The sequence below is a fragment of the Candidatus Villigracilis vicinus genome, from assembly GCF_016702885.1.
Taxonomy (GTDB): Bacteria; Chloroflexota; Anaerolineae; order Anaerolineales; family Villigracilaceae; genus Villigracilis; species Villigracilis vicinus.
In genome coordinates this window covers 1-56,388 of sequence record NZ_JADJDD010000009.1, presented here as the reverse complement: position 1 = coordinate 56,388, position 56,388 = coordinate 1, and the positions used below count along the sequence as shown (strand labels likewise).

General features: G+C 51.7%; 62 protein-coding genes and 5 pseudogenes (1 of these 67 only partly in view). 48 read left to right on the top strand and 19 right to left on the bottom strand.

The window, feature by feature from the left end:
* A protein-coding gene (locus tag IPG80_RS09690; protein ID WP_345105798.1) for a lysoplasmalogenase crosses the window boundary here: on the top strand, positions 1-211 show its final stretch. The gene continues 458 nt to the left of window position 1, outside the view; the window shows 211 of its 669 coding nt (coding positions 459-669); the start codon falls outside the window, past its left edge; its stop codon occupies positions 209-211.
* A gap of 58 nt (positions 212-269) precedes the next feature.
* The gene (locus IPG80_RS09685) at positions 270-1,244 is read left to right on the top strand and encodes a ribose-phosphate pyrophosphokinase (protein WP_345105796.1); all 975 of its coding nucleotides are present in this window, start codon (positions 270-272) and stop codon (positions 1,242-1,244) included.
* A 48-nt stretch (positions 1,245-1,292) separates the two neighbouring features.
* Here the strand turns inward: IPG80_RS09685 and IPG80_RS09680 are convergent, their stop codons facing one another.
* The 3 genes from IPG80_RS09680 to mvaD form a co-directional block, all read right to left on the bottom strand.
* On the bottom strand, positions 1,293-2,294 hold the full coding sequence (locus tag IPG80_RS09680; protein WP_345105793.1) for a HEAT repeat domain-containing protein: 1,002 nt from the start codon (positions 2,292-2,294) through the stop codon (positions 1,293-1,295).
* A 3-nt stretch (positions 2,295-2,297) separates the two neighbouring features.
* The gene (locus IPG80_RS09675) at positions 2,298-3,416 is read right to left on the bottom strand and encodes a M50 family metallopeptidase (protein WP_345105790.1); all 1,119 of its coding nucleotides are present in this window, start codon (positions 3,414-3,416) and stop codon (positions 2,298-2,300) included.
* Between the two features lie 286 nt (positions 3,417-3,702).
* The gene (gene mvaD, locus IPG80_RS09670; protein ID WP_345105788.1) at positions 3,703-4,578 is read right to left on the bottom strand and encodes a diphosphomevalonate decarboxylase; all 876 of its coding nucleotides are present in this window, start codon (positions 4,576-4,578) and stop codon (positions 3,703-3,705) included.
* A gap of 1,176 nt (positions 4,579-5,754) precedes the next feature.
* On the opposite strand from mvaD, the gene IPG80_RS09665 reads away from it, so the two are divergent.
* A complete protein-coding gene (locus tag IPG80_RS09665) occupies positions 5,755-7,203 on the top strand; it encodes an SLC13 family permease (protein WP_345105785.1) in 1,449 nt (482 codons plus the stop codon).
* 52 nt (positions 7,204-7,255) lie between these two features.
* Positions 7,256-8,371 (top strand): M14 family metallopeptidase, encoded by a 1,116-nt coding sequence (locus tag IPG80_RS09660; RefSeq protein ID WP_345105782.1) that lies wholly within the window; start codon positions 7,256-7,258, stop codon positions 8,369-8,371.
* Between the two features lie 222 nt (positions 8,372-8,593).
* Here the strand turns inward: IPG80_RS09660 and IPG80_RS09655 are convergent, their stop codons facing one another.
* The 9 genes and pseudogenes from IPG80_RS09655 to IPG80_RS09615 form a co-directional block, all read right to left on the bottom strand.
* Positions 8,594-8,863, bottom strand: coding sequence for a hypothetical protein (locus tag IPG80_RS09655; RefSeq protein ID WP_345105779.1), 270 nt, complete (start codon positions 8,861-8,863; stop codon positions 8,594-8,596).
* Positions 8,864-8,965: 102 nt separating this feature from the next.
* Entirely contained in the window at positions 8,966-10,186 is a 1,221-nt protein-coding gene (locus IPG80_RS09650; protein WP_345105774.1) for an FAD-binding oxidoreductase, read from the bottom strand.
* Between the two features lie 82 nt (positions 10,187-10,268).
* Positions 10,269-11,096, bottom strand: coding sequence for a phosphonoacetaldehyde hydrolase (gene phnX / locus IPG80_RS09645; RefSeq protein WP_345105771.1), 828 nt, complete (start codon positions 11,094-11,096; stop codon positions 10,269-10,271).
* Positions 11,097-11,259: 163 nt separating this feature from the next.
* Positions 11,260-12,345 (bottom strand): annotated as a pseudogene (locus IPG80_RS09640) (2-aminoethylphosphonate--pyruvate transaminase); the annotation flags it as partial.
* A gap of 74 nt (positions 12,346-12,419) precedes the next feature.
* Positions 12,420-13,467, bottom strand: a pseudogene (locus tag IPG80_RS09635) (ABC transporter ATP-binding protein).
* Between the two features lie 13 nt (positions 13,468-13,480).
* Positions 13,481-14,277, bottom strand: a pseudogene (locus IPG80_RS09630) (ABC transporter permease subunit).
* Complete coding sequence (locus IPG80_RS09625) at positions 14,274-15,206, bottom strand: ABC transporter permease subunit (protein ID WP_345105768.1); 933 nt, start codon at positions 15,204-15,206, stop codon at positions 14,274-14,276. The pseudogene IPG80_RS09630 and the gene IPG80_RS09625 overlap by 4 nt, the downstream one beginning before the upstream one ends.
* Positions 15,207-15,270: 64 nt before the next feature.
* Positions 15,271-16,422, bottom strand: coding sequence for an ABC transporter substrate-binding protein (locus tag IPG80_RS09620; RefSeq protein WP_345105765.1), 1,152 nt, complete (start codon positions 16,420-16,422; stop codon positions 15,271-15,273).
* 471 nt (positions 16,423-16,893) lie between these two features.
* Entirely contained in the window at positions 16,894-17,502 is a 609-nt protein-coding gene (locus tag IPG80_RS09615; RefSeq protein ID WP_345105762.1) for a TetR/AcrR family transcriptional regulator, read from the bottom strand.
* Between the two features lie 106 nt (positions 17,503-17,608).
* Here IPG80_RS09615 and IPG80_RS09610 point away from each other — a divergent pair, with 106 nt between their 5' ends.
* The gene (locus IPG80_RS09610; protein WP_345106038.1) at positions 17,609-18,172 is read left to right on the top strand and encodes a DUF3592 domain-containing protein; all 564 of its coding nucleotides are present in this window, start codon (positions 17,609-17,611) and stop codon (positions 18,170-18,172) included.
* Between the two features lie 159 nt (positions 18,173-18,331).
* On the opposite strand, the gene IPG80_RS09605 is transcribed toward IPG80_RS09610, so the two are convergent.
* Complete coding sequence (locus IPG80_RS09605) at positions 18,332-18,577, bottom strand: hypothetical protein (RefSeq protein ID WP_345105759.1); 246 nt, start codon at positions 18,575-18,577, stop codon at positions 18,332-18,334.
* A 228-nt stretch (positions 18,578-18,805) separates the two neighbouring features.
* Between IPG80_RS09605 and IPG80_RS09600 the strand changes: the two genes are divergently transcribed.
* Positions 18,806-19,339, top strand: a complete 534-nt coding sequence (locus IPG80_RS09600; protein WP_345105756.1) for a DUF3592 domain-containing protein — start codon at positions 18,806-18,808, stop codon at positions 19,337-19,339.
* A gap of 103 nt (positions 19,340-19,442) precedes the next feature.
* Here the strand turns inward: IPG80_RS09600 and IPG80_RS09595 are convergent, their stop codons facing one another.
* The 3 genes and pseudogenes from IPG80_RS09595 to IPG80_RS09585 form a co-directional block, all read right to left on the bottom strand.
* Positions 19,443-19,865 (bottom strand): hypothetical protein, encoded by a 423-nt coding sequence (locus tag IPG80_RS09595; RefSeq protein WP_345105753.1) that lies wholly within the window; start codon positions 19,863-19,865, stop codon positions 19,443-19,445.
* A gap of 16 nt (positions 19,866-19,881) precedes the next feature.
* Positions 19,882-21,179: pseudogene (locus IPG80_RS09590) on the bottom strand (penicillin acylase family protein).
* Positions 21,134-22,205, bottom strand: a pseudogene (locus IPG80_RS09585) (penicillin acylase family protein); the annotation flags it as partial. The pseudogenes IPG80_RS09585 and IPG80_RS09590, both read right to left, overlap by 46 nt.
* Before the next feature lie 139 nt (positions 22,206-22,344).
* On the opposite strand from IPG80_RS09585, the gene IPG80_RS09580 reads away from it, so the two are divergent.
* The 18 genes from IPG80_RS09580 (at position 22,345) to IPG80_RS09495 (ending at position 35,542) form a co-directional block, all read left to right on the top strand.
* Positions 22,345-22,707 carry a hypothetical protein gene (locus IPG80_RS09580; RefSeq protein ID WP_345105750.1) on the top strand — a complete coding sequence of 121 codons (363 nt, stop codon included), beginning with the start codon at positions 22,345-22,347 and terminating at the stop codon, positions 22,705-22,707.
* Positions 22,704-22,919 (top strand): hypothetical protein, encoded by a 216-nt coding sequence (locus tag IPG80_RS09575; RefSeq protein WP_345105747.1) that lies wholly within the window; start codon positions 22,704-22,706, stop codon positions 22,917-22,919. The genes IPG80_RS09580 and IPG80_RS09575 overlap by 4 nt, the downstream gene beginning before the upstream one ends.
* Positions 22,920-23,255: 336 nt before the next feature.
* Positions 23,256-24,014: a PocR ligand-binding domain-containing protein gene (locus IPG80_RS09570; RefSeq protein ID WP_345105744.1), complete on the top strand. Its 759-nt coding sequence runs from the start codon at positions 23,256-23,258 to the stop codon at positions 24,012-24,014.
* 22 nt (positions 24,015-24,036) lie between these two features.
* Positions 24,037-24,273: a sulfurtransferase TusA family protein gene (locus IPG80_RS09565; RefSeq protein ID WP_345105741.1), complete on the top strand. Its 237-nt coding sequence runs from the start codon at positions 24,037-24,039 to the stop codon at positions 24,271-24,273.
* Between the two features lie 1,353 nt (positions 24,274-25,626).
* Positions 25,627-25,752, top strand: coding sequence for a hypothetical protein (locus IPG80_RS09560; RefSeq protein ID WP_345105738.1), 126 nt, complete (start codon positions 25,627-25,629; stop codon positions 25,750-25,752).
* Positions 25,753-25,938: 186 nt separating this feature from the next.
* Positions 25,939-26,418: a DsrE/DsrF/DrsH-like family protein gene (locus IPG80_RS09555; RefSeq protein WP_345105735.1), complete on the top strand. Its 480-nt coding sequence runs from the start codon at positions 25,939-25,941 to the stop codon at positions 26,416-26,418.
* Between the two features lie 29 nt (positions 26,419-26,447).
* Positions 26,448-26,807, top strand: a complete 360-nt coding sequence (locus tag IPG80_RS09550; RefSeq protein WP_345105732.1) for a DsrE/DsrF/DrsH-like family protein — start codon at positions 26,448-26,450, stop codon at positions 26,805-26,807.
* A gap of 11 nt (positions 26,808-26,818) precedes the next feature.
* Positions 26,819-27,070, top strand: a complete 252-nt coding sequence (locus IPG80_RS09545) for a hypothetical protein (protein ID WP_345105730.1) — start codon at positions 26,819-26,821, stop codon at positions 27,068-27,070.
* Positions 27,042-27,266 (top strand): hypothetical protein, encoded by a 225-nt coding sequence (locus IPG80_RS09540; RefSeq protein ID WP_345105727.1) that lies wholly within the window; start codon positions 27,042-27,044, stop codon positions 27,264-27,266. The genes IPG80_RS09545 and IPG80_RS09540 overlap by 29 nt, the downstream gene beginning before the upstream one ends.
* Positions 27,267-27,306: 40 nt before the next feature.
* Positions 27,307-28,419: a hydrogenase small subunit gene (locus IPG80_RS09535; protein WP_345105724.1), complete on the top strand. Its 1,113-nt coding sequence runs from the start codon at positions 27,307-27,309 to the stop codon at positions 28,417-28,419.
* Entirely contained in the window at positions 28,416-29,093 is a 678-nt protein-coding gene (locus IPG80_RS09530; RefSeq protein ID WP_345105721.1) for a hypothetical protein, read from the top strand. The genes IPG80_RS09535 and IPG80_RS09530 overlap by 4 nt, the downstream gene beginning before the upstream one ends.
* A gap of 9 nt (positions 29,094-29,102) precedes the next feature.
* A complete protein-coding gene (locus IPG80_RS09525) occupies positions 29,103-30,368 on the top strand; it encodes a (Fe-S)-binding protein (protein WP_345105719.1) in 1,266 nt (421 codons plus the stop codon).
* 10 nt (positions 30,369-30,378) lie between these two features.
* Positions 30,379-32,118, top strand: a complete 1,740-nt coding sequence (locus IPG80_RS09520; RefSeq protein ID WP_345105717.1) for a nickel-dependent hydrogenase large subunit — start codon at positions 30,379-30,381, stop codon at positions 32,116-32,118.
* A gap of 98 nt (positions 32,119-32,216) precedes the next feature.
* Positions 32,217-33,329: a hypothetical protein gene (locus IPG80_RS09515; protein WP_345105716.1), complete on the top strand. Its 1,113-nt coding sequence runs from the start codon at positions 32,217-32,219 to the stop codon at positions 33,327-33,329.
* A 63-nt stretch (positions 33,330-33,392) separates the two neighbouring features.
* Entirely contained in the window at positions 33,393-33,893 is a 501-nt protein-coding gene (locus tag IPG80_RS09510) for a HyaD/HybD family hydrogenase maturation endopeptidase (RefSeq protein WP_345105714.1), read from the top strand.
* A gap of 13 nt (positions 33,894-33,906) precedes the next feature.
* On the top strand, positions 33,907-34,311 hold the full coding sequence (locus IPG80_RS09505; RefSeq protein WP_345105711.1) for a NifB/NifX family molybdenum-iron cluster-binding protein: 405 nt from the start codon (positions 33,907-33,909) through the stop codon (positions 34,309-34,311).
* 10 nt (positions 34,312-34,321) lie between these two features.
* Positions 34,322-35,380 carry a lipoate protein ligase C-terminal domain-containing protein gene (locus tag IPG80_RS09500; protein ID WP_345105708.1) on the top strand — a complete coding sequence of 353 codons (1,059 nt, stop codon included), beginning with the start codon at positions 34,322-34,324 and terminating at the stop codon, positions 35,378-35,380.
* A gap of 9 nt (positions 35,381-35,389) precedes the next feature.
* Entirely contained in the window at positions 35,390-35,542 is a 153-nt protein-coding gene (locus IPG80_RS09495) for a twin-arginine translocase TatA/TatE family subunit (RefSeq protein WP_345105705.1), read from the top strand.
* 87 nt (positions 35,543-35,629) lie between these two features.
* Here IPG80_RS09495 and IPG80_RS09490 read toward each other — a convergent pair whose 3' ends face one another.
* Positions 35,630-35,929 carry a hypothetical protein gene (locus IPG80_RS09490; protein ID WP_345105703.1) on the bottom strand — a complete coding sequence of 100 codons (300 nt, stop codon included), beginning with the start codon at positions 35,927-35,929 and terminating at the stop codon, positions 35,630-35,632.
* A 77-nt stretch (positions 35,930-36,006) separates the two neighbouring features.
* On the opposite strand from IPG80_RS09490, the gene hypB reads away from it, so the two are divergent.
* From hypB to IPG80_RS09425, 13 genes are all read left to right on the top strand, one after another.
* On the top strand, positions 36,007-36,663 hold the full coding sequence (hypB, locus tag IPG80_RS09485) for a hydrogenase nickel incorporation protein HypB (protein ID WP_345105700.1): 657 nt from the start codon (positions 36,007-36,009) through the stop codon (positions 36,661-36,663).
* The gene (gene hypF, locus IPG80_RS09480) at positions 36,663-37,817 is read left to right on the top strand and encodes a carbamoyltransferase HypF (RefSeq protein WP_345105697.1); all 1,155 of its coding nucleotides are present in this window, start codon (positions 36,663-36,665) and stop codon (positions 37,815-37,817) included. Before hypB ends, hypF begins: the two co-directional genes overlap by 1 nt.
* On the top strand, positions 37,807-38,985 hold the full coding sequence (locus IPG80_RS09475) for a hypothetical protein (protein WP_345105695.1): 1,179 nt from the start codon (positions 37,807-37,809) through the stop codon (positions 38,983-38,985). Before hypF ends, IPG80_RS09475 begins: the two co-directional genes overlap by 11 nt.
* 58 nt (positions 38,986-39,043) lie before the next feature.
* Positions 39,044-39,244, top strand: coding sequence for a HypC/HybG/HupF family hydrogenase formation chaperone (locus IPG80_RS09470; RefSeq protein ID WP_345105692.1), 201 nt, complete (start codon positions 39,044-39,046; stop codon positions 39,242-39,244).
* Complete coding sequence (hypD, locus tag IPG80_RS09465; protein WP_345105689.1) at positions 39,241-40,350, top strand: hydrogenase formation protein HypD; 1,110 nt, start codon at positions 39,241-39,243, stop codon at positions 40,348-40,350. The genes IPG80_RS09470 and hypD overlap by 4 nt, the downstream gene beginning before the upstream one ends.
* Before the next feature lie 34 nt (positions 40,351-40,384).
* Complete coding sequence (locus IPG80_RS09460; protein ID WP_345105687.1) at positions 40,385-40,924, top strand: hypothetical protein; 540 nt, start codon at positions 40,385-40,387, stop codon at positions 40,922-40,924.
* A gap of 117 nt (positions 40,925-41,041) precedes the next feature.
* Positions 41,042-42,034, top strand: a complete 993-nt coding sequence (gene hypE, locus IPG80_RS09455) for a hydrogenase expression/formation protein HypE (protein WP_345106035.1) — start codon at positions 41,042-41,044, stop codon at positions 42,032-42,034.
* A gap of 32 nt (positions 42,035-42,066) precedes the next feature.
* Entirely contained in the window at positions 42,067-42,879 is an 813-nt protein-coding gene (locus IPG80_RS09450) for an alpha/beta fold hydrolase (protein WP_345105685.1), read from the top strand.
* Between the two features lie 543 nt (positions 42,880-43,422).
* A complete protein-coding gene (locus tag IPG80_RS09445) occupies positions 43,423-43,653 on the top strand; it encodes a hypothetical protein (protein WP_345105683.1) in 231 nt (76 codons plus the stop codon).
* Between the two features lie 9 nt (positions 43,654-43,662).
* Positions 43,663-44,940, top strand: a complete 1,278-nt coding sequence (locus tag IPG80_RS09440) for a multiheme c-type cytochrome (protein ID WP_345105680.1) — start codon at positions 43,663-43,665, stop codon at positions 44,938-44,940.
* Between the two features lie 45 nt (positions 44,941-44,985).
* Positions 44,986-45,231, top strand: coding sequence for a hypothetical protein (locus tag IPG80_RS09435; protein ID WP_345105678.1), 246 nt, complete (start codon positions 44,986-44,988; stop codon positions 45,229-45,231).
* A gap of 8 nt (positions 45,232-45,239) precedes the next feature.
* Positions 45,240-46,712, top strand: coding sequence for a rhodanese-like domain-containing protein (locus IPG80_RS09430; RefSeq protein WP_345105677.1), 1,473 nt, complete (start codon positions 45,240-45,242; stop codon positions 46,710-46,712).
* Between the two features lie 200 nt (positions 46,713-46,912).
* Entirely contained in the window at positions 46,913-47,710 is a 798-nt protein-coding gene (locus IPG80_RS09425) for a LysR family transcriptional regulator (RefSeq protein WP_345105675.1), read from the top strand.
* Between the two features lie 179 nt (positions 47,711-47,889).
* Here the strand turns inward: IPG80_RS09425 and IPG80_RS09420 are convergent, their stop codons facing one another.
* The gene (locus IPG80_RS09420; protein ID WP_345105673.1) at positions 47,890-49,056 is read right to left on the bottom strand and encodes a vitamin K epoxide reductase family protein; all 1,167 of its coding nucleotides are present in this window, start codon (positions 49,054-49,056) and stop codon (positions 47,890-47,892) included.
* 652 nt (positions 49,057-49,708) lie between these two features.
* On the opposite strand from IPG80_RS09420, the gene IPG80_RS09415 reads away from it, so the two are divergent.
* From IPG80_RS09415 to IPG80_RS09385, 7 genes are all read left to right on the top strand, one after another.
* A complete protein-coding gene (locus IPG80_RS09415) occupies positions 49,709-50,080 on the top strand; it encodes a metalloregulator ArsR/SmtB family transcription factor (protein WP_345105671.1) in 372 nt (123 codons plus the stop codon).
* A gap of 32 nt (positions 50,081-50,112) precedes the next feature.
* Positions 50,113-50,934 (top strand): hypothetical protein, encoded by an 822-nt coding sequence (locus IPG80_RS09410; protein WP_345105668.1) that lies wholly within the window; start codon positions 50,113-50,115, stop codon positions 50,932-50,934.
* Positions 50,935-50,937: 3 nt separating this feature from the next.
* Positions 50,938-51,450, top strand: a complete 513-nt coding sequence (locus IPG80_RS09405; RefSeq protein WP_345105665.1) for a YeeE/YedE thiosulfate transporter family protein — start codon at positions 50,938-50,940, stop codon at positions 51,448-51,450.
* A gap of 41 nt (positions 51,451-51,491) precedes the next feature.
* Positions 51,492-51,773 (top strand): YeeE/YedE thiosulfate transporter family protein, encoded by a 282-nt coding sequence (locus IPG80_RS09400; protein WP_345105662.1) that lies wholly within the window; start codon positions 51,492-51,494, stop codon positions 51,771-51,773.
* Positions 51,774-51,866: 93 nt separating this feature from the next.
* Positions 51,867-52,055, top strand: coding sequence for a hypothetical protein (locus IPG80_RS09395; RefSeq protein WP_345105660.1), 189 nt, complete (start codon positions 51,867-51,869; stop codon positions 52,053-52,055).
* Between the two features lie 102 nt (positions 52,056-52,157).
* Positions 52,158-52,940 (top strand): molybdopterin-dependent oxidoreductase, encoded by a 783-nt coding sequence (locus tag IPG80_RS09390; RefSeq protein ID WP_345105657.1) that lies wholly within the window; start codon positions 52,158-52,160, stop codon positions 52,938-52,940.
* On the top strand, positions 52,864-54,342 hold the full coding sequence (locus IPG80_RS09385) for a molybdopterin-dependent oxidoreductase (protein WP_345105654.1): 1,479 nt from the start codon (positions 52,864-52,866) through the stop codon (positions 54,340-54,342). Before IPG80_RS09390 ends, IPG80_RS09385 begins: the two co-directional genes overlap by 77 nt.
* 7 nt (positions 54,343-54,349) lie before the next feature.
* On the opposite strand, the gene IPG80_RS09380 is transcribed toward IPG80_RS09385, so the two are convergent.
* Positions 54,350-54,550, bottom strand: a complete 201-nt coding sequence (locus IPG80_RS09380; protein ID WP_345105651.1) for a hypothetical protein — start codon at positions 54,548-54,550, stop codon at positions 54,350-54,352.
* An 82-nt stretch (positions 54,551-54,632) separates the two neighbouring features.
* Here IPG80_RS09380 and IPG80_RS09375 point away from each other — a divergent pair, with 82 nt between their 5' ends.
* The 4 genes from IPG80_RS09375 (at position 54,633) to IPG80_RS09360 (ending at position 56,300) form a co-directional block, all read left to right on the top strand.
* Complete coding sequence (locus tag IPG80_RS09375) at positions 54,633-55,064, top strand: 4Fe-4S dicluster domain-containing protein (protein WP_345105649.1); 432 nt, start codon at positions 54,633-54,635, stop codon at positions 55,062-55,064.
* Positions 55,065-55,138: 74 nt separating this feature from the next.
* Positions 55,139-55,390: a hypothetical protein gene (locus IPG80_RS09370; protein WP_345105647.1), complete on the top strand. Its 252-nt coding sequence runs from the start codon at positions 55,139-55,141 to the stop codon at positions 55,388-55,390.
* Between the two features lie 5 nt (positions 55,391-55,395).
* Positions 55,396-55,872: an NrfD/PsrC family molybdoenzyme membrane anchor subunit gene (gene nrfD / locus IPG80_RS09365; protein ID WP_345105645.1), complete on the top strand. Its 477-nt coding sequence runs from the start codon at positions 55,396-55,398 to the stop codon at positions 55,870-55,872.
* Entirely contained in the window at positions 55,821-56,300 is a 480-nt protein-coding gene (locus IPG80_RS09360; RefSeq protein ID WP_345105642.1) for a hypothetical protein, read from the top strand. The genes nrfD and IPG80_RS09360 overlap by 52 nt, the downstream gene beginning before the upstream one ends.
* Positions 56,301-56,388 lie beyond the last annotated feature (88 nt).

Below are 56,388 nucleotides of genomic sequence, written 5' to 3'. Positions count from 1 at the left end.
TGCCATGATCAAACTAAATGATCTTTCCTGGGATGCTGGCGCAGCTGTGCTGGTGAGCGTCGGCGCCTTCCTTTTCTACCTTTCGGATGTTATTCTTGCATGGAATAAATTTGTTTCCCCGATCCATAACGGGCGCATCTACAATATTGCCGCATACCATCTCGGTCAGATCCTGCTTATCGCAGGGGTGATCGTTCAATTTGGAAAATAAAAAATTAAAAAGCCGGTCTGTGTGATAATCGGAAGAATGTCAAAATATGGAGGCAGGTATGGCACAACGTTCCATTCCAATAGATGAAGTTCGCATTTTTAGCGGGAGTTCCAACAAACCTCTGGCACAGAGTATCGCCGCCGAGTTAGAAATCCCCTTGGAAGAAACCCATGTAAAAAAGTTCAGTAACGATAATTTGTACCTGCAATTGGGAGCCAGTGTGCGCTACCGCCGGGTCTATATCGTTCAATCGTTGACGCCACCCGTGAATGACAACTTAATGGAGCTGTTGATGATGCTGGATATCGCCCGCGATGCTGCTGCATCCGAGATCCATGCCATCATTCCGTACTATTCTTTTGGTCGCTCCGACAAAAAAGATGCGCCGCGCATCTCCATCACCGCCCGCCTTGTTGCCGACCTGCTGAAAACTTCCGGCGCCACACATGTAATGAGCATGATGTTCCACTCGCCGCAGGTGCATGGATTCTTCCGTGTACCGACCGACCCCTTGAGCAGCCGCCCGGTTTTCCAGAAACATTTGGAGAACCGCGACATGAGCGGCATGATCATCGTCTCACCAGATATGGGGCAAGCCAAGTCTGCGGCGCGTTTTGCCAAAAGCCTCGATCTGCCCGTTGCCGCCGGAAACAAGGAACGCGTCTCCGATACCGAAGTGCGCATCAGTGGATTGGTGGGCAATCAGGTCAAAGGACACAAACGCGCACTCATCTACGATGATGAGATCGCCACTGGCGGCTCGATCGCCGAGCTAACCCGCCTGCTCATTGCAGAAGGTGTTGAAGAGATCATGGTGATGTGTACCCACGGCGTCTTCACCCGCGGCGGCTTGGAAAAACTGGCATCCATCCCACAGATCCGCGAGATCGTTACCACCGATACAGTGGATATTCCCCTGGACAAGCGTGACCCCAAATTGACCGTGCTTTCAGTGGCTCCGATCTTTGCCGATTCCATTCGCCACAACTTCAACCGCGAATCCATCGGAGACTTGTTCGTTTTCGGAGAGTAAACAACCATACAAAAAGACACTCACCTATGCGGGTGAGTGTCTTTTATTTTAAGTATCATCCTCTTCATCAAATTCGACTTCATCGAATTCACTGAGGTCATCATCCTCATCGAGAGAGAGCAGGTCAAACTTGTTCAACTCCTCGTTGAAATCCAGGTTTTCGAGGGCATCTTCAAGAAACGTGGATGTTTCTTCATCATCTGTGCTTTCGATCAGGCTGAGAATGTAGGCACGGGCATCGTCGCCGCCGATCTGGCTGAGCGCCCAAACCGCCGCCATGGTGACAGTATCATCCTCTTCTTCATCTTCTAGCATTTTCAACATGATCGGCGCCGCTTCTTCGATATTCAGTTCACCTGCCGCTTCCGCCGCCGCAAAACGGATGCGCGGATCGGGGTCCAGCAACTTGCTGACCACGCTTTCATTCCAACGGTTATCGTGGGAACGTCCCATGGCACGCAGGGCAGACGCCACCCAAAGCGGATCTTCACGCTCGTACGCCGATTCAAGGATCGCCACCGCTTCATCCCGCCCGGAATAGCCGAAGGCTTCCACAGCAGCGCGGCGCAGAGACGGATTCGCGTCACTGCGGATGACAGCAATAAGAGCGTCTTCGATCTTGCGCAAACGGGTTTCGTCGAGTTCTTCCAACTCGCCCATCAACACAAATTCACCAAGCAGGCTGGCTGCTTTCAGGCGCGGAGCGAGGTCGCTATCGGCTTGGAATATCTTCAGAAGTGTATCCACAAGCCGGGGGTCGTCTGATTCGGCGAGGAGTCCCATTGCACGGGCGCGGACTTCCGCATCCGGGTCGGTCAATAGTGACTTCCCGATATCTTCATATGAAACGATGGTATCTTCTTCGAGATGCGCAGCCAGCGTATCGAGCAGGAGCAGTTTGCGTTTTTGCGGCACGCTGCTCCATACATCCAGAAAGAGACGCAGTGACTTCGGGTCGAGGTCAGAATAATATTGCATGTGACCCTGCGGGATCTCTTTTTTCGAGTCGAGCAGGTGATCGAGAACAGTTTGAAAGTTTAATTCAGCCATAGTTTAAGGAACAAGTTGTGCGGGGTTAACAAAGTCCATGATGTTGACGAACAACATCAAGCCGATCAGCAGGAGCATGGCAATTCCATTGACCATATTCTCCCATTCGGTAGGGATGCGCTTCTTGAAAAAGATCTCAGGCAGCGTAAATAGAATGCGTCCGCCATCGAGAGCGGGGATGGGAAAAAGATTAAACACGCCAAGTGAAACGCTCAACACGCCAATGAGATTGAGTGTAAAGTTCGTCGGCTTGGGCGCCGCCCCGCCTCCGCCGGAAGTTTGCACTTGGGCAGCTTCCTGACGGCTGGTGACATCTTCCTGTACAGAGAAATTGAACAGGTCGTAAATGCCTTTGAAACCAACCAAACGTGCCTGGTCTGGCGCGATAACGCCTTGAATGAGTGCGATCGGTAAATACACAATGGCAGCCGCCTGTAATCCTGTCACCGAAGCACCACCGGAAATACTCTCAACAAACGTAGCCGGGCGTGTTGGGTAGGTAAGCCCCACCCCAAGCGCACCCTGCTGTGAAGTCCGCGAAGAAAGCGGCGTGGCAGTGATGGTAACAGTCTCGCCATTACGATCCAAAACCATCTCCACGGGCGTATCCAAACTTGCGCGAATGATATCAATGGCAGGCTGAATATCATCCACGGTCTGTCCGTTGATCGAAACGATAATATCTCCAGGTTGGATATCTGCCTGCTGTGCAGGTGAATTCTCTGCCACAGTATCGATCTTGACACTGCCCGGTTGCGGCACGCCTTCATACGCGATCAGCGCTGAAAAGACAACGATCGCCGTTAACAGATTCATCACAGGACCTGCCACCAAAACAACCAGGCGCTTCCACGGGCTGGCAGACCCAAACCCGCCGGGAACGTTCGGGTCATTCTCGCCTTTGGGACGTACAAAACCGCCCAATGGCAGGGCATGAACGGTAAATTCAGTCCCCTTCCATATAAAGAGTGTGGCAAGTTTATAGGACGGCAACCCAAAGCCAAACTCCTCCACTTCGATCCCTGCCCAACGCGCAGCAATAAAATGTCCAAGTTCATGAACGAAGATCATCCCGCCAAGGGCGAAGAAAAAGATGACCAGCGATAAAAATCCAAATTCCATTGTTAGATTCCTTTCACGCGATAAGACGCGGTGAGGTGATTATATCTTGCATGCGTTAATCTTTTCTAAGATGAATTTCCCCGCTTCCTTCCCCGCTCGAGCCTGCTTCTGTTTTCTGACGGTTTGTTTCTCCCCGCACCCCCACGCGGGGATGGAACCCCCGCGCTATTCCTACAAAGCCCGCAAAGCGGGCTACACCACCTTCGCTGCCCCCCCTACCCCGGCAACTAAAACATTACTCACACCGGGAATCTCCCGCAAGCGTTTCTCAACCTCTGCCTTGTACTCACCCAAACACAGCACATGGACGTTCGCTCCCGCATCCACGGTATAGCCCACGGGCAGTCCACTGGCGCGCCATTCGCGAACCTGATGAAAAATCTCCAATGTTGCAGCCTGCCAATACATCAACGGCGGCTTCGAGGTCATCATCACAGAATGCATCATGTCCGGAGTGTTCGATGATATTTGCGAAGGCTTCAAAGTCCTTATTCAATATCGCATTACGACAAATTTCGATCCGACGCGGCGCATCCGCCACACGCGCCTCTTGCAATGGACTCGTCCCCGCAATGGCATGACCTTCCGTAGAGCCGGTCTTTTTATGTGAGGCGTTCACAATGGCAACACAATCCGCCAAATTCCAATGTGCAGCCGGTGCAATAGAGAACGCATACGAATCAGCTTCGTCCTTGCCCATTTGCCATTCCACAAATCCCGCCGGAATCGAACGCGAAGCGGAACCAGATCCGCGCCGTGCCAAGACAGAAAGTTCGGGTTCGCTTAAGTTAAGTCCTGCCGCTTTGGAAGCCGCCACCGCCAGCGCCGCAAACGCCGCCGCCGAAGAGGCAATTCCCGCCCCGGCAGGGAAGTTGTTCTCGCTGGTCACTTCGGCTCTTTCATTTATATCCGCCATCTTTCGCACGATATCCAGAATATACGAAACACGCTCCAACCCCTTGCCCGTCACCGGTGTGGAGTTAATCGTCAACGAATCCGTTTTAGCAGAATTAAATGAAACAGTTGTACGAGTGAACAATCCATCCAAATTCATGGATATGGACCCATTTACAGGAAGACGCAGGGCATTATCGCGATTGCCCCAGTATTTGATGAAAGCAATATTTGGGTTTGCTTGGGCAGTGGCAGAAGAGGGTTTCATGGCAAATTCTCGTTGAAAATCGGTGGTTTGTAGGGTGACTTAGCACAAAACTGGCGGTCGCGCGCAATATTGCAGGCTTCAGAACAAATCAAGTTTACCATGTGAAATTATCCCAGCCGTTGAGTTAAAACCTAGTAGTTTATTTCAACAATGGCGCCCAGTGGAAATCGGCCGGGTGCCGCCAAAGAGGGAGATAAAATCCCAAACCCGCCACGCCGCTTGCCCGGGAAGTTTCCGCCGCGGACCCCCCCGCGGGGGGGGGGCCCCCCGCGGCGAACGCCGTCCCTTGCCTGGGGGGCCGCCGGGGGGGGGGGGGGCGGCGCTTCCGGCTAAGATAGGCCGGGGCCGCGGGGGGGGGGGTCCTGCCCCCCGGCGGGTCGGGGGCCGCCGCGGGGGGGGGGGGGGGGGGGGGGGGGGGGGGGCGGGGGCCGGCGGGGGCGGGGGGGCCCCCCCCCCCCCCGGGCCAAAGATGATCCGCTTGCGCTAATATGGCAGGCTTCAAGTTTACCATGTTGGAAATTTCTGTATTACAACCATCTACGTGACGATCTGTGATCTTTTAAATAGTTGAAAAAGGCGGCAGTGGGTATTAGTGCAAATGGAAGATTAGCCGGCAAATTCAAACCATGAGGGAATATCTCGCCAATACGACCAGCGTAAATCCTTAATCATACGATAACCCAGACTTCAAACACCATTAAAAGGTCACCCTTACAATCCGTAGAGAACTCCAAACACATAGTACATGCATATTGCGTCAAATCGTAAAATTATTATTTCTTACGCGCCTGTTGTATTTCATCCTGCCCAACCAGCTATATGAATATGGGTCATGTTAGGAGAATTATTATGGAAATTATATTTGCTGTTCTTTTCCTACATCAATACTTAAAGGCGCTCATTCTTCAGGACACCAATCAAATCGCCTATCTGCATTACCTTTGGCGTAACCATATCAGTCATTGATCCTTATCAGTTATCATCAACCACCGTAATTAATGGAGGGAAACTGCTTGTAGAAAAAATACTGACTGAGATCAGCAGCTTTGTGAACCATGAATAAGCATTTATTTTTAATCGCCAAAACTGGATGAAACCAAAGCACATCTTAACATTCCGTAAATTGCAGATGTGGTACAGTTGCCCATATCTATTACTCCACAAAGGAGCCTCCCTATGGAACAAAAAGCAGGTGCGCAGATCAGTCGGCGAGCGTTCATTCAATCACTGGTGATTTTATTTGTATTGATGATGATTGCCGGAATTTTGACTCTCGTGATCCCCGCCGGGCAATACACCCGCGTCGAAGTGGATGGACGTGAAACTATCGACCCCGCTTCCTTCCAATTCATCGACCAACCCGATTATCCGGTCTGGCGCTGGTTCGTGGCACCGTTCGAAGTCCTCGGCAGCGAAAGCGGATTGACCGTCATCGTCATCATCATCGTTCTGTTCTTCGCAGGCGGCGCTTTTGCCGTGATGGACAAGACCGGCACCTTACGCGCCTTCATCGGCAGCATCGTGCGGCGCTTCAGCGGACGGAAATACACCTTGCTGTGGATGGTCTCGCTGGCGTTCATGTTCCTCGGCGCGACTCTCGGCACTTTCGAAGAGGTCGTGCTGCTCGTCCCGGTAATGATCGCGCTCTCCTATTCCCTCGGCTGGGATGCGCTAGTCGGCTTGGGCATGTCCATCCTCGCCACTAATATGGGATTCTCCGCCGCCATTTCCAACCCGTACACGCTCGGTGTGGCACAACAGCTTGCAGGCTTGCCGCTTTTCTCCGGCGCATGGCTGCGCATTATCATCTTTGCCGTGATCTACCTCATCTTTACGTCTTTCCTTTCGGCGTACGCGCGCAAGATCGACAAAGACCCGAAAGCCTCGCTCGTGCATGACGAAGACAAAGCCGAACGCGAAAAGTATAAAAGCATGGACGCGTCCTTCATCGAAGAAGACCCAAAGCAGAACCGCGCCATGAATTTCTTCGGCATCTTCGTCATTATCATCTTCATCACCATGCTTGCCGGTCCGTTCGTTCCCGCCATCTCTGATTACGCCCTGCCCCTCGTCGGTATTCTCTTCCTCATTGGCGGGCTGGGCGCGGGCTTCCTCTCCGGCAAAGGCAGCAAGACCGTCTGGCAGGGACTCATCGAAGGCTGGGGCGGACTCGCTCCCTCGGTTCCATTGATCCTCATGGCAGCCAGCATCCGCTTCATCATAGACAGCGGCGGCGCAACCGATACCATCCTGCATGCCGCGGCTGACCCATTCCAACAACTTGGCGCATTCCCTGCCGCTGTCGTCGTGTATGCGCTTGCACTGGGTATTGAGTTTTTCATTGCATCGGGTTCTGCCAAAGCCTTCCTGATGATGCCCATCGTCCTGCCGCTTGCCGATCTTATCGGCGTCACGCGCCAGACAGCCGTACTCGCCTACATCTTCGGTGACGGCTTCTCCAACCTCGCCTACCCCACCAACCCCGTGCTGCTCATCAGCCTCGGACTGACCGTCGTCAGCTACCCCAAATGGCTGCGCTGGACAGCCAAACTTTGGCTATGGGTCATCCTTGCGACCGTTGCATTTTTGGGCGTTGCCGTGGCGATCAACTTCGGACCGTTCTAATACTTTCTTCTTTCTATTAGCAAGATTCTACGCTGGCAAAGATTCAAACTCTATGGACTCTCTATTCTCCGAATCCTACGAAGCCTCACGCGCGCGCTTCCTTCTGGACTGTGAGCGGCTTGCCCCCATGTGGGCTTCATCCCGTCTGGAAGCGCATCGGCTCAAGAACTTCCCCGACCTGAGCATAGACTGGCTATGGGCAGAACCGCACAAAAAAGAAAACATCGTGCTGATCTCCACCGCCGAACATGGCATTGAAGGCTATGTCGGCTCGGCAATGTTGAAACTCTTCATGGATGAGTTCGCGCCACACATCAACCATGAAACCACGGGGTTGTTACTTGTACATGCCATCAATCCATGGGGAATGAAACATCACAAGCGCGTCACTTCAAATCACGTTGACCTGAACCGCAACTTCATCTACGATGGGGTTTTTAGCCCGCAGATCAACCCAGCCTACGACACACTTCTGGATTTCCTTAGCCCAGATCATCCCGTGCGTAGCTTGAGCGCAGAGACGCTTCCCTTTTATGCAAACGCCATCCGCTACATGGTCTCACCCGGCAAGGCAAAGGTACAAGAAGCGACTCTACTCGGTCAACACCGCGATGCGCAAGGCGTTTACTACGGCGGGATGGAATATCAAGAAGAGACCATCGTCTTGATGGAGCTGTATCGACAGGCGCTGGCGGAGTATCAAAATTTCATTCAGGTGGATATTCACACCGGCTACGGTCCGCGCTATCAGATGTCGGTCATTATCCCGCCGCTCGACCCAACTTCCTCGTCCGAAGCGATGCGAAAGTTCAACTATCCGCTGGTACAAAAGATCGATGCAGACGAGTTCTACGCCATCAGCGGTGATATGGGAGAATACATCTATCGTTTGCGCGATGCCGAATTCCCAAGTAAGAACGTCTTTGCCTGCGGATTTGAGTTTGGCACCTATGGCGACTCCCTGCCCGCACTCCTGCGTAGTTTGCAAATGACCATTTTGGAAAATCAACTTCGTCATCACGGCGCAGTCAGCCCGCGGGCGGAAAAAGAAATCCTTGCAGATTATGAGGAAATGTTCCTGCCCTCTGAAGCTAAATGGCGCAAAAAAGCGCAGATGGATGGCAGGCTGGCATTTAAGGGGATTTTAAAAGCGCATAACCTTTTGTAACCCTTGCTTTGTATCATGCAATCTTTGTTTATCACCTTTACTGAGTAGTCGCGGTCGATCTTCATTCAAGATATAAGTAATGAACTACTCTTATAAAAACAACCTGTCCATCTGATCATGGCAGGTTGTCAATTTCTGATTGGAAGAAGAGGTGGAGCAGTCAATACCAACACCTCTTAGATCGAATGATTTTGGCTCGTAGTAAGTTTTATTGCTAAAAAGCTATTCAGACTGTTCCTGTTCTTGTTCCTTATCTTTCTTCTTGTCTTTTTTCTTCTCTTTTTTCTGTTTCTCGCCCCAAGCGTAAATACTCTCAACAGGGATTTTCAAGGTGTAGTTCTTCTTTTTAATAATGGAAGATTTTGCATCTACCAACACAACGCAATCACCCTCCAACCCATCAAAAGTTCCGTCCACAATGATCCCAGCGAGCACCAGGGAAATTTGATCCCCTTTATTAATATTTCGAAAATGATCAAGAGTTGTCGTCATAAATTAGTCCTTTCTGTGCAGCTATTTTACAATGATTCCAGAGGTCTTTTGAAACGTTAACAATACTATCCCCTGAGTTCAAACCTACCTGGTACAAGAATCCTACCCTGTCAGCTTTCCTGCTCTGGCATCCGCACATAATTGAATGAATTCATAGCTCATTGGGTCTATTTTGCCGAAGCGGTGAATCTGATGAGGCGCAGGGTCAACAAAGGGTGGCTGACCAGTTACAAGGTCAGAAATGAGGCGGGCAATGCCGCCAGACATGGCGATGCCTGCTCCGGCGCATCCGGTGGCGGCGATGAATCCGCTCACGCCGGGGTATTCCCCTAAAACAAAATTTCCGTCAGGCGTGTAGTTCGACAAGCCGCGCACATAACTTGAAATCTGGATCTGTTCGATGAGCGGAAAATACAGGCTCATATCGGGCGCGCCTTCCATGAGCGTTTGCCAGCCATTCGCATCTTGTTTGAAAGTGAAACCGTCCATCGTGTCGGGCAGATCGAGAGGATGTACCGAAGCAGACTCGCGCTCTCGAAAACCGAAAAGCAGGCGGTTGGATTCAGGACGGGCGTAGGCGCGCGCATCGGGCAAAATGACGAAAGGCTGTTCCGGCGAAAATTGCGTATGCGGTTCGGTGATCCAATAATGACTGCGGATGGGCGCCATCGGCAGTCCAATGCCGATCTCATGCGCGAGCAAACCCGCCCACACCCTCGCCGCATCGATCACAATATTGGCATGGATATTCTCACTGGTAGTTTTCACACCGATGATCTGATCGCCGCGTCGGATAATTTCTGTAACGGCTGTATTCTCACGAACTTGAATGCCGAGCACATGCGCCGCTTTGATGTAGCCGCTGGCGAGAGTGTAGCCATCCACGTAACCGTCTTCGGGCATGAAGACCACGCTGGTATCACGCGGCAGGCGCATCCACGGCAGGAGGTGCGCGGCGGTGGTGGTGTCGAGCCATTCGACTTTGAGTCCACGTTCTGTAGAGATGGTGGCGAGCTCACGCAGATTTTTTTGATGTTCTGGGGAAACGGCGGCATACAAGCAGCCAGTTCGACGCACGTTCAATGAACGACGGGTGACTGACTCCACTTCGCGAATGGCTTGATAGGTTTCCAAGACCATTGGAATGAGGGCGGGTTTGAAACGTCCGCGTGTGAGCAGACCCGCCGCCAAACTGGAGTTGCCTTGCGCGATACTGTTGCGCTCAAGGAGAAGGATATTCTCCACGCCGCGCTTCGCCAAATAAAAGGCGACAGCCCCGCCAAGAACTCCGCCGCCAATGATCACCACATCGTATGATTTCATGTTTACTCTTCTTCACCACAAAGGTGCACAAAGGTTTTTTAGATTTTCCTTTGTGACCCTTTGTCTCCTTCGTGGTGGAAAATTACGGTCTTTCGCCGTTTGCCAGACGGTCTTCGAGCTCATCAAGGATGATGGGCAGATCCCAAATGCCTTCGATGACGTAATGAGCGCCAGCGCGGTACAACTGCTCTTCCACTTTTTCGAGCGCGGTGACCTGTTCATCATCCGAAAGTTGATTGAACTCTTCTTCGGTCAAACCCATCAGGTTGCCGGTTTGCGAGAGCCCCACCGTCCACACACCTGCATTTAGACCTTCTTCGATATCCGCAAGCGTATCCCCCACTTTCACCACGGCTTCCACGGGAAAGACATTTAAGTTCATCATGTTCTGATACACCATCCACGGGAAAGGTCTGCCCGCGGGAACTTCATCGGGGCAGACGGTAGAGTCGGGCGCGTAGCCTTTCTCTGCGGCAACGGGCATCAGTTCATCCATCATCGAACGGATGTAGCCCGTCGTCGAGCCGATCTTGATTCCACGTTCGCGGATCTCTTCAATGGCTTCCAAACAGCCGGGGATGGGTTCGGCAAAATCCTTCACTACTGCAATTTGCATCGGCACAAATGATTCAAAGAGACTGTCAATATCGGCATCCGAGGCGGGAGCGCCGTGTTTGGCTTCCCATGCCGCCGCCACAGCCGGACGCGCAAGGATCGTGCGCAGGTGATCTTTCTTCATCAAGCCCATGCCAGAGCGCGCATCGGCAGCGGTGATGGTCACGCCGCGTTCTTCAAACAAACGCAGGAAAACCGCCGTCGGCGCGAATGAACCGAAATCCACGGTGGTACCCGCCCAATCCAAAATGACCGCTTGCACATTGCCAATGTAAGTGCGTTGATAGGTAAACATAATCGCTCCGTAAGTTTGATTTTATTTTTGAGTAGCGCGACATTCATGTCGCCTTGCATTTTTTTGGGCGAGATAAATCTCGCACTACGTTAGTTTGATTTTATTTTTGTGTAGCGCGACATTCATGTCGCTTTGCAAAATTTTGGGCGAGATAAATCCCGCCCTACGTTAGTTTAATGTCCATCTTCTTCAAGACAGATTGAATCGCAGACATCAAGCCTTTCACATCCGACGCACCCAATCGCCCCACATGCCCAATCCGAAAACAATCCGCATGGCTGAGTTTACCGGGGTAAATCAAAAATCCCTTGGCACTCAACAACTCATAAAACTTGCGAAAGTCAAAATTCGGGTGCGCGGGATAATAGAACGACGTAATGATATATCCGCGCTTCTCAGCGTGCAAATAGGGTTTGAAGCCCATCGCCTCCATCGCCGAAAGTGTGATGACATAATTTCGTTTGTAGCGTTCGCCGCGCGCGCTCACGCCGCCTTCTTTTTCCAACTCAAGCAGCGCCTGCCGAAAAGCAAGGATGGCATGAATGGGCGGCGTGAAGCGGAATTGTCCATCACTCTCCAAACCTTTCCACTGGGCGTACAAGTCAAGGCTCAGTGTGCGGGCAAAGCCTTCGGTCGCTTTGAGCGTTTCGATCTTCGCCAGGATGAACGAAAAGCCAGGCACGCCTTCGATACATTTATTCGACGACGAGATCAGATAGTCAATATTGCAGGCACGCAAGTTAACCGGATACGCGCCAAAACTGCTCATCGCATCTACAAAATAAATTTTATTGAACTCTTTGGCGATCTTCCCATATTCTTCAATGGGATTGATGATGCCGGTCGTCGTTTCACAATGGACGACCGCCACATGCGTGATCGCCGGGTCAGCTTCCAACGCCTCTCTCATGGACTTCGGGTCTGGTACGTCATCTTCGGCAGTTCTCAAGCTGACAGTTTGTATTCGGTGAATGTTCGCGATCTTCAACATCCGCTCACCATACGCGCCATTGATGAGGATCAGCAGTTTGCCGTCCTGTGGGATCGTGGACGAGAGAATTGACTCCACGCCAAAGGTTCCACTGCCCTGCATAATGATGGACGTATATTCTTCATGCCCATCGCCCAAACCCACCAGACGCGAGCGCACATCTTTTACAACTTCGATGAATTCCGTGTCCCGCGAGCCGAGGTCACGCAGCATGGCTTGCTTGGTGGGTCCGCTTGTGTTGAGGGGACCCGGCGTAAAAAGCGTTTTATCGCGTTAGGATGGAATATCCGAACCTAAGACGTCCAATCCTAAGAACATAGACATGATTGCTCCTACAAAATCCAGCAGGCATCCACTGGGAAATTAACTTGAAACTGCTCACCCACCACCGGTATTTTCAACTTGCGTTCGTTGAAGACATCCAGTGAAAATGGGTGTCCTTCCACATCCACGCGGATACGGACGATGGAACCAAGATAAGTGATCGAATCCACTTTGCCGCTCAGGTTGTTCGCGCCATCGAGATGACCGGGGTTCAATTCTTCAGGTCGAACGGCGAGACGAAGCGGCTTGTTATCCAAAAATTTCATACTTTGCCGTCCGTACCACTTGTGAACCAACTTTTACAAAGCCTTCTTCCGGCTCATGAGCGTCCACTGGAATCAAGTTGATCTGCCCGACAAATTTGGCAACGAATTCTGTGGCAGGGAAGTTATAAATTTCGCTGGGCGTTCCCACCTGCTCCATTTTTCCCTGGCTCATCACCACGATTCGGTCAGAGAGCGAAAGCGCTTCTTCCTGATCGTGCGTGACGTAAATGGTGGTGATACCAAGCGTTTGTTGAATACGGCGAATCTCCATACGAAGTTCCACGCGGATCTTGGCATCGAGCGCGGAAAGCGGCTCATCGAGAAGTAAAACCTGGGGTTGGAAAGCCAAAGCCCGGGCGAGTGCGATGCGCTGCTGCTGTCCGCCAGATAACTGAAACGGGTAGCGCTTCCCATAATCTTCGAGATGAATGAGCGCGAGCATTTCTTCCACTCGGGTTGCAATCTCACTTTTGTTCTTGCCCGCGATCTTCAAACCATAGCCGATATTTTCGGCAACGGTCATGTTCGGGAACAAGGCATAAGATTGAAAAACCATGCCGACATTGCGTTTATTAGGCGGAAGATAAGTGAGATCGTTGCTGTTGATGGTGATATAGCCTGAAGTGGGGACTTCAAAACCGGCGATCATGCGCAGAGTGGTGGTCTTGCCGCAGCCACTCGGTCCGAGGAAGGAGATAAATTCTCCCTGCTCCACGCTCAAGTTGAAATTTTCCACGGCGACGGATGTGCCGAAGGCTTTGTGAATATTGGTCAGTTCAAGATAGCTCATAATTCCTCGAAGATTAGCGTCCGGTCAATTGGCGTTGTGTGGAGTTGCCCCGGCTGAAATATTGGATCAAGCCCAGGCTTATCCAGGTCAGCGCATAACTGATGATGGCAAGCGCGGCAGGCTCGAAGGCTTTATCGCGTCCGACGGCCGCCATATAGGGTCCCAGCGCCGGACGAAGCAGGAAGTCGCCGAGAATGAGTTCGCCAATGACGGTGGCGAAGGAGATCAATGATCCGCTCAGAATGGCAATGCGCAGGTTTGGGAAAATAACGTCGATGAGAATTTTCGTCCAACTCGCGCCCATGCTTTGCGCCGCTTCGGTCAGCGTACGGACGTCAATGGTGCGCATGCCCACATCAATGGCGCGGTACATGTACGGCATGGAGAGGATGATGTATCCACCGACCATTAGAATATCAGTGGTAAAGGCATTAAAGTCATGCGGAAGGGCGGACGTCCAAAGGTGGTGTTAATGCCATACACATAAACGATGACAGGAATGACGAACGGCAAAATGGTGATGATCTCCACCAGCGGGCGCGCCTTGGGTAGTTTGAGGTACAACCAATACACCGTTGGCACAAAGATCAAAACACTGAGCGTGACCGAGATAATGCCCATGATGATCGAGTACTGAAAACTGCTCAGAAATTTCGGGTCAGATAAAACGATGGAATAGGCTTGCAGGCTGATCTCACCCTTTTTCATACGCAGGGAAAAATCGAGCGTTCCATAAAGCGGGATGAAAAAATAGAGCAGGGCAAGAATCGCCCAAAAGACAGACCAGAGATCGAAACGAGGTTTCTTCATGATTTCAACCACCTCGATGTGCGGCGCTGCAAAACGTTATACGCCAGAATGGTGACACCCATAATGACGATCATACCGACAGCAAGGGCGTAGCCCTCGTAGGGATTGTTCAATACGTCGCCGCGAATTTGTTGGGCAATGAGAATTGTGATGAGGTAGATACTGCCGCCGGTTAATGCATAGGCGGTGGCATAAGCTCCAAAAGCGCTGCCAAACAAAAGCAGGGTGGCGCCGAGAATGGAAGGTGTGAGGATGGGCAGCGCCACATCCCGCCAGTATTGCCACGAGTTTGCACCGAGGTTTGCCGAGGCTTCGCGCCATTCTTTTTTCAAACCTTCGAGCGCGGGGGTGATGGTGAGCACCATGAGCGGGAATTGGAAGTAGGTGTATGCCAATACCAAACCAGCCATGCTGTATAAGTTGAAGCCATTATCATAGGGGTTGAACGGACAAACTTGCGCGCCAGTTGCATCAGGGTAGCAAATGGATTTGAGGATCGCAGTAACGAAACCCGTCCGCCCAAGGGTGGCGATGTAAGAAAATGCCAGCGGTACCCCGCCAAAGTTGGCGGCAAGACCCGAAAAGGTCATCAGAAAATTTCGCACCCACTTGGGGGTGTTTCCAAGTGTGATGGCATACGCTACAAAAAATCCGAACACCCCTCCCACCACTGAAGTGATGACACTGACCTGCAAACTCACGCTATATGCCTTAATGACGTAGGGGTTTTGCATTACCGCATAGTTGCTGAGTGTGAAGTTCCCATTAAAGTCTTGAAATGACTTCAAAAGCAGGTTGGTGGATGGAAGCAAAAGAAAGAAAAAAATTAAAGCGAAAAAGGGAACCAGCCCGATCCAGTTCGTTTCGGAGAGACGTTCCCAGATGCTTTTTTTTACGGGAACTACAGGAGGAGTTAGTGTTTGAGCCATAAGTGAAGGCGTGACCCAGCCAAAATAATTGACTGGGTCACGTTACAGAAGTTATTAAATTGGATTACTTGATGTCGAGACCGACGACACTGTCCCACTCATTCTTGATGAGTTCGCGGGCGGCGCTGAGCTGGTCACCGGAAGGAACAACGGAGGCAGCGATGAGCGCAGGATCGGGCAGTTTCGCCTGAAGTTCAGCAGGAACCACACCGCGTTCGTTCAAGTCGGCGAGGCGGGCAGGAGCGCAGTAGCCTTCCATCCAAATCAAGTGACCTTCATCTGAATAAAGGAATTCTTCCCAGAGGCGGGCAGCCGCAGGGTGCGGAGCGTAGGCGCTAACCGCCTGGAGGTAGAAGCCGCCCCAGTTCACATCGGTCGGGTATACGATCTCAATGTTGGGGTTGCCAGCGAAGTTGTCCTTGTTGGCAGCGGCGAGGTAGTTCCACTGGAAGGTGATGGGGGTTTCGCCCTTGGCGATCGGACCGGAGTCAGCGATGAGCGGGAGCAGAATGCCCTTCTCGTTCAATTCCTTGAAGAATTCCAAACCGGGCTGAATGTTGTCGAGGTCGCCGCCGTTGGCAAGCGCAGCCGCATACACAGACTGGGCAGCCTGATTGGAAGCGCGGGGATCGCCAGCAAGAGCCACCTGACCTTCGTACTGTTCATCGTTAAGGTCTGCGTAGGAGGTGGGGATGTCAGTCACAACGTCGGAGTTGACTTCGAGCACCATCACACCGTTGTAGTCCACATAGTAGAAGCCGTCAGCGTCCTTGGTGCCAACGATGGTGTCCCAAGTTGCAACTTTGTAGGGAGCCAAAAGACCCTGTTCCTTGGCAAGAGGACCATACGCAGGACCCACATCAATCACATCAGGAGCCTGAGGACCTTTGGTTTCCTTGTTGTCGATAATCGCTTGGAGTTCGTCCGCAGAACCGCCATCGGGCAGGAGGGAGTTAACCTTGATGCCATACTTGGTGGAGAAGGTCTCCATCATCACACCATAGTTACACCAGTCATTGGGCAGGGTGATGACGTTTAATTCGCCTTCGGCTTTGGCAGCGGCGATCAAGGCATCCATACCGCCGCCTTGTTCGGCGGAGGTCACGGTGTTCCAATCCACATTACTGGCAGAGCCACCGGCAGATCCGCAGGCGCTCAATACGAGAGTGGCAGCAACCAAAAGCGCAACCACCTGAAAGGTAAATCTCTTCAACATATTTTCTCCTTGTTGGGTTTATGAAATACTGCTTCATCATACAAAGGAGAACTTAATGGTGTATTTATGATTTGCTAAATTCAAGTTAAGGAAAATAAAAAACATTCCGGCAATATTAACCCCTCATAACAATTTAATAACCTTAATGGCGGAATATTGGTGCGAAAATAAGCAAGGAGTGAAATCATCCAGTTGTTGAATAAGCACAGCAACTGGCGTGCGCATCCACTCCTTTTAATGCAGCAATGTAGTGATACGTTGCTGCATTAATTGATAAATCACATGAAAGATCAGGGGATCCACTATTTTCAAAATATCGTAACATTACAATCAATCTATCTAATTGCAGCAATTCCGCCATCCGCAAATGCGACTAAGTGCTGATGTAATGCACGCCACGACTTAAAAAGATGAGGACAAGGAGGGTAGACCTCAGTGCGGTTTGAACTTGATGGGTTTCAGAAAGACGTTCTATTTTTTTTCTTTTATTGCACTTAACCCCGCCATCAACAACTGCGCGGCAACCTGCATGGATTCTTTCAGGCGCATGGTGTCTGGCGACATGACCCATAACAACATCAGCCCTTCATACGCACCCAACAGGGCTGTGGTCGCATCCTGCGGGTTGACTTGCACAAACTCACCGCGCGCAATCCCCTGCTCGATGATCGCCTCAAGCCCGCTGTGATATCCGGCGGCAATCCGCTGCATGGCGGCACGGGTCTCCGGTGTTGGGCTGGACATTGACTGGTATTTTGCGCCCGTGAGATAGAGTTCGGACAGGTCTTCAGTGGAAGCCAGCACCTGCTCAAAGAATTTCTGCAGACGCATAATAGCAGGAGCATCCACTTCGCTGAGTGTTTTCAGGGCGGCGATATTTACTTCCGCGTTTTGCATCAGCAGTGCGTGGATGATCTCATCCTTGCTTTTGAAATACCAATACACACCGCCAACACTTAACCTTGCCTTGCGAGCGATGTCTTGTATTTTCACGTCTTTTAACGGCTTGCGTGAAAATATCTCGCGTGCTACAGCAAGGATTTTGGACTTTCGTTGTTCACTGACATCAGGTTTGGGCATGGTGTTTTTCTCATGGTAAAATAACCGAATAAGATTCAGTTATTTTACACTGCAATCAGGGATGCGTCAATTAATCCTGGCGCAAGTTCGATAAAAGGAAAAGTACCTGAATATTCTGGATGATCCTACAAAATATAAATATGGCAGCCAACACAATCAGAAAAGCCGCATCCCCAGGTCGAATAGATGGTTCATTGGTTTTATGGGTCTGATATATATGGGGCTTGGCTTGGGCTGTCTGGTGATGGGTATTGTCGCGTTCATTGGCGATCCTGCGGAATATATTCTCTTGGGGCGGGAAGGCGTTCCAGCCACCGGGGTAATTACCGGAAAAAGACATCTGAAAATTGAGCGCCTTTTGAAGTCTGACCAGCATAGTTATTACATTACTTATAAATATACCGCAATGGTCAATGGGGTGCCTGCCCAATTCGAATCAGAAAATCAAATTCCCCAATCTTCGTATTATAAAAAATATCAGGCTGGGCAGACAATTGAAATTCTATACGCTGCGTCTGACCCACAGATTTCCGCCGTCAATGCCGGTCTGGGAGTAGTTCCTGACAATTCTATCCTAATGCTGCTGATAGGCGCGGTGGGCGCTGCATGGTTTGGGTATAGTGGTTTGACGACCCTCCATGATGAGTTCGTCACCCAGCGCGGTTCTTGATTGCATAACCACCCGAAGGATTTGTGGATACTACCGGGGCGTTTTTGCGTGATTGAGTTGAGTACGGCTTCAAGATGGCACTGGTCAAGTGCAGTGTGCTCACCGCTACCGATTAGTGTCGGTTGACCAGACAGTCTGTTGGCGATGATTAGGGGAATATCAAATCATAAGCCTCGCCATAAAGAAGAAGAATACGCCGAGAAAAATTATTGCCGTAGGCCAGAATGCTTTCTCAGGCTTCATAAATAAAAATACAATTGGTGCAAAGGGAAGGAACAGGCAGGCAAGGAACCAGCCTATGCCTTCCTTGAAGGCTTCTACATAAAACCAGATTGACCCAATGGTAATTACCAAAAAACCGAATATCATAGTTACCAAACTTGCGCGCAAGAAAAATTCGTCCACAGCTACCTCTTTTAATATAGATTTTGGTTAAATAATTCACACTACTACTTATTCCGCAGGGCAATTGCATTTGAAGCTTTCAAATGCAATTGCCCTGTGATGTTTGTCTATGTGGAGAAGTAAATTCCATGATATAGTGTAAAATAACTGAACTCAATTCGGTTATTTTACACCGCGACAAAAAAAGCGTCAATAATTCCGGAAGAATTTCAATAAAAGGAAAAACACATGGATACGCGGAAACAAGATAGACCCTACCAACATAAAAATCACCAAAACTCATCGAGCGGAAGGAGGTGCAGTTTTATTTTGGGACTGATTTACGTAGGAGTTAGCCTGACTGTTCTGGCTCTGACAATGATTGCATTTTTTAACAACACAATGAGATACAACCTTTTAAAACGTGAAGGCATCACGGCTGCTGGGGTCATTACCAAAAAAATACATAATGAACCAAACCCCCTTTCAAGACGTAAATCCCATTATTTTTATGTTGTGTATCAATACACAGCGTTGGTTAATGGTTCACCTGCCCATTTTGAGACCACCAAGGAAGTTCGCTCCGACCTCTATTTTAGATACCAGGTCGGACAAGCGATTGAAATTCTGTACGTGGCGTCTGACCCAAAGATTTCAGCCATCAAGGCAGATTTGAAACCAGAGCCCCTTTCTTCCATCCCGTTGACTTTGATAATTGTGGCGTTTGTTGTGTTGTTTGGGTACGGCGGCGTGAAGGGAATGTTGGATGCACTCGATGCGTGATAATCCATCAAGAATCTTATGAAGCCCCTGCGAGGGCTTCATAAGATTCTTTGGAAGGCAAGGTGTTATTTGCAGATGTGGGTGGCGCGATATAAATTTCGCTTTACATTAAGAACAGGGCGGCTAGCGCCATCACCAATACCAGAGCCGCCAAGCCCCAGGCAGTATATTGCGCGCTTTGGTGTTGTTCCATGCCCATCAGTTCCACGCCAGCATGTTCGATGACATAGAGCCTGTCAGGGTTGTACCAGACTGTAACAGGCTGCCCCACCAGCCCTTCCAACTCTATGACTGGACAGCGGCTTGCCCACGCATTCGGGTTTTTCTTCGCGCGGCAGGTGAGCACGACTCCGCTTTGGGTTTGGATACTGGCTTCATACCACCAATTCTTTTGTTTTGTGACAGCCAGTACCCGCGCTGTTTCCTGTGTGAGTGCGTCCTGCGAGGGCGGTCGGGTTTCGTAAATAAAATACCCTGCAATGGCAACAAAAATTAGTGCAGCAATGCCGGAAATGTTTTTTTTCATCGTGTTATTCTTTCGGTTATGGAATCAATTTCAACGTAGTCACTGCCGCCGATTCAACTGCATCCAAACTAAACGGCAGGGTGTGATATTCGACCGCCAGCCATTGCTGGATCTGGTCATCGTAATGCGGGTTGAACGGCTGACCCGATTGCCCGCTGGGGATGATGGAGCGCGAAGCGTCCCAATCGGCGGGGTCGGCGATAATGCGATAGGCGGGACCGAGAGTCATGGCGTAGGGTTTATCGGCGTAGTACGCTCCGCTGTTGACGGTGTTCCAGTTACTGCCGGTGGGGAAGGGGCCGCGGCTGAAGATGGGTGCGAGCGCGGCGACGCTCCAACGGATGAGCGTAGGTGTGCGGTGTGAACGTCTCCCCAGGTTTGCCCGTCAAGTTCTGTCACAGCGGCGGAGAGCGCGGCGCTCATCATCTCGGCGCGGCGTCCGTCCCACCAAACATGATTCGGGTCATCAAGCAAGTTTTGCAGGAACATGGACGGGTATCCTGCCAGGGTGAGGTACGAGTCTGTCGAAGCAGAATCCAGCTTCGAGTTAAGCGTGAGGCGCAGTACATGCCACAAGGCAGATTCGCTCAACGCGGCGGCGGCGCTGTCGGGGGACATATCCCCATCCCAATCCTTCAAAAGAGAAATGGCGGCTTTTTCAGAATCCGTTTGCGGTGCGGCTTCGTTTGCAATTGCCTGCGCCACTTGCAGGTTGAGGTCGCTGTAAACGCTGGCTTGAAGCGCAGCAAAATCATTGGCGGTTACGTTTTGCGAATCGCGGATAGCCTCGCTGATGAGCGCCACGCGGTAGGGCGGCTGAAAATAATGCGAGAGGAAGTTGGGATAGTCCACACCGGCGGGGCGATTGTTGGCGGATGCGAAAAAGTCGCCGCTGGGATTCAATGCGGAGGGAAGTTCATCGAAGGCGACGAAGCCCGTCCACTCGTGCGCTTCATTCGACCCGTCAACGGGTTGCAGACCATAGACATTGTTCTCCGCTCGAACAGGAACCGCGCCCGACATCTGAAAGCCGATGTTACCCGCAGTGTCGGCATAGACGAAGTTCATGCCGGGCAACTGCCAGAGCGAAAGTGCGGCGCGGAACTCGTCCCAATTGGCGGCTTGATTAAGTTGGATGATGGCTTGCGCGAGCGGACGTCCCTGATCGAGTCCCGTCCAACGTAACGCGAGATTTTGTTGACTGTCGGGGTAGCGTCTGTGATGAGCGGACCATGATGCGTGCGGACGTTGACCGTGATGGGCGCGGCATCTTTCACTTGAATCATTTCTTCGCGGAAGGTGATGTCCTGCCATTCATCCTTGAATTGATATTGTGTGCCGTCCTCATTGAGGGTTTCGATAAACAGGTCTTGCACATCGGGGCGGGCGTTAGTGACTGCCCAGGCGATGCTTGCGTTGTGACCAATTTCCACACCGGGCAAGCCGGGTAACGATGCGCCGACGACATTGTATTGATTGTCCTTCGTATGCAAACCGACTTCATACCAAAGCGTGGGCATCGAAAGTCCCTGATGCGGGTCACCTGCCAGAAGCGGCATTCCAGATTCAGTGTGACTTCCGCCCACCACCCAGGCATTGCTGCCCTGATCGGGTTTGGTCAATGGCGTGATATTTAAATCGCGTTGAAACGCCAGCATGGCATTGGCAGTTTCAGGAAAGATAGATGCGTTGGCGTCGGGGATGACATCGGGACCCGGGTAATCGGGCAGGATGGATAGCGCTTCTTCCCATGTGAGAGATTGGGTCAACTGGCTGATGATGAGTTCGTCCTGGTAGTTGTTGCTCAAGCCCCAAGCGACGAGTTTGCCAAAGACAAGCGAATCAATCGGTGTCCACGCTTCGGGAGTGATGCCGAAATTTTGAATTCCAGCGGGGAGGTTGCCATCGGCTTGCGTGATGAAGGCGTTGACTCCGTCCGCATAGACGGTGAGAGCGGCTTGGGTGTCGGCGTCGAGAGTCTCCCCAATCGGCTTCGGCGGATTCGGTCATGCCGAGGATGCGCATCATGGTGTCATTTTTCACGCCGCGTTCACCGATGATCTCGCTGATGGTTCCATGCGCGGCGCGGCGTTGGGCTTCCATTGCCCAGAGCCTATCCTGTGCGGTGACAAAACCCTGTGCGAAGAACAGGTCATGCGCGTTCTCGGCAACGATGTGCGGAATGCCGCTCGCGTCGCGGTAGACACTAACGGGGGCGTTGAGACCATCGAGGGCGAGTTCGCCGTCTGTTTGCGGCAGGGCGGGGCGGATCACGCCAAGGTAGGCGAAGGTCGGCGCGGCGATGGCGAGGACGAGGAGGAAGAGAAGCAGGTAGGTCATGATCTTTTTGAAGAGGCGCATGGGAGACTCCTTGTACCGCGACGTTAATGTCGCGGTACGTTATAATAACTGAATAAAGTTCAGTTATTTTATGACGCAAGGCATAATGCGTCAAGACAGGTGCGAAAGGAAAAATCAAATGCCGGATTTTATGGAATCTTCAGACCATGGTTATCAAAAGAAAATGAAATACAAACACAGCGGATTCTACAAAGAAAATAAACGCAGCACCCCATCAAAGGGGATGGGGTGTGGTTTTATATTGGCGTTGCTTTGGACCATCTTTAGCCTTGCCATCCTGACTCTCTCTGTTTTTGACACTTTTAAGGGCTACGCTAATTACAACCTTCTTGTGCGAGAAGGCGTATTGACCACGGGAGTCGTTACCGAGAAGTACTATGAACATACAATGAGCAAGAGAGGTTTTGATAGTTGGTATCATGTAACGTATGAATACAGGCATTGGTCAATGGTTCGCCTGCCAGTTTGGAGTCCAGGATGACCGTTTCCCGCTCCAGTTATTCGAAATATAAAGTGGGTCAGGAGATTGAGGTCCTGTACGCCGCATCGAACCCGGAAATTTCAGCCACCAAGGCAGGCTTCGGACCACCATCGATTTTTTCCATTTTGTTCTTTCCGGCGCTTGCCACATGGCTTGCATACCTCGGTTTGAAGGAGATGTCCAAATCATTCCATGTGCATAGGTATGACTGAAGCAAAGTCGCTTGAAAAACCGTTTGGCTTGGGGATCACAGAAATAACAGGTTCATCTGTGTTCATACGTCGTTATCGCGCAAGAAAACAAGCCCTCTTCTCTTGTTTGACATTCGCCGCACGCATTGGGGGAATTAAACCTGGCTCGCATTGTCCTAAACTGGAGTGTATTCATTATCAGATATTAAACCCTTCCAATCACACTATTTACACCAGCACAACTCCTCATTGTGACTAAAGTCACAATGAGGAGTTGACACATTGCACTAGTTTCGAGAAAGACAAACAAATACACTATAGCAAGTTATTGCAGACTATTGCAGACTATTGCAAAACATGGACAATCTCTTAACCGCTAGGCAAGTTCAGGAACTTCTCAATGTAGACCGTACTACGATCTATCGAATGCTCAAGGATGGGCGTTTGGCAGGCGTAAAGGTGGGGCAGCATTGGCGTTTTTCGTCGCGTGAAGTGAGCGATATGTTGGGCGGCACACCTCAGGTGGCGGAACCTGTCGCCCCTGTTTCGTTGGATGTCCTGCCGTTGCATTGTATGCAGCCTGTTCAGGATGTTTTTGCAGAGATCGCCGAAGTTGGCGCAGTTACCACAGATACAGAAGGCAAACCCGTCACCCGCATTAGTAATTCGTGTGATTTCTGCAAACTGATTCTTGGCAGCGAGAATGGACGCGAAGCCTGTATGCGCTCATGGGCGCAATTGACAAAGCAAAGTGATCCCTCGCCTCAATTTACGCATTGTCATGCCGGTTTGCAATATGCCCGCGCTTACATCGAAGTTAATGGGGAATTAATTGCCTTGTTGATCTCAGGACAATTCTATGCAGAAGCTCCCGATCAGGAAGAGGAAGTGCGACGTATCCAATCCCTTTCCAAAACTTACAACATTGACGAAAGCCTTTTGAGACAGGCGGCTGAGAAAATATCTGTGTTGGATCAGCGCAAAGTTACACAAATTCGAACATGGCTCGATAAAGTGGCGCATACCTTCGAACAAATTAGCACAGAACGTTGCAACCTAATGGGTCGTTTACGGCAGATTGCCGAGATGAGTGTCTTTGAAGACACACTTTCATAACTTCATACCAAGGAGATTTAGCATGTCATTCCAATTTGATCAGGAACTCGATTGCATCGGACTCGCCTGCCCAATGCCAATCCTAAAGACCAAGAAGGCTGTCGATGCCCTTCAAACCGGACAGGTCCTTAAGATGATCGCCACCGACCCTGGTGCCGTCCCCGATGTGCAAGCATGGACATCCAAAACCGGTCAGGAACTGCTCGGACATGAGCAGGACGGACCCAAGTTCACCTTCTACATCAAGAAGATCAAATAAAAAAAAGTCTGCCGAATGAACTGACCCCGGAAAGCGGACACGAAGAGAAAGCCCTCCTGAGAAACAAGCACAGGAGGTGCTTTCATGTCAGGACAAAAGGAATGTAGCACTACGGGTGGAGATAAGCAGGAGGCGGTGCGTCTGGAAGAGCATTTGACGTATGCGGGTGGCCACCCCGGCTGAGATCCGGAAGGCGAACGGATCGAAGTTGGGTACGGAAGTATCGCGAGAAGGGAACCTCCTTCATAAACCAATTGGAGGCGCTGAAGGCGGAAGTGGAAGGCTGGCACGGTTGCGCATGGAGAACGCTCTGAAAATTCCATACCGAATTGCGGGAGTGCAGCTCGCGCAGCGCGAGTCGGGCGATCCACCACCAAAGGAAGAATACGAAGTGAAGGCGATGTACGAATTTTGGTGTTTCGCGAGCGGCGTATTATGCTGGGAGAAAAGCGGCAGAAACCGACCCGGCAGGGACGCATGGAGAAGATCCAGGCGGTTTGTGAGGCTCTCACAAGAGCTACGGGTATCGGCGGATCACGATCCACTCCAGCGAAAGCTAGGTTGCGAATAATCACAAGGGTTTTGGCTCATGCAAGCGGGCATTCGTTCGCAAGCCAGAAAGCCCAAAATGCACAAAAACTGGAAGAACTTGGCACCTACCACCGCTATCCCAACCTGCTCAATCGGGACTTCCTCGCAACAAAGCCAACAAAGAAGTGGGTCACGGATGTCACCACATTCGCACCTTGCAGGCTGGGCGTATCTGTCCACCATCAAGGATCTCTACGACGGCTTTATTGTGGCTCCTGGCCCCTAGTCTCAGCAACTCGATTGCACTGGTGACACAGACGCTAAAACAAGCCAAGCAAAAAGAAAAGGTCACTGATGGACTTCTCCCTCCACAGTGACCAGGGACGCAATACACTTCTGACCCATATCATGTCCTTACCGGCGGGCCATCACGCCTTCCATGTCGCGGCGTGGCAACTGTTGGGACAACGCTCCGATGGAGAACCTCTTCGGACACCTAAGGAGAATATTTACGACACTTCAAACAAACCACCTTTAAGGATACAGAGCAACCATTGACGAATACATTTACTTTACAACTATGAACGGATACAATTGAAACAAGACAGACACCCTACGAAACCAGGTGTCTGTCCATTTGACCAGGGGGCTTTCTTTTTGCTTCTTTAGGGTTCAGTCTAAACGGCGGGCTTTTTTTATTCCTGTGTAATCTACCTAATATCGATTTGATTTGTCTTTTTCAAAAGGAGTTCTCATGACCGAAAAACTTATTCTCATGTGTACTCACGGTCCAGAAGACCCTGAACGTGCCACAATCCATTTGTGATGGCGACCGCCGCGCAAGCTTCGGATGTGGAAGTTGTGCTTGGCTTTCAAGCCAATGGCGTCATGTTCATCACCAAGGGCATCGCCGAGCATGTGTTTGCCTCCGGGCTTCCCGCCCCTTAAGGAATTGCTTGATATTTACCTTGAAAGCGGCGGAAAATTGCTGGTTTGCGGACCGTGCGTCAAATCCCGCCAGATCGACCCCTGAAAAGAATTCATCGAAGGCGCAATAGTTGTCAATGCAGCCACCTTTGTAAAAGAATGCGCCGAAGCCACCAACGTACTTGTTTACTAAAAAGGAAACCACCCATGTCAAAACGCCTTGCCATTATTTCAACCCACGGCAGTTTGGATGCCGCTTATCCCCCCTTGATCCTCGCCACCGCCGCCATCGCCATGGATATGGAAGCGGCGATCTTCTTCACCTTCTACGGTCTCGAGATCATCAAGAAGGGCAACGCCGATAAGCTGCAAGTATCCCCCATCGCCAACCCTGCCATGCCCCAGCCCATCCGCGGTATTTCCGTGCCGAACATCATCGGTGTACTGCCCGGCATGACCGCCGTCGCCACCGGCATGATGAACGGCTGGATGAAGAAAGCCAATGTCGCCAAGCTGAGCGAACTGCTCAGTATGGCTCAGGAAATGGATGTCCGCATCATCGCCTGCCAGATGTCGATGGATGTGATGGGCATCAAAAAAGAAGACCTGATCGACGGCATCGAAGTCGCCGGTGCGGCTGCCTTCCTCGAATACGCCAGCGATGATGCCATCGCACTCTCATTCTAAAAGTCAACAAACCTACAAGGAGAATTCGTATGGATAAAGTTTTGATCGTCATGACCAGCGGACCCGACACCCCGCGCCGCTGCGCCACCCCGTTCTTTTTTGCCACCCTCGCGGCGGCAATGGATTATGAAGTCACCATGTTCTTCACCATCGACGGCACGCTGCTGCTCAAGAAGGGCATGGCAGAAACCGTCTTCCCCAAAGCCGGCGGCAAACCCGTTAGCGCATTCATTCAGGATGCCGTTGATGCGGGCGTGAAACTCACCGCCTGCACCGCCTCGACCGAACTGCACGACATCAAGATCGAAGACTTGATGGACGGCGTCAAAATGGTCGGCGGCGCTGCCATGTGGCAGATGGCTGAAGACAGCAAGACCCTCACATTCTAAAGGAGCCGATCATGTCAGACGTTCGTGGATGTAACCTCCCCGAGGAACTGTACTACCTCATTGATAAGCACGTTTGGGCGAAGCCGATGGAAGATGGCACGCTTCGCGTCGGGATGACCGCTGTGGCTGCCAAACTTGCCGGGTCCAACCTGGCAGGTGTGACCGTCAAAGCCAAGAACATCGGGCAGGAGATTGCCCAAGGCAAGAGCATGGCAACCGTCGAAAGCAGCAAATTTGTCGGACCGGTTCCCTGCCCCTGTTAGCGGTGTGTTGCTGCGCGGCAACGACAAACTGGCTGCCGACCCTAACATCGTCTCGCGTGACCCGTACGGCGAAGGCTGGATCGCAGAACTCAAGCCCGCCAACTGGGAAGGCGACAAAGGCTCACTCGTCACTGGCGCAGAAGGCATTGCCGCCTACCAAGCCAAACTCGAAGCCGACAACATTTCGTGCTCATAGCCGAATCATTCGGCTGGAAAATTTTTCCGAGGAGAAAGATATGCCTGAAGAAAATGGAAACAACAAAATGCAAGGCAAAGGGGTGACACGGCGGGATTTCCTTAAGCTGAGCGGGCTCCTGGCAACCGCCATGGGCTTCACAGCTGTCCCCCCGTTAGAGGAAAGCGGACTTCCCGCGCAACTAAATCATGTTGCCCAGCCCGCCGAAATGATGATGGCGCGCGCGCTGGAAACCAAACAGCGCCTGCCCGTGATCTGGCTGAACTTCCAGGACTGCACAGGTTGCACCGAAGCGATTTCGCGCAGCGTCTCTCCCAGCCTGACCAATTTGGTGCTCAACACTCTGACCATCGAATACCACGAGACCCTCTCGGCGGCATCCGGTTTTCAGGTGGAAGAAGCCAAGAAACAGGCGATGGAGAAATATGCCGGTCAATACATCCTCGTCGTCGAAGGCAGCATCCCGCTGGCGAATGACGGCGCGTATTGTGTCATCGGCGGACGCACCGCACTCGACATCTTAAAGGAAACCGCAGCGGGTGCCGCAGCGATCATCGCTGTCGGTAGCTGCGCCTCCTTCGGTGGTCTGCCCAAAGCCGACCCGAATCCGACCGATGCGAAGGGCGTTTGGGAACTCATCACCGACAAGCCCGTGGTCAACATCCCCGGCTGCCCTGCCATCCCTGAAGCCACCGCCGGAACCATCGCTCACTTTGCCATCTTCGGCGCACTGCCCGAACTTGATGGTTTACATCGTCCCATGACCTTCTACGGTCAGACCGTGCATGACCGCTGCCAGCGCCGCGCTTTCTACGAAGCGGGCAAATTCGCCCTCTCCTTCGATGATGAAGGCGCGAAACAAGGCTGGTGCTTGTACAAACTGGGCTGCAAAGGTCCCACCACTCACAGCGCCTGTGCGACCATCAAATGGGATCAGGGTCTGTCCTTCCCCATTCAATCGGGTCACCCCTGCCTGGGCTGCACCGAACCGAACTTCTGGGATGGCGGCGGATTCTATCAGGGTCAATCTGCCCCGCTGGATCGCCCGACGGCTGCCGCTGTTGGCGCAGCGCTCGGCGCCGGTGCCGTGCTTGGTATTGGGACAGCGCTGGTTAACAAAGCCAAGAAACAGACGAAAGGAAAAGCGAAATGAACCCACAGGCAATGCTTGAATTTGCGCGCGGACCTTTCTTCTATGCCGCGTTGCTTTTCATGATCTTCGGGTTGGCGTATCGCGTCGTCACCGTCATCGCTCTCGGCTGGAGCAAGGACCGCGTCCCCGATAAAGGCAGCAAAGGCGCGGGCGTGTTCAAAACCTATTTGAAGGCGCTGCTGATCTGGCCCTTCATCCCCTGGGTAAAAAACACCTTCAACCGCAACCCGCTTATCTACATCGGCGGCGGTTTGTTCCATCTTGCATTGTTTGTGGTGGTCATTCTCGGCACGCCGCACATGCTGGTTTGGAAAAGCCTGAGCGGACTAAGCTGGGCAACCCTGCCCCTTCCCATCGTGGATTGGATCGCTGCGGTCGGCATCATCGCCATGATCATGCTGCTCATCAACCGCCGCATCAACCCCGTGCTTCGGCTCATCTCCGGACCCGCAGAGTTTCTCTCCTGGTTGTTCGTTTTCCTGCCGATGGTGACCGGTTACATGATGACCCATCACCTGTGGCTGCCGTATCAAAACCTCTACGTCCTGCACATGATGTCCGTCGATGTGATGATGATCTGGATCCCCTTGAGCCGCATCTCTCACTTCGTCTTCTACTTCTTCGCCCGCACGATCCACGGCGCGGAATTTGGCAAGCGCGGCGTTGCGGTGTAGGAGGACGACATGACTGCTGTAAAAAACGCTTACGAAACTTTTGTCCATGAGACGGGCGGCTGGGTGGCTTCGCAGTTGGAAGCCTGCACACGCTGCGGCATGTGCGCCGAAGCCTGTCACTTCTATCAGGCAACCGGCAACCCCGAATACGCGCCGGTCTGGAAAGTTGAACTCCTGCGCCGTGCCTACGAACAACGCTTCACCTTGGTGGGCGGCTTCAAGAAAATGATCGGTCTTGAAAAAGCCATCACCGATGAAGACCTTGCGCACTGGAGCGAACTCAACTACCACGCCTGCACCGTCTGTAATAAATGCTCGATGGTCTGCCCGATGGGTATCGACCTCGGCTCCCTGCTGCACGGCGTCCGCGCCGGTCTTGCGGCTGCGGAAGTCGTTCCCGCCGACTTGATGGCTGCGGTCAACAAGCAGGTTGCCGAAGGCAGCCCGCTCGGCATGACCGATACCGTTTGGGATCAGCGCCTCGAATGGGTTGCCGACGAATGGGAAGTGGAAATTCCGCGCGATGTGAAGGGCGCCGACACCATGGTCGTCTTCTCCTCCATCGAAGTGATGAAGTTCCCCACCAACGTCGCCGCCATCGCCAAAGTGCTCAACAAGGCTGGCGAAAAATGGACGGTCAGCAGCAAGGCGCGCGAGATCGTCAACTTCGGCTTCTACCAGGGCAGTGAAGAGAACACCAAGCTGTTCCTCACCCGTGTGCTCGAAGGCGCGAAGGAACTCGGCGTCAAACGCATCGTCGTGACCGAATGCGGTCATGCCTACGATGCCCTGCGCTGGCACGGTGCGAACTGGCTGCCCGAAGCCAACGACTTCGAGATCATCCACATCACGGGTGTTCTCGGTGAACTCGTCGGCAGCGGACGCATTCAACTCAAACCCGGCGCCTTCGACGGCAACGGAACCATCACCTTCCACGACGCGTGCAAGATCCAGCGCAAAGGCGGTCATATTCAGGAACCGCGCGACATCCTCAAAGTGCTCGCGCCTACCTCCTTCAAAGAGATGACCCCCAACCGCGAAGAATCCGTATGCTGCGGCGGCGGCGGTGGCGTAATCGCGGTCAAAGCGGCGGATGAACCGCGCTACGCTGCGTTCCAACTCAAGATCGATCAGGTCAATACCGTCGGCGCAAAAACCGTTGCCATGACCTGTTCGAACTGCCGCCTGCAATACACCGATGGCGTCGATCATTTCAAACTCGACTGGAAAGTGACCGGGCTGGCTCAAATGGTAGCTGACGCCCTGGTCGAATAGGAGACTACTAATGGCACAACGAATTGTTGTTGACCCAATTACACGTATCGAAGGACACCTGCGTATCGAAGCCGAGTTGGATACCAACGGCACGATCAAACAGGCATATTCATCCGGCACCATGGTGCGTGGCATTGAGCAGATTCTCAAAGGACGCGACCCGCGTGAAGCCTGGGCGTTTGCCCAGCGCACTTGCGGCGTCTGCACCACCGTCCACTCGTTCGCATCCATCCGCTCCGTCGAAGATGCGCTCAACATCCAGATCCCCAACGCGGCGAACCTCATCCGCAATTTGATGATCGCCCAGCAATACGTCCACGATCATGTGATGCACTTCTATCACCTGCACGCGCTGGATTGGGTGGATGTAGTGAACGCGCTTCAAGCCGACCCGACAGCGACTGCCGACATCCAGAAAGCCATCTCCCCGTGGCCCAATGCTTCACCTGCCTACTTCAAGGATGTGAAAAACAAGGTGAAGGGAATTGTGGACAGCGGACAGCTCTCCATCTTTGCCAACGCCTACTGGGGACACCCCGCCTACAAACTTCCCGCTGAAGTCAACCTGCTGGCAGTGGCGCACTATCTCGAAGCGCTCGACGCCCAGAAGACCTTCACCAAGATCCACACCATCTTCGGCGGCAAGAACCCGCACCCGAACTTCGTCGTCGGCGGCGTTCCGATGCCCATCGACCCGAACAGCGACACGGCTCTCAACGCCGAACGCCTGTCCATCATCAAAGACAGCATCGACCGCATGATGCAATTCGTCGATCAGGTCTACATCCCCGACCTGCTGGCAATCGCTCCTTACTATTTGGAATATGCCGGTTTGGGCGAAGGTCTTGGAAATTTCCTCACCTGGGGCGAGTTCCCCGGCACCGACAACCGCGATACCGCTGGTTTCCTCGTTCCGCGCGCGGTCATCAAGAACCGTGACCTGACCCACATCGAAGAACCGAACCCGAAAGACTTCGAACTCATGAAGGAATTCGTGGCTCATTCGTGGTATGAGCAGTCAAAGGGCGATGAGGCGGGTCTGCATCCGTTTGAAGGCGAGACCAAGTTCAACTTCACCGGTCCCAAACCGCCTTACGATCAACTCGAAGTGGAACAGAAATACTCGTGGCTCAAGTCGCCGCGTTGGGCTGAAACCCCAATGGAAGTCGGTCCGCTTGCGCGTGTGCTCGCCATGTACGCCGGTGGTCACAAGCAGACTCAAGACCTCACCAACTTCGTACTCAAGACTCTCGGCGCACCCCTCGAAGCCGTCTTCTCGACCCTCGGACGCACCGCCGCCCGCGGCATTGAGACCAAGGTCTTCGCCGATTACATGCTCGACACCTACAACGGTCTGATCGATGCCATCAAAGCCGGTGACACCGACACCTTCAACGGTGACAAGTGGGAGCCGATGACCTGGCCCTCTCACGCCGAAGGCTTCGGCTACATGGAAGCGCCGCGCGGCGCTTTGGGTCACTGGTGTGTGATCGACAATGGCAAACTCTCCAACTACCAGATGGTCGTCCCGACCACTTGGAACGGCTCGCCCCGCGACCACAAGGGACAGGCTGGCGCGTACGAAATGTCGCTGGTCGGTACTCCGCTCGCCAAACCGAATGAACCGCTCGAGATCCTGCGCACCATCCACTCGTTCGATCCCTGCATGGCGTGCGCCATCCACATGGTGGACGCGGACGGCAATGATGTCGCTGAAGTTGCCACCGGTATGAACGTCTGCATCAGTTAGTTATATAATTACAAATCGTGACCTCCAGCTTTTGAGTTGGAGGTCACAATCCAATTTACAAACTCGATCTGTCATCTAAACTCTATTGGTACCTCATTATGAATTCAACACCTACCCCCGAAAAAACTTCCATCATAAAAAATTTTGCACCCGGTTGGTTCGCCTCGGTTATGGGAACGGCAGTCATTGTCGTTGCGCTCTTCGTATTTCAAAGCATTTTCCCATTTGCAAAAGCCCTGCAATCCTTCTTCCTATTCACTGCCATTGTTCTGTTTCTAGTCCTCATTGTCCCATGGACGTTGCGCTGGTTCCTGCATCCAGCTGATGTACGTCACGACTTAAACCATCCCGTATCAGCGGCATTCTTTCCAACCATGCCCATTTCACTGCTTGTCATCGCGATTGCGCTTGAAAAAGCTGGTTCCGTTTTTCTGGAAGAGAATACACTTTGGGGTATTTTGCAGGTTTTATGGATGCTCGGCGCAAGCGGAATATTGATCTTTGCCTTGAGCATCCTCAACACCTTCTTTCATAAATCAGAAGTGCAATGGGAGACTTCGACGCTCGGCTGGCTGATTCCACCCGTTTCGACGTTGCTGGTCCCTGTTCTTGGGGCTAGTTTAGCAGTGCATTTTAATGGGACGACCCTGGGGGCAATAAACCTCATGACCAGCCTGATCTTCACCGGCTTTGGCAGCCTGCTCTTCATTCTAGTCATGGCGTTGGTCTTTATCCGCTACATTTTTCATCCCATACCGCCATCCCATCTTGCGCCAACCTTATGGGTGGGCATTGCTCCGACTTCAATTTTGACGATCCTGGCATTAAGAATTTCCAAACCTTTGGTCTTGTTCTTTCAAGCGCCTTCTGAGGTCGAACAAATATTGGCATTTCTTTCGAAGCCGATCGGCATCATGCTATGGGGCTTTGCCTTGTTTTGGTTCCTGTTGGCATTGGTGGTCACGTTGGGTGTTCACCAAAAATCACCCCTTCCCTTTGCGCTTAGTTGGTGGGCATTCGTATTCCCAGTCGGCGCTTTTGTAGTGGCAACGGGTGTGCTTTATCAGGCAATTCCGCTGGCTTTTTTCCAGTGGATCGGGGTATCTGTGCTGGCGCTTCTATTAATCCTTTGGGCAGTTGTTGCAGCAAATACGATCCTCGGTGTTTGGCGCGGTAGTATATTCAAGCCTCATACCCCGGCAAAACACTGATTTATTTTTTAGCACTTCAACAAAGCGAGACCAAAATACACCTACCGTAAAGCGGAGATTTGCATGGACACGAAAGATACTGGTCGCAAGATCGTACTCGGTCTTGGTAACACATTGAATAAAGATGAAGGCTTGGGGGTCTTCGCAGTCAGCGCCCTCGAAGCGCATTTGAAAGAAACACTGGGAAGCGACACCGAGATCGAATTTGTCGACGGCGGCGCACTGGGATTAAACCTGCTGCCGTGGGTGGAGGAATGCTCCCACCTGCTCGTATTGGATTCGATGATCTCGCGCTTCTCCGTCCCGGGTCAGGTGATGGAGTTGGCAAAGGATGAAATTCCGCTCTACCGCAACATCAAAATGTCTGACCATCAGATCACCTTTCAAGAAGTGCTCGGGCTGGCAAAGTTCCGCGATAAATTCCCCGAACACCTGCATTTAGTCGGCGCACAGCCCGTGGATATGTCCATTGGCTACGGCATCAGCCCGGAGATCGAAGCGGTCATGCCGGAGATCGTCAAACGCGCTGAACGGGTATTACGTGAATGGAAGTTGATCGTTTAAGAAAAGAGACAAAATGAAAATCGCATTTCCAACCGATGATGGCAAAACCATCAGCCCGCATTTCGGACGGGCACCGTATTATCTGATCGCCGTATTGGAAGAAGGCTCTGAGCCGCTCTTCGAGCAGAGGGAAAAGTCGTATCATGGTTCTGAAGAACATGGTCATCACGACGAACATGAACACAACCATCACAGAGATCATTCCGACATGTTCGCGCCGTTATCAGATTGTCAGGTTCTCATTGCTGGCGGCATGGGCTCCCCCGCTTACGACCACGCCCTTTCCATGGGCTTGCAGGTGCTTCTGCCCGCAGAAAAGATTATTCAAAACGCGCTTGCCATGTTTCAACGTGGCGAGTTGAAATCAGACCCTCGCCGCATTCACAACCATGGGCAGGGCAATATCCATCTTGCATAGGAGTCACTTCATGAAATGCTATTTCCTCGATAAAGTCAGTTGGCAGCACAGCCAGGCGTTGTATCACGCCGCTGCTTATCTCGGACGCGAAGCGCTCTTCATCCTGCGCCCATCCACACCGTATGTGTGTATTGGCAACCATCAGGACGCCGATCAGGAGATCGACCTGGCGTTTACCGCAGCCAACAATATACCGGTCATTCGCCGCGAAGTAGGCGGCGGTGCGGTCTATCTCGACGGCGAGCAGTTGTTCTATCAGTTGATCCTCAAAGCCGACCGCCCCGGTCTGGTGATGGACAAAGGCGAGTTCTATCGCCAATACCTTCAACCTGTGATCGACACCTACCGCGCCTTTGGTGTGAACGCCGAGTTCAAACCCGTCAACGACATCATCGCCAACGGACGCAAAGTCTCCGGCAACGGAGCGGCAGAGATCGAAGGGATGCTCATCCTGGTCGGCAACTTCATCATGGACTTCAACTATGAGATGATGTCCAAGAGTCTGCGCGTGCCCGATGAAAAATTCCGCGACAAAGTCTACAAGACCTTGCAGGAAAACCTGAGCACCATGAAACGCGAGACAGGCAGTGTCCCTTCCACCGAAGCCCTGATGCTTGACCTCGTTCAACGCTACGAACCTTTGCTCGGCAAAATGGAGATCGTCCGCGAAGTGGATGAGGAATTGCTCAAGAAAGCCGATGAAATGTTGGCGTTGATGTATACTCCTGAATTCCTGCACGCCAACGACTCGCGCCGCCCGCGCGCCGAGCAGGTTAAGATCCGCGAAGGCGTGTACGTCATTCAGAATATGCTCAAGACCCCCGGCGGCTTACTGCGTGTGACCGCCGTCAAGGAAAATGAAGTGTTGCAGGATGTTCACATCTCTGGCGATTTCTTCTTCTACCCCGCCAACCTCCTGCCTGAACTCGAAAACGCCCTCAACGGCATTCCCGCCGATTCAGAAAGCGTGCAAGCCGCCGTGGAGAAATTCTACGCAGCCCGCCAGATCGAAACACCCGGCGTACAACCCGCAGACATTGCCCGCGCAATGTTCCCTGTCGCGGCATAAGGAGTACCCATGATTCACTTTGGCACAACAGAACTCGTCATCTTACTGGTCATCGTCATTCTGCTCTTCGGTGCGGGACGGATCAGCAAACTCGCAAAAGAACTCGGCACAAGTGTGCGAACCTTCCGCGAAGGGGTGAGCGGAGAAAAGGAAAGCAAGTAGTTTTTTGTGTTGTAGTGCGGCACAAGATCGCACTACAACACAAAAACATCATTTTATATGCATGAATTACCGGTAACCCAATCCCTCTTAAAAATAGCCCTCGACCACGCCGAAAAAGCGAACGCCAAACAGATCACCGCGCTGAACATCGTGATGGGCGAACTCGCCAGCATGGTGGATGACTCGATCCAATTCTATTGGGAAGTCATCGCCAAAGACACCATCGCCGAGAAAGCCACGCTCAATTTTCGGCGCGTGCCTGCCGAATTGCAGTGCATGACCTGCTTCCGAGAAATACCACCCCACCGACAAAGAACTCATCTGTCCAAAATGCAAAGGCGTCGGCGCAAAGATCATCGCCGGTGAAGAGTTTGCATTAGAATCCATTGATGTAGAATAATTATGTCATTGCCAATCGTAAATCCCGTCAATCCAAAATGTTCGTCGCTACACGAAGATCAAACATGCCCCAAAACATCCCCATCGTAGAAAACATCCTCAACGCCAATGACCGCCTCGCGCAGACCAACCGCGCGCGGATCGACGCGGCGGGCGTGTTCTCCATCAACATCCTCGCCTCCCCCGGCGCGGGCAAGACCTCGCTCATCGAAAAAACCCTGCCCCTGCTCAAAGGTAGATTGCGCGTCGCCGCCGTAGACGGCGATATCGCCACCTCCATCGACTCAGACCGAGCCGCAGCAGCGGGCGCAGGCGCCGCGATCCAGATCAACACCGGCGGCGATTGTCATCTCGACGCGGTCATGCTGCATGGCGCGCTCGAACAACTTGACCTCACGCAATTCGACCTGCTCATCGTGGAGAACGTCGGCAACCTTGTCTGCCCTGCCAACTTCAAACTTGGCACACACAAGACCGTGCTGGTTGCCTCCATCCCCGAAGGCGACGACAAACCCTACAAATATCCCGGCACCTATCGCGGCGTGGACGTGCTCGTCGTCAACAAGATCGACCTGCTGCCCTACGTCGATTTCCGCATGGATTACTTCCAGCAGGGCGTGCAAGTCCTCAACCCCAACGTCACCACCTTCCAAACCTCCTGCCGCACCGGCGAAGGTCTGCAAGCCTGGGCAGATTGGCTGGTCGAGAACGCAAAAAAATAATGCCCGGCGCAAAAGTTCACATCTCCGGCATTGTGCAAGGGGTCGGCTTTCGCCCCTTTGTGTATAACCTTGCCATGAGTCTGAATCTCAAAGGCTGGGTTAAGAACACATCTGCCGGTGTGGATATCGAAGTGGATGGGGATAAAGAAACGCTGGACTTGTTCCTGCAAAAATTGCGGGACGACGCCCCCACACTCTCGCGCATAGACGACTTCAGCGCCTCATTCGGACCCGGTAACGGGTTCACCCAATTTGACATTATCCACTCTGAAAGTGTAGACGGCGCCTTCCAGCCCATCTCGCCCGATGTCGCCATCTGCGACGACTGCCTGCGCGAACTCTTCGACCCCAACGACCGCCGCTATCGCTATCCCTTCATCAACTGCACCAACTGCGGACCGCGCTTCACCATCATCAAAGACATTCCCTACGACCGTCCATTCACCACCATGGCGGGATTCCCCCTTTGCCCCGATTGCGAACGCGAATACAAAGACCCGACGAATAGAAGATTCCATGCGCAGCCGGTGGCGTGTCCCGTTTGCGGACCGAAAATATGGCTTGAAGTAGGGGCGACTCGCGAGTCGCCCCTACAGAACGATGATGCAATGAAAGAAACTCAACGCCTTTTGGCAGAGGGAAAGATCGTCGCCATCAAAGGCTTGGGCGGATTTCATTTGGCTTGCGATGCGACGAATGCAAAAGCGGTAACAGAGTTGCGAATCCGCAAATTACGCGTGGACAAGCCTTTCGCGTTGATGATGCCTGATATTGAAACCATCGAAAGGCATTGCTTTGTCAGTGATGAAGAGAAAGCCTTGCTCACCTCCCCCGCCCGCCCGATTGTTTTGCTGAAAAAGAAACCCGAATCCACCATCGTCGAAGAAGTCTCTCCCAAGCAGGAATGGCTCGGTGTGATGCTGCCGTACACGCCGCTGCATTATTTACTATTTACCAATTATCAATCTCTATACTCTGCTCTTGTTCTCACCAGCGGCAACCTCTCCGAAGAACCCATTGCAACTGGAAACGATGAAGCCCGAGAACGTCTCGCTAAACTTGCGGATGCGTTCTTGATGCATGATCGGGATATTCATGTGAGGTGTGATGATTCGGTGGTGAGAGTGTGTTTAGCGATGACCATTGACCAATGACCAAAGCTCGTCCAATCATCGTCCGTCGTCGGTTTATCCCATCCGTCGCTCCCGCGGCTATTCCCCCTTCCCTGTAAAACTTCCGTTCCAAGTTCCGCCCCTGCTTGCAACCGGTTCCGAACTGAAAAATACGTTCTGTATCACGAACGGAAATTATGCCTTTCTCAGTCATCACATTGGGGATATGGAAAATTACGAGACGCTGCAATCCTTTGAGCAGGGCGTGGAGCATTTCGAGCGCTTGTTCCGTGTGAAGCCTGTGGCGATTGCCCACGACATGCACCCGAATTATCTGGCGACACGCTACGCACTGGAACGCGCCGAGCGTGAGAACTTACCAACTTTCAACATTCAACATCACTATGCGCATGTCGCTGCGTGCATGGCAGAGCATGGATTGACCGAACCTGTCATCGGCGTTTCGTTTGATGGCACAGGTTACGGCGACGACGGCGCAATCTGGGGCGGGGAATTTTTGGTGGCAGATTACAAATCCTATCAACGCGCGGCGCATTTGGAATATTTCCCTTTGCCCGGCGGCGATGCGGCGATCAAGAAACCGGCGCGCACAGCATTGGCTTTGCTGTGGAGCCTTGGCATGGATTGGGATGATGCACTGGAATCGGTCAAAGAGTTTTGCGCCGAAGACCAGGTGACCTTGCGTGTGCAACTTGAAAAGAAAATCAACACACCGATGACTTCATCGATGGGACGTCTGTTCGATGCGGTGTCGGCGTTGGCGGGTGTGAGGCAGAAGGTCAACTATGAGGGGCAGGCGGCGATTGAGTTCGAGGCAATGGCAGATTCGGCTGAGGCGGGGCAATATGTCTTTGGTGTTGAATCAGGTCAGGTCGGAGTCAGAGGCGTGGTTGAGGCGTTGGTAAAAGATACAGTGGCGGGAGTCCCGATCCAAAAAATATCCGCTCGTTTTCATAATGGTCTGGCAGAGTCTGTGCGCGAGATGGTGAAAAGAATCAGCGGTGAAACGTCGCTGCGGACTGTGGTTCTCTCTGGCGGAGTGTGGCAGAATCTCACACTATTACGGCGAACATTGTCACTATTAAGAAAAGATGGTTTTGAAGTATACATACACCGAGAAGTTCCAACGAACGATGGCGGACTCTCGCTCGGACAAGCCGCGATTGCGGCATATAGATTGAGAGGTTGATATGTGTTTAGGCGTACCTGGAAAAATTGTTGATCTGTATGAAAAGGGCGGGCTGAAAATGGCGAAGGTTGATTTTGGGGGAATCTTCCGTGAGGCATGTTTGGATTATGTGGATGAAGTGAAAGTTGGCGATTATTGCATTATCCATGTGGGGTTTGCGATCAGCGTATTGAGCGAATCAGAAGCCATGGAAACGCTTGAGTTGCTGCGGCAGATCGGCGCGATTGAAGAAGAGTTGGGACCTGAGACGCCAGCATGAAGTATGTGACCGAATATCGTGACGCGGCGCTGGTGAAGGGCGTGATCGAAGAGATCCGCCGCACCGTGACGCGCCCGTGGACGTTGATGGAAATTTGCGGCGGGCAAACGCACGCGATCGTGCGTCATGGCATTGACCAATTGCTGCCGCCTCAGATCGAACTGGTGCATGGTCCTGGCTGCCCGGTGTGTGTGACTCCGCTGGAACTGATCGACAAGGCGTTGTCGATTGCGGCGCGCCCCGATGTGATCTTTTGTTCGTACGGCGATATGCTGCGCGTGCCCGGCTCAAGCCGTGACCTGTTCTCTGTCAAAGCGCAGGGCGGGGATGTGCGCGTGGTGTATTCTCCGCTCGATGCGGTCACGCTGGCGGAGAAAAACCCGGATAAGCAGGTTGTATTTTTTGCGATCGGGTTTGAAACCACCGCCCCACCGAATGTGATGAGCGTGCTGCAAGCACAGCGGCTTGGACTGAAAAATTTTTCAGTGCTGGTTTCGCATGTGCGCGTGCCGCCTGCCATGAGCGCCATCCTCAATTCGCCGCATAACCGCGTGCAGGGATTTTTGCTGGCGGGGCATGTGAATGCCATTATGGGCTATTGGGAATATCCGCCGTTGTTGGAGAAGTTCAAGATCCCAATGGTGGTGACCGGCTTTGAGCCACTCGACATTGTGCAGGGAATTTTGAAAACTGTGCAACTGCTCGAAGAAGGCAAAGTGGAAGTTGCCAATGCCTATCAACGCGCCGTGACTTTTGAAGGCTTGAAGCCCGCACAGGCGGCGATCCATAAAGTGTTCATGGAATGTGACCGCAAGTGGCGCGGCATTGGCATGATCCCGATGAGCGGTTGGTGTTTGCGCCCCGAGTTTGAAGAATTCAACGCCGAAATACGCTTTGATGTGGAATCCATCCACGCAGAAGAATCTCCGTTGTGTATTGCGGGTGAAATTCTGCAAGGCTTAAAGAAACCCCATCACTGCTCGGCGTTTGGCAAGCAATGCACGCCTGAAAATCCGCTCGGCGCGACAATGGTCTCGTCTGAGGGGGCGTGCGCGGCGTATTATAAATATGGACGGAATCCGCAAGTTCTACTTGCGGAGAAATAACTCCAGAAGTTCTACTTCTGGAGTACGGGCAAAGATGGACATTTACAAAACCTACCAACATAATCCGCCTCATTGGTTTGTTTCGAATGCTATTTACATGGTAACGGGTTCCACACTTTCAAAAGAGCCATTACTCGATACTGAAGAAAAGCGGATAAACTTTTGTGAGACATTGATCGAGAGAACAACAGTGTTGGGATGGGCACTTCATGCCTGGGTTGTTTTGAAAAACCATTATCACTTCATTGCTCAAAGCCCTGAGAATGCGCTTTCATTGAAACTATTAATTCAGGGTGTTCATTCGATTTCAGCAAAGTTTATTAATCAAATTGACGGCACTCCCGGGAGAAGAATTTGGTACAACTATTGGGACACCTGCCTTCAGACGGAAAATGCGTATTACACAAGGTTGAATTATGTAATTCTTAATCCGGTAAAGCATGGGCTTGTGTGCAACCCGGAAGATTATCCGTTTTCGAGTTACAAGTATTTTGTTAAAAATAGCGAGCCGGATTTTCGGGAAATGGTTTTGTCGCAAGAGATTGACGATTTACAGATACAAGATGAGTTTTGAGAAAATATCCCGAAGTAGAACTTCGGGATTCCATTGAGGAAGATTATGACAGACGAAACAGTAAACATCGAAGGTGCCGTATGTGCTCCGCCGCTGACGCACAACGAACAGATCGTGATGGGACATGGCGCGGGCGGACGGATGAGTCATCAACTGATTCAGAAGGCGTTTGTGTCTGCGTTTCAGAACACGGCGTTGAACGCAGGGGATGATGCGGCGTTGGTGGAAGCGGGGCTGCGACAGAAATTATCCATCAGCACCGATTCGCATGTGGTCTTTCCGCTGTTCTTCCCCGGCGGCGACATCGGCAAACTCGCCGTGTGTGGCACTGTGAATGATGTGGCAATGCTTGGCGCAAAGCCGTTGTATCTCACGGCTGGCTTCATCCTTGAAGAAGGCTTGCCGATGGACACACTTAAGCAGGTTATCGAGTCCATGCGTTTAGCGGCGGAAGAAGCAGGCGTGCAGATCGTGGCGGGCGATACGAAAGTGGTGCAGCGCGGCAAAGCAGACGGGATGTACATCACCACCGCCGGAGTTGGTGTGGTGCGAGAGAATGTGAACGTCAGCGGGGCGAACGCGAAGCCCAGCGATGCAGTCATTATTTCCGGCACTATGGGCGATCACGGCATTGCCGTCCTTGGCGCGCGCGGCGAACTTGGGTTCCAGTCCAGTTTGCAGAGCGATGTGGCTCCGTTGAATCATCTCATCGCGGCGATGCTGGATGCGAGTCCGAATATCCATGTGCTGCGTGATCCCACGCGCGGCGGTTTGGCAACGACCTTGAATGAGATCGCGACTCAATCCAAGGCGGGAATTGTTTTGAACGAAGAGTCGATTCCAGTTCACCCGGAAGTCAACGCGGCGTGCGAAATGCTCGGATTCGATGCGCTGTACGTGGCGAATGAAGGGAAACTGGTGGCAATTGTCCCGCAGGAAGATGCGAAAAAAGTGTTGGCGGTGATGAAGTCCACGAAATATGGCGAAGGTGCGGTGGTCATCGGTGAAGTGGTCGCAGAGCCAAAGTCACGTGTGCTGCTCAAGACTGCTTTGGGAAGTACGCGCGTGGTGGATATGCTGGCAGGTGAGATGCTGCCGAGGATTTGTTGAAACAAGTTCAGCTTTAAACAAAAGGCAGCCGGATGAAATTCCTTGATTCCCTCATAGACCGTATGTATGCATACGAGATCGTGCCGCATCAGGTTACCCCAGAAAAATACAACATCCCATTTCAAGAGGTTTTGATTCCTGCCAATGATGGCGGTACGCTTTACGGCTGGCATATCCCTGCATCGCCGAATGCCCCAACGATCATCTTGCTGCATGGGTGGAGCAGAAACCTATCCCGCACACTCCCCTACATTCAGGCGCTCCATCCTTTGGGATACAACCTGCTGGCTTTTGATACTCGCAATCATGGCAGTAGTTCCGCAGTGGAACGCCCCACCGTTGGTACATTTGCGCAGGATGTCGTCTCTGTGGTCAAGTTCTTGAGGCTACAGGGAAACACAAGCTCAATCGGCGCACTCGGATTATCCGTTGGCGGAGGCGGTGTTATCAACGCCGCAGGTTGGGAAGATCAAATCCGCAGCGTCATCACCATTGGAGCCATCTCGCATCCTAAAGCGGTCATGAAGTTTGAATTTCACAAACGACATATCCCCAGCTTTTTAGCATCTCTTTTGTTTGGTTACATGCGCAGACAATATGGGTTGGATTTTGACGCCATTGCACCCGTGAATAACATCCGCAAGTCGCAGGCAGAATTTTTGCTCATCCACGGTGAGCAAGATGAAACGGTTCCAGTCGAACAGGCGCACGCCTTGTTTGAGGCGGGAAACCCTGAAAAGACCCATCTTTGGGTCATTCCAGAAAAAGGGCATAGCAACTGCCACACGTACCCGCAGTTCTTTGATAAGGTCAGGGAGTTTTTGGAAAAGACTTTGCCTGTTTAAATTCTTATCATTTTGTCTTATTAAATAAATCTACCTAAGTCTGTATGCAAATTAAAGTTGATATCACCCTGCCTGCACGATGCGCAGGCAGGCCTAAGCGACAGCGAAGGGTCTCTTACTCGGCAAAAAGGCTAAATTTCGAGCAAAAGCAAAGATTCTTTGTTGCTCCGCTCCTCAGAATGCCATGGCAATAGCATTTTGCATACACACCCTAGAAAAGATAATCGGGGAGATAAGTCCGTCTTGAACCACATCCCGAAGTTCTGAGTTTAATATGTTAACCAATAGTCAGACTGAACTTATCAACACATGCCAGAGAAGAAATCACATTTGCGCACTGGCAGATGCCCAAATGACAGGTAAACATGTTGCTGTGAAAAGATTCACAGCAACATATTTTTAATCTGTGGACTTATAGGTTCGCACAGGTTATAGCAATCTATAAGCAAAACTAATAGCTCTACATTACCTTTATCACTTCCGTGTATGGGGGAATAAGATAAACTTTGTATTGTGAAAAAAGGCACAATACGGAGATACAATATGCATCGAAAATTTTTTGCAGTAACTTGGATCGCCTTGAGTTTGTTCCTGGCATCTTGCACTTCTTCAGAGTCCCCCACAGCAACGGCGGCACTCTCTGAAACAGAACCCGTTCCAACGTCTGCGCCTGAGGCAGGAGAATGTATCGCTTGCCATAAGGACCAGCAGCGACTCATCGACACGGCAGCTCCAGCTGTGGAAGCGGAAGCTGAATCCAAAGGGGTTGGCTGAGGGGGCGATGTGGCTCCGTTGGAGCCTTGGGAAAAAGTTCTAGTTGATAACGAAACCTTCTCGCAGACCGATCACGGCGAGTTGACCTGTATTGAATGCCATGCAGGCGTGAACGCATCTGAAAAAGAATCTGCGCATGAAGGGTTGCTTGCCAGCCCCAGTTCGCAACCGCAGGAGTTTTGCGGTGAATGTCACGAAGAAGAAGTAGCTTCGTACCCAAACAGTCTGCACAATACTCAAGCCGGGTATTGGACTGCCATCAACACCCGCAATGGGAATATTCCAGAAGATCACCCAGCCTTGAATGAGATGTTCGGCAATCATTGCGCAACCTGCCACACTACGTGTGGGGAATGTCATGTAAGTCAGCCGGAAAATGTAGGCGGGGGGTTGTTCACCGGGCATGTATTTGAAAAAACGCCACCCATGACGCGTTCTTGCACGGCTTGTCATGGCAGCCGCGTGGGCAATGAGTTCCTTGGCAAGAACGAGGGTATTCCCGGCGATGTCCATTTCCGTGAAGCGCGCATGAGTTGTGTAAAGTGCCATGAAGGAGCGGAACTGCATGGTATGACAGAAACTTCTGCCAATGCGGAACACCGATATAACGGGGCGGAAGATCCGCAATGCATCGATTGTCACGCTGAAGTTTCAGACGGCTCCGATGGGGTCGAGATGCACGCACAGCACGGTGACGGAAACGAACTCTCCTGTCAGGTCTGCCACTCGGTAACATACACCAGTTGTGATGGCTGCCATGTGGCCGTCAGCGAGACAAGCGGCAATCCGTTCTTTGAAACCGAAGCGACCTATCATACTTTCTTCATCGGTCGTAACCCGATCCAAAGTGAAGACCGCCCTGCCAAGTATGTACCGGTGCGCCACGTGCCTGTTACTACAAACAGTTATGAGTTTTATGGCGAAAATCTATTGGCGAGTTTTGATGCGCTGTCGACCTGGGTCTATTCCACACCACACAACATTCAACGCAACACGCCACAGAATGCATCCTGTGAAGCCTGCCATGCCAACCCGGCGATCTTCCTGACTGCCGACAAGGTACAAGCGGTTGAACAAAATGCCAACCAATCGGTAATCGTGAATACCGTACCACCTGCCGTGGAATTATTCCTTGCCGCCATGCCGCAACCAGCAGAACATGCTGACCTGGCATCAGACTCATGCGTGGCATGTCATGAAAAAGGAATTCGCAACTCCCCTGTTTACCCGGAAAATCACGTCAACTTTGCAAACGAAAGCTGCTCTGGATGTCACAAGCTGCCATAGTGCGCTTGATCAATAAAATCAATCATTCTTCATAAGGAGAAGAAAATGTCTAAAAAGTTTCAAATGTTTCTTGCCCTGCTCCTGGCACTTAGTATGGTCCTGGGAGCCTGCGGCTCACCCGCATCCGTCGAACCTGTTGCTGAAGTAGAAGCCACAGAAGCGGTTATGGAAGAAGTTGTAACCGAAGAACCGGCTGTCGAAACCGGACCCGATGTCCTGGCGCTATTCACCGACCTCGCCGCTTCCTCCCCCGCTGACAAGGGTACGGCACCGTCAAACCTGCTTCGCTGAATGAAGAAATGGTGGACAACCCTCCGTTTGTTCTCGATGTGCGCGAAGCCTCTGAAGTGGAAGCCGATGGATACATTGAAGGCAGCTTCAACATTCCGGTGCGCGAGGTGCTTAACAACCTCGATAAACTCCCCGGTTTGGATGACGCCATTGTCGTAACTTGCGCCTCCGGGCATCGTGGCAGTATGGTGATGGCTTCGCTCAAAATGTTGGGCTACACCAATGTGCGCAACCTCGGCGGTGGTATCAACGCATGGAAGAAAGCCGAACTGCCGCTCGTCACGGGTTCTATCCCTGAAGCTCCCGCCGCGATCAGCACTCCGATCATTGCCGATCAGGCTCTGTACGACATGCTGAATGGCTTCCTGATGGGATTGCCCGAAGGGTACTACACCGTCAAAGCGGACAAACTTAACGAATTGCTAGTTGAAAATCCTCCTGTTCTTATTGACGTTCGCAGCAAGGGCGAATGGGATAAAGACGGTTATATCGAAGGTTCAGTCAACCTACCGTTTAGCGATTTCTTCGCCAACATGGACCAAGTTCCGGCAGATAAAGATGCGAAGATCGTAGTCCTGTGCGCATCTGGTCATCGCGGCGCAATGGTCATGATGGCTCTGCGCCTGATGGGCTACACCGACGTCTCTAACCTGGCAGGTGGACTCGGCGGATGGAAATCTGCTGGTTTACCCGTGATGGGTCTCGTCTCTGAAATGGGAACGTTCATTACCAGTTTGCCAACAGACGCTGGCTATTACAGCATCAAGTCAGACAAGCTCAATGAAATGCTCGTTGAAAACCCGCCCCTCATTGTAGATGTTCGTTCTGCCGCTGAAGTTGAAGAATCTGGATATATTGCCGGTTCGATTAACATCCCAATTCAAGACCTGTTGAAGAACCTGGATAAACTCCCAGCAAAAGATGCTAAGATCGTCACCGTCTGCGCATCCGGTCATCGCGGTGGTTTAGCCATGATGTCTCTGCGGCTGCTCGGCTATACAGACGTGGTCAGCCTCAATGGCGGTATCAACGGTTGGAAAAAGGCTGAATTGCCTCTTGAAACCGGCACACCAGCTGCCCCCGTTGCTGGAACCGCTCCTGAAGTAGATGCAGATAAACTTGCTGCTCTCGACACGTACCTGAGTGGACTACCCGAAGGCTATAACACTGTAAAGCCTGCTGACCTGAACACTGAACTCGTCAGTGGAACAGTTCCCTTCCTTCTTGACGTTCGCTCGCAGACCGAGTGGGATGAGAATGGGCATATTGATGGCGCAGTCTTGGTCCCAATCGTTGATGTGCCTGCCAACCTCGCCCAGTTACCTGCCGACAAAGCTGCCCCGATCGTCATCTATTGCGCGTCTGGTCATCGTGGTGCCATGGCAATGATGTACCTGCAATTCCTTGGTTACACCAGCGTTCGCAACATTGCTGGTGGCTTGAACGGCTGGATCGCTGCAGAACTGCCCGTGGTCAAATAACCTCAATGGGATAGTTACCAGAGTTTATCCCTGAATAAAACGTAATACAAAACAGCCTGTGAGGGAAAATCGCAGGCTGTTTTGTTGAAAATCAATGGTCATATATGGAATTTGACGATTATCACTACCCAGACCTATGAGAAAGGCTTATTCTTATGCTAAAGCATCATTACCGACACTTATCATATTTGGAGCAGAAGATGATCGAACTTTCAACTCTACGAGTCTTTTTGCTGGCTGCTGAGGAAAAGAATTTCAGCAATGCCGAAAAACGCTTAAACCTCTCTCAATCTGCTCTCAGTCAGAACATTCAAACCATGGAGCGGATCTATGGTGTGACATTGTTCGAACGGCGTGGACGCTCAGTAGAACTCAGCGAAGCGGGACAGACCATCCTGCCAATGGTTCAGGAGGTGATACGGTCAGCTCGCATGCTGGAAGATGGTTTCCAAGAGATCCATAACCAGGTGGGCGGCGAATTGTTGATTGGCTGCTCCACATCTGCCGGAAAATATCTTTTACCGATTTTGCTTTCAGATTTTCAAAAGCAATATCCGGCTGTTCATCCGCGTGTGAAGGTGATGGGGCGTGAAAATATTTATGAGCGCTTGCTCAATCATGCCATTCCATTTGGGGTGACCAGCAAGATATTCGAGCACCGCGACCTGGAATGTCAGCCATTATTTAATGACAAGATTGTTCTCATTGTTCCTGCAAACCATCCCTGGGCGCACTATGGCAAAGCCACTCCCGATGATCTGCTGGATCAGCCCGTCATCCTACGCGAAGAAATGTCGGGGACGTGTGAAACCGTAATGCAAAGTTTAAAAAACTACGGAATCACTCCAGATATGCTGAAAGTAGTGATGGAACTGGGGAACCCGGAAGCCATTGAAATGGCAGTGGAACGTGGAGTAGGGATCGCCTTTATCTCTGAAATGGTGGCAGCACGCGGGCTGGCTTTTGGACGCATAAAAAGGTCGAAGTCGAGGACTTGAACTTAGTCGAATGGTTTATATATCACGCAACTTAAGCCATCTGCCAACACGAGCACAATCATTGTTCTGGGCATTTACACAGTCTCAACGTGAGAATATCAATACATCCATATGGGATAGTCTTGTCAATTTTGCGGTCGCCTAGTTATCCGCGCAGACTTTCAAAGAGTCTGTTTCATTCAACGCACATGACGCCGAGGTTTGGGACTTGTAAATGCTGTTATTGCAGGTTTCACGGTAAGCAACATAAGGATAGTCATCAATATCGCGGAGGTAAGACACCAGGCACAGGTGGCTCCGATGACAAATGGTTCCAGAAAAGTAAGGTAGATCGAGAAGAATGTTCCAAACAGGCTCAAAAGGAATAGGGCAATGTTTGCCATGTTTCCTACCTTGCCTTTGGCATAACGTGCCATCAGCCAGGAAACGAGGAGTGCGGTATAACCGATCAGCCCCAAAATTCCAATCGGAAGAATGCCAAAGAGAAGGGCATATTCGCTTTGTTGCACGGTGTTGCAGTCTCCCACGGGTCCGCAGACGGCGGTGGTTTGGGTGGTTTCTACGAAAGTCAAATAGCCTGCCACACCCATGCCAATCACACAGAGGGTTGGAATAACCCAGGTGTTGCTTTCTTTGGGATGCGCTCCGTTTCCCCTTTTTCTAAATATAAAAAATACCCACACGACAGCTGCCAACATTCCGATAAGCACAACAACTGCCAACATGTTCCCGATTGGGTCGCGTGCAAATTGGTCTGCCCAATCGATATTGTTACCTTCATCGACAAAGAATATCCCCGGAGTCATAGTCGGTGTGGGAAATGTTGAGGGAGCAGAGGCAGTACTGGCTGGAGTTTGAAGCGTCTCAGCCTGCGCAGGGAGCGTTTCAGGATCAGGACTCTCCGTTGGTGCTTCAGATCCTGAAGTTTGACCCAAAGCCTGTTGTAAACCAGGTATGGCAGGATACCCCACCCCACCCTGTGCCAGATAGGTTTTTACCAGTTCGGGAAATTTTTCGGGAATGTCGGTTGACCCGATCAAATACATATCATCAATGACGAGGAAGGGAACGCCTGCTTGTTCAAGTTTGAACATTTCTGTAGCAGACAGGAACAACGCCTGACCATCTGGCTGGGTAACGTTTATACCTATGACCTGCAATTGTCCGTCATATTCATCCATCATGGGAAGGATCGTCTGGTTGATCACAAATTCACAGTGTCCACAGGTGGGAGAGTAGAAGAGAACAGCATAGACGACGGGAGGTTCTGCTTGCGCATGAACCATCGAGATAACCGGGATAAGAATTGCTATAAGTAGTGCAAAAATGAGCTTGCGTCCGTTCATTTTTTACTCCGCACTTCCCTTTTGTTACGATTAAGAACATAGAGAATAAGAGCCAATATTGTCAACGTCAGAGGGGCGATAAATTCCATGAATGCAAACATGTTTTCTACTTTCTTTACTCTTCCATTTGGGAAGAGGTTTCAAGGCAATTTTATTAACTTCATAGTAATCTTATTTTCACCAATATTACAGTAACAATAATCATGAATCGCGACTATATACCAATTAATTATTTCTCGAAATGGTGTCACATCTTTGCCATTAAAACAGCCCAGCGTCTGATCAGACGCTGGGCTGTTTTGTGAGATCATTTATCCGCTAATGAGGGAGGGCGGCTTCAAAGATCAAGAGGTCTCCCTGCTCTATCAGGTACACCTCGCCATTGATGACCTATTCGATCTTCCCCTGCAAACAATACACGAAATGCCTCGAATGCTACACACCTGAAGAAAAAAAGAGGGCTGATAGCCGCCGCTTTTTGTTTGATTCATGGTTCAGCTGTGCGCTTCGGGCAGAGCGAAAATTCAACCAATATTTTATGTGAAAAAACCAAAAATAAGTCGTTTTAAACAACTTATTAGTTACAACTATCACAATTAATGTGACAGATTTCACTAGCCCGCCCACATCAGGCTAACTAGAATAGGTTTGTATGTTCATGCGATCATGCGAATATAAGAAAGAAGCCATGCAAATTAATTCGCTCAAACTGGAAGTAACCCAATTGCAAGCCAATATGTGCTCGGCGTTTACAGACCCAACGCGCATTTTGATCATATATGTGCTACACGAAAAGCCGTGCAATGTGACCGAGTTGGCAAACCTGATCGGCATCCCCCAACCCACCGCTTCGCGTCACCTGAAAGTATTGCGAGATCATGGGTTGGTGCAAACCAGTCGTAATGGGGCCACGATCACATACTCCCTTGTGGATGACAGGCTGATCCAATCGCTTGAAATCTTAAGGACCGTGTTGCACGACACGATCACATCAAAAGCAAATTTGATGATTGAAAACAGTTAGGCATTTTTCTCAAACTCTCTCAGGAGAAGACTATGCAACAAAAGAATAAAGCGTTTTTTATGATGTTTGCCGGGTTGGCGATCTTGGTCGCCGTCGGCATTTTTTTGTCCACGCCGCAGGCAGCCAGTGCTCAATGTGGTTCACAAGCTTCGTCTTGTAAGAACTGCCATGAAGCACAAGCTGAAATGCCCGTCAACGCCGATGGAACGGGCTGGCATCAGTCCCACGCCTTCGGTGATTTTTGTTACCTCTGTCATGCAGGTAACAACCAGGCAACAGACAAAGCTGCCGCACATACAGGAATGGTCGCTCCCCTATCGGACGTTCAGGCTGCGTGCCAGCAATGCCATGTTGCGGATTTGGATGCTCGCGCGCAAGTGTACGCGGACGCTCTCGGCATAACCGTCGGCTCGGGGGCTGCGGCTCCTGCTGCGGCGGGGTCTGATCCGGCTCCCGTCAGCGTGGATTCCGCTGTGAGCGCTCCGTCATCCAATTCATGTAACGAAGTCGTGGTGGATGATCCCAACACAATTGACTATGCTGCCAATTATGAAGAGATCGTGCTTGGCAAAAAGCCAACCAATTGGGGCAACATGATTTTGATGGGCATGATCGGCATGTTGTTGGTGGGCGGCGGCGGATTTGTTGTGACCCGTGAGAAATTCATCAACGTGAAGTTTGGCGACACCAAGGCTGTGGACGCTGAATACCCCGCCGATGTGGTGGACATGCTGCCAAAGATCGCTGCATTGAAAGCCGATAAGCGTAAGGCGTTGAACAACGTTTTGGATAACAAAAAAGCGGACAAGGTTCTCGACCTGATGGACGCTGTGACAAAAAAAGATGAGGAGTAAATCATGAATTTTATTTTGAATTACATCCGCAAAGAAACATGGTCGCCGTATGTGGCTGGTGTTCTGCTTGGGCTGGTGGGCATTGCAGCAGTGTGGATCAGCGACAGCCTGCTCGGCGCTTCCGGCGCATTTGAGAATTTAGCCGGGCTGCTCGGACAAGCCGTTGCTCCACAAGTGTTTGACAACATGTATTTCAACTTCATCATGCCGCCTGGAATTACCGTCGGTGTTATTTTGCTGGTGGGCGTGTTCTTCGGTGGGATGATCGGTGCAGCGACCAGTGGCACCCTCAAGTGGGGCAAAAAGACGCTGTCAATTCTGATGATCAATGGAAGCGCGTCTTTGGCGCACAGACCTGGAAGCGCTGGGTACTGGCTTTTATTGGCGCGATCATTTTGGAATATGCGGCGGGTATCGCTGGCGGCTGCACAAGCGGATTGGCGATCTCGGGCGGTATGTTGCTCGCTCCGGCTGCTTTCCTGTTCATTGCCGGAATGTTTGCCTCTGGCATTGTGACCGCATTGGTTATTTATCGCAAGAACTATTAGGAGACTGATATGACAAACTATATCACCGCTCTTGTTCTTGGCGTATTCTTCGGCTTTTCTCTGAATAAAGCCGGACTCACCAAGTACAACAAGATCGTAAATGTATTTCGCTTTACAGATATGGCCGTGCTTCAATTCATGATGACTGCCCTTGTCGTTGCTATGACTGGGCTTTTCGCTCTGCGTAGTTTGGGTCTGGTCACCTTCCCTGCCGTTCCTGCCACGTATGTTCTTGGGAATATCATTGGCGGGTTGATATTCGGTATAGGCATGGCTCTCACCGGATTCTGACCGGGTACTTGCGCTGCCGGTGGCGGCGAAGGCAAATTAGATTACATTGTCCCTGGTTTACTCGGTTTCCTCGTTGGTGCAGTTATTTACGGCTTGACCTATCAACAAGTATTTCCCGCGATCTCTGCGATTGCGAACTATGGCAACACAACCATCCCTGATCTTTGGAATTTGAGTCCTTTCCTGACCATCTTGCTTTTTGCAATGATGTCGCTCTTCCTGTTCTATATGATCGATCGTGCAGGATGGAAGCGCGCTGAAAAAGTTGAAGAAGGCGAGTAATCAGTTATCAGTAAAAAAATACCAGTAAACAGTAATCTGTTTCAAAAAAACTAATTACTGTTCACTGACGACTGTTTACTAATTACTGGCTTCGGAGAAACTATGACAAAAACGATCTCAAGAAGAGATTTTCTAAAAATAGGCGCAGCAGGCGCGGGGGCTTTGGCTCTCGGTCAAATGCTGCCCGCAAAAGTGGCGCAGGCGGCACGCGCGGCGGGACACATCAACGCGGAAGGCGATGGATTTGTCCATAGCATGTGCGAGATGTGCGTGTGGCGCTGCGGCTTGATCGCCAAGATCAAGGAAGGGCGCGTCGTCAAGCTGGACGGCAATCCCGAACATTCGCACTCACGCGGAAATTTATGTCCGCGCGGGCAATCTGGCTTGATGAACACCTACGACCCCGACCGTGTGTTGACTCCGCTCATTCGCGTGGGCAAACGCGGCGAAGGCAAATTCCGTCAGGCGTCATGGGAAGAAGCGCTCGATCTGGTCGCCAGCAAAATGACCGAGATCAAGAACAAGTACGGCGCAGAAGCGATGGTCTTTTCATCCACGCATAATTTGAGCCAGCCGCTGTTCGAGAATCTGCTGTACGGATTTGGTTCGCCAAACTACGGCACGCAGCGCTCGTTGTGCTTCAATGCCATGATCGTCGCCAACACGATGACCTACGGCATGGAAGAACCCGCCCGTATCTACGACGACAAACTCAAATACATTTTGTTGACGGGACGCAATCTGCTCGAAGCGATTTCAACGTCTGAAACACATGACTTGATTATGGCAATTGACCGCGGTGCGAAAGGTGGTCTACCTCGACCCGCGCTACACCAAGACCGCCTCAAAAGCGACCGAGTGGCTGCCCATCAAACCCGGAAATGATCTAGCCTTTCATTTGGCTTTGCTCAACATCATCATCGGCGAAAAGTTATACAACCGCTCCTTCGTTGAAAAGAACACGGTCGGCTTTGACGAATTGAAAAAAGAAGTCAGCCGCTACACCCCCGAATGGGCTGCGCCGTTGACTGGTATTCCCGCTGAAACCATCACACGCATTGCGCACGAATTTGCAGACGCTGCTCCTCATGCACTGGCTCACAACGGCTGGAGAACATCCAATTTCGTAAATTCATTCCATACCCAACGCGCCATCAGCATTTTGAATGCATTGATGGGAAACTGGGATGTGGTCCTGACCGAAGCAGGCGGCGAAGAAAGCGGCGCGTTGGGCGCTCCCCCACAACCTGCCTACTCTCGTATTTCTGCCTTGCGTTTGGACGGCGTACCATGGAAGTATCCGGTTGTACCATTCAAGATCGGCGTATTTCAGGAACTGCGCGACAACATCGTCAGCGGCGACCCGTATCAGGCGCATGGCTGGTTCATCTCGCGCCAGAATCCGATCATGTCCATTCCTGATCGCGGCAAGACAATCGAAGCCTTTGGCAAATTGGATTTCATCGTCACCGTGGACATCGTCCTCAACGATACCGCATGGTTCTCCGATGTCGTTCTGCCCGAAGCCTCCTATCTCGAACGCTACGATCCGCTCCTGCCTGTTGGCGATAAAGTTTTCCTGCGCCAACCTGTGATCGAACCGCAGGGCGAAGCCAAATCTGCTTTGTGGATTTACAAGCAGTTGGGCGAACGTCTTGGACTCGGCGATTTCTTCCAATACGAAGATGAAGAAGATTACATCCGCCAGCAGCTCAAACCGCTCGGCGTCACGTTGGAAGAGGTCAAGGCGAAAGGCTATGCCGAAGCACCCGAAGCACCTCACAGCGGAGAAAGCAGCGAGAAGACCTGGAATACTCCCAGTGGAAAGATCGAGTTATTCTCCGACACGCTTGCCAAAGTCGGCTTCCCTGGTGTCCCCACTTGGGTTGAACCGCCCCAGCCTGCAGAAGGTCAATTCTTCCTGCTGACAGGCAAGATCGCGACCTCCACCCAGTTTGGGACTCAGAACAATCAATTGCTTCACAAATATTCAGAAGAACCGCGTATGTGGATGAACGCTCAAACCGCCGCCAAGCTTGGTCTGGCTACCGACGACTGGGTCGAAGTCACAAGCGAGATTGGGCAGATCCACACACAATTGCTGGCAACGCAAGCCATCCGCCCCGACTGTGTTTACATGACCCCAGGCTATGGACATCTGTCCAAAGGTCTGAAAACAGCCTACGGTGTCGGCGCGAGCGACTCCGCTCTCCATGTCACCTATACGGATCCCATCAGCGGTGGACAAGCGCTTAGCCAGACTTTTGTAACGGTCAAAAAGGCTTAGAGGTATATTATGGCTGAAATTCATTTATCACGCGTATCTCTTCGACGCAACACGCTGTATTGACTGCCGCGCCTGCATGGTGGCTTGTAGTGTCGAGAACAATATCGACATGGACAAGACCCGCATTTGGGTGGCTGGACGGCGTTACAGGGACATTCCCGATCTGCAACGCGGCACAATGGTCTATCACTGTATGCACTGCGAACATCCTGATTGTATGTCGGCGTGTCCTGTGGGTGCGTACACCAAAGCGGAAGATGGTCCCGTTTCCTACAATCCCGATCTGTGCATTGGCTGCCGCTATTGCACGAGACGCCTGCCCGTTCGGCGTGCCGCACTTTGACTATGACAAAGGCATCATCGACGGCGTTTTCATCGACAAATGCACCTTCTGCCCACAGCGCATCTACAATGGACAGGAACCCGCCTGTGTCGAAACATGTCCCACTGACGCGCTCGAATACGGTGACCGTGACGAACTCATCGCCAAGGCACACGAACGCATCGCCGCACATCCCGATAAATATATTCAGCATGTGTATGGTGAGCATGAAAACGGCGGCACGTCGTACCTCATCATCTCACATGTGCCGTTCCAGGATCTGGGCTTGCCTGCCATGCCAGAAACACCCGTCAACGAAGTCAGCGAAACAGTGATGGAAATGACCATTCCGTTCGCACTCGGCCGTTGGACTGTCTTAAGTGTGCCGAGCGGCGGGTAAAGAAACACCAGAAGAAAGAAGCCGAACAAAAAAAGCAGAAGGCATCCAGTAACTAAATTCACGCTTCCAAATTCTTGCATTGGCGTTTCTGCGCTGGTACTGATCGCGCTCATGGGGATTGCTTCTCAGCGCAATGGCTCGCTTGCCTTCGCATCGGCGCCATAAGTGACCTGAGCTATTCCTACCGGGGCTTCTGGATCAGCTTCGACCTGTCCACGGGCGTGGTGATCTCCAGCGCGGCGTTTCCTCTATGGCAGGAATGTATTTTGGGCATCAAAGAATTTCAACCCATGCCGTCCCTCGTCCTCACGGCTTTGCTTGGCTAAGCATTATGGTCGCCATTGCCCTGCTCGTGGACCTTGGTCAGCCGTTGCGCATCTGGTACATGATGATCCACTGGAATCACACCAGCGTATTGCTTGAAATCGGTATCTGCGTGATGAGTTATCTCACCGTGCTTGCCATCGAGTTTGCGCCTGTGGTGTTGGAAAAATTCCCGAAATTGCATCATATCGCACATCTCATTCACAAGTTCATCATGCCCTTCGTCATCGTTGGCGTGGTACTCTCCACCTTGCATCAATCCTCCCTCGGCTCCCTCCTGCTCATTCAGCCGACCAAACTGCACCCGCTCTGGTGGACGCCAATCCTACCGATCATGTTCTTCACATCCGCGCTCACGGTTGGCATGGCAATGATCATCTTCGAGTCCTCGCTCAGTTCGCGCTATTTCAACGCGGCTTGGAAACTCATCTGTTGGCAAAACTTGCCAAAGCGCTGCCGGTCGCACTCGGGGTTTATGCACTGATCAAATTTGGTGAACTCGCCGTGGCAGGTGAACTCGGTCTGCTTTTCACCAGCGGAATCATGAGCGTGCTCTTCTGGGCAGAGATCCTCATCGGTGTGGTCACTCCCATCGTGTGGTTCTCCATTGAAAAGAATCGCACCAGCCCCAATGGTCTGCTCACAGGCTCGATCATCGTGCTCCTCGGTATGATCCTCAACCGTTTCGATGTAAGTTGGTTCGCGGTCAAGCATCCCGATCCGCTCTTCTACCTGCCGACCTTCATGGGCAACGTGGACTACTTCCCCACCTTCCCCGAAGTCTCCGTCTCCATTGGCATCTTTGCCGCAGGTATCATGGCATTCGGATTGATCGCCAAATTATCCCCGTCTTCGAGGATGAACATCCGCAGCCGCCCACGCAGGCGATTAAAGTCAGCGCCTCTTTCTTAATCGAGACCTGATTCTGTTTCATCAGGCATTGATCTACACTAAGACACACCTCCCGCCCTGAACATCCAGCGGGAGGTGTTTATAAAAA

Bases quoted from the DNA above. Each gene is read 5' to 3' on its own strand.
- IPG80_RS09685 (WP_345105796.1), top strand. From the start codon at position 270: ATGGCACAACGTTCCATTCCAATAGATGAAGTTCGCATTTTTAGCGGG.
- IPG80_RS09680 (WP_345105793.1), bottom strand. From the start codon at position 2,294: ATGGCTGAATTAAACTTTCAAACTGTTCTCGATCACCTGCTCGACTCG.
- IPG80_RS09675 (WP_345105790.1), bottom strand. From the start codon at position 3,416: ATGGAATTTGGATTTTTATCGCTGGTCATCTTTTTCTTCGCCCTTGGC.
- mvaD (WP_345105788.1), bottom strand. From the start codon at position 4,578: ATGAAACCCTCTTCTGCCACTGCCCAAGCAAACCCAAATATTGCTTTC.
- IPG80_RS09665 (WP_345105785.1), top strand. From the start codon at position 5,755: ATGGAACAAAAAGCAGGTGCGCAGATCAGTCGGCGAGCGTTCATTCAA.
- IPG80_RS09660 (WP_345105782.1), top strand. From the start codon at position 7,256: ATGGACTCTCTATTCTCCGAATCCTACGAAGCCTCACGCGCGCGCTTC.
- IPG80_RS09655 (WP_345105779.1), bottom strand. From the start codon at position 8,863: ATGACGACAACTCTTGATCATTTTCGAAATATTAATAAAGGGGATCAA.
- IPG80_RS09650 (WP_345105774.1), bottom strand. From the start codon at position 10,186: ATGAAATCATACGATGTGGTGATCATTGGCGGCGGAGTTCTTGGCGGG.
- phnX (WP_345105771.1), bottom strand. From the start codon at position 11,096: ATGTTTACCTATCAACGCACTTACATTGGCAATGTGCAAGCGGTCATT.
- IPG80_RS09625 (WP_345105768.1), bottom strand. From the start codon at position 15,206: ATGGCTCAAACACTAACTCCTCCTGTAGTTCCCGTAAAAAAAAGCATC.
- IPG80_RS09620 (WP_345105765.1), bottom strand. From the start codon at position 16,422: ATGTTGAAGAGATTTACCTTTCAGGTGGTTGCGCTTTTGGTTGCTGCC.
- IPG80_RS09615 (WP_345105762.1), bottom strand. From the start codon at position 17,502: ATGCCCAAACCTGATGTCAGTGAACAACGAAAGTCCAAAATCCTTGCT.
- IPG80_RS09600 (WP_345105756.1), top strand. From the start codon at position 18,806: ATGGATACGCGGAAACAAGATAGACCCTACCAACATAAAAATCACCAA.
- IPG80_RS09595 (WP_345105753.1), bottom strand. From the start codon at position 19,865: ATGAAAAAAAACATTTCCGGCATTGCTGCACTAATTTTTGTTGCCATT.
- IPG80_RS09580 (WP_345105750.1), top strand. From the start codon at position 22,345: ATGCCGGATTTTATGGAATCTTCAGACCATGGTTATCAAAAGAAAATG.
- IPG80_RS09575 (WP_345105747.1), top strand. From the start codon at position 22,704: ATGACCGTTTCCCGCTCCAGTTATTCGAAATATAAAGTGGGTCAGGAG.
- IPG80_RS09570 (WP_345105744.1), top strand. From the start codon at position 23,256: ATGGACAATCTCTTAACCGCTAGGCAAGTTCAGGAACTTCTCAATGTA.
- IPG80_RS09565 (WP_345105741.1), top strand. From the start codon at position 24,037: ATGTCATTCCAATTTGATCAGGAACTCGATTGCATCGGACTCGCCTGC.
- IPG80_RS09555 (WP_345105735.1), top strand. From the start codon at position 25,939: ATGTCAAAACGCCTTGCCATTATTTCAACCCACGGCAGTTTGGATGCC.
- IPG80_RS09550 (WP_345105732.1), top strand. From the start codon at position 26,448: ATGGATAAAGTTTTGATCGTCATGACCAGCGGACCCGACACCCCGCGC.
- IPG80_RS09545 (WP_345105730.1), top strand. From the start codon at position 26,819: ATGTCAGACGTTCGTGGATGTAACCTCCCCGAGGAACTGTACTACCTC.
- IPG80_RS09535 (WP_345105724.1), top strand. From the start codon at position 27,307: ATGCCTGAAGAAAATGGAAACAACAAAATGCAAGGCAAAGGGGTGACA.
- IPG80_RS09530 (WP_345105721.1), top strand. From the start codon at position 28,416: ATGAACCCACAGGCAATGCTTGAATTTGCGCGCGGACCTTTCTTCTAT.
- IPG80_RS09525 (WP_345105719.1), top strand. From the start codon at position 29,103: ATGACTGCTGTAAAAAACGCTTACGAAACTTTTGTCCATGAGACGGGC.
- IPG80_RS09520 (WP_345105717.1), top strand. From the start codon at position 30,379: ATGGCACAACGAATTGTTGTTGACCCAATTACACGTATCGAAGGACAC.
- IPG80_RS09515 (WP_345105716.1), top strand. From the start codon at position 32,217: ATGAATTCAACACCTACCCCCGAAAAAACTTCCATCATAAAAAATTTT.
- IPG80_RS09510 (WP_345105714.1), top strand. From the start codon at position 33,393: ATGGACACGAAAGATACTGGTCGCAAGATCGTACTCGGTCTTGGTAAC.
- IPG80_RS09505 (WP_345105711.1), top strand. From the start codon at position 33,907: ATGAAAATCGCATTTCCAACCGATGATGGCAAAACCATCAGCCCGCAT.
- IPG80_RS09500 (WP_345105708.1), top strand. From the start codon at position 34,322: ATGAAATGCTATTTCCTCGATAAAGTCAGTTGGCAGCACAGCCAGGCG.
- IPG80_RS09495 (WP_345105705.1), top strand. From the start codon at position 35,390: ATGATTCACTTTGGCACAACAGAACTCGTCATCTTACTGGTCATCGTC.
- IPG80_RS09490 (WP_345105703.1), bottom strand. From the start codon at position 35,929: ATGGATTCTAATGCAAACTCTTCACCGGCGATGATCTTTGCGCCGACG.
- hypB (WP_345105700.1), top strand. From the start codon at position 36,007: ATGCCCCAAAACATCCCCATCGTAGAAAACATCCTCAACGCCAATGAC.
- hypF (WP_345105697.1), top strand. From the start codon at position 36,663: ATGCCCGGCGCAAAAGTTCACATCTCCGGCATTGTGCAAGGGGTCGGC.
- IPG80_RS09470 (WP_345105692.1), top strand. From the start codon at position 39,044: ATGGCGAAGGTTGATTTTGGGGGAATCTTCCGTGAGGCATGTTTGGAT.
- hypD (WP_345105689.1), top strand. From the start codon at position 39,241: ATGAAGTATGTGACCGAATATCGTGACGCGGCGCTGGTGAAGGGCGTG.
- IPG80_RS09460 (WP_345105687.1), top strand. From the start codon at position 40,385: ATGGACATTTACAAAACCTACCAACATAATCCGCCTCATTGGTTTGTT.
- hypE (WP_345106035.1), top strand. From the start codon at position 41,042: ATGGGACATGGCGCGGGCGGACGGATGAGTCATCAACTGATTCAGAAG.
- IPG80_RS09450 (WP_345105685.1), top strand. From the start codon at position 42,067: ATGAAATTCCTTGATTCCCTCATAGACCGTATGTATGCATACGAGATC.
- IPG80_RS09445 (WP_345105683.1), top strand. From the start codon at position 43,423: ATGCATCGAAAATTTTTTGCAGTAACTTGGATCGCCTTGAGTTTGTTC.
- IPG80_RS09435 (WP_345105678.1), top strand. From the start codon at position 44,986: ATGTCTAAAAAGTTTCAAATGTTTCTTGCCCTGCTCCTGGCACTTAGT.
- IPG80_RS09430 (WP_345105677.1), top strand. From the start codon at position 45,240: ATGGTGGACAACCCTCCGTTTGTTCTCGATGTGCGCGAAGCCTCTGAA.
- IPG80_RS09425 (WP_345105675.1), top strand. From the start codon at position 46,913: ATGATCGAACTTTCAACTCTACGAGTCTTTTTGCTGGCTGCTGAGGAA.
- IPG80_RS09420 (WP_345105673.1), bottom strand. From the start codon at position 49,056: ATGAACGGACGCAAGCTCATTTTTGCACTACTTATAGCAATTCTTATC.
- IPG80_RS09415 (WP_345105671.1), top strand. From the start codon at position 49,709: ATGTTCATGCGATCATGCGAATATAAGAAAGAAGCCATGCAAATTAAT.
- IPG80_RS09410 (WP_345105668.1), top strand. From the start codon at position 50,113: ATGCAACAAAAGAATAAAGCGTTTTTTATGATGTTTGCCGGGTTGGCG.
- IPG80_RS09405 (WP_345105665.1), top strand. From the start codon at position 50,938: ATGAATTTTATTTTGAATTACATCCGCAAAGAAACATGGTCGCCGTAT.
- IPG80_RS09400 (WP_345105662.1), top strand. From the start codon at position 51,492: ATGACAAACTATATCACCGCTCTTGTTCTTGGCGTATTCTTCGGCTTT.
- IPG80_RS09390 (WP_345105657.1), top strand. From the start codon at position 52,158: ATGACAAAAACGATCTCAAGAAGAGATTTTCTAAAAATAGGCGCAGCA.
- IPG80_RS09380 (WP_345105651.1), bottom strand. From the start codon at position 54,550: ATGTTCGCAGTGCATACAGTGATAGACCATTGTGCCGCGTTGCAGATC.
- nrfD (WP_345105645.1), top strand. From the start codon at position 55,396: ATGGTCGCCATTGCCCTGCTCGTGGACCTTGGTCAGCCGTTGCGCATC.